The 56,088-nt window shown below is 70.6% G+C and carries 50 protein-coding genes, 3 tRNA genes, 2 pseudogenes and 1 other annotated feature (1 of these 56 only partly in view); of the genes and pseudogenes, 25 read left to right on the forward strand and 30 right to left on the reverse strand.

The genetic code is table 11. The features are described from left to right. Nucleotides 1-94 precede the first annotated feature (94 nt). Both AB0I45_RS00005 and AB0I45_RS00010 read right to left on the reverse strand, forming a co-directional pair. A pseudogene (locus tag AB0I45_RS00005) lies at nucleotides 95-442 on the reverse strand (cupin domain-containing protein); the annotation flags it as partial. A 92-nt stretch (nucleotides 443-534) separates the two neighbouring features. After that, a pseudogene (locus AB0I45_RS00010) lies at nucleotides 535-2,097 on the reverse strand (cation-translocating P-type ATPase); the annotation flags it as partial. Nucleotides 2,098-2,148: 51 nt separating this feature from the next. Between AB0I45_RS00010 and AB0I45_RS00015 the strand changes: the two are divergent. Beyond that, nucleotides 2,149-3,395 (forward strand): IS3 family transposase gene (locus tag AB0I45_RS00015; protein WP_360315811.1). Its coding sequence is split into 2 segments (ribosomal slippage): nucleotides 2,149-2,434 and nucleotides 2,434-3,395, totalling 1,248 coding nucleotides; the frame shifts between segments, so codons are not numbered across the junction. Further along, nucleotides 2,427-2,555 (forward strand) — a sequence feature (AL1L pseudoknot). (Overlaps the previous gene by 129 nt.) A gap of 285 nt (nucleotides 3,396-3,680) precedes the next feature. On the opposite strand, the gene AB0I45_RS00020 is transcribed toward AB0I45_RS00015, so the two are convergent. Beyond that, a tRNA-His gene (locus tag AB0I45_RS00020) sits at nucleotides 3,681-3,756 on the reverse strand. A gap of 275 nt (nucleotides 3,757-4,031) precedes the next feature. On the opposite strand from AB0I45_RS00020, the gene AB0I45_RS00025 reads away from it, so the two are divergent. Beyond that, a complete protein-coding gene (locus AB0I45_RS00025) occupies nucleotides 4,032-5,789 on the forward strand; it encodes a hypothetical protein (RefSeq protein ID WP_360315814.1) in 1,758 nt (585 codons plus the stop codon). Nucleotides 5,790-6,004: 215 nt separating this feature from the next. Next, the gene (locus tag AB0I45_RS00030; protein ID WP_360315817.1) at nucleotides 6,005-7,258 is read left to right on the forward strand and encodes a hypothetical protein; all 1,254 of its coding nucleotides are present in this window, start codon (nucleotides 6,005-6,007) and stop codon (nucleotides 7,256-7,258) included. 164 nt (nucleotides 7,259-7,422) lie between these two features. On the opposite strand, the gene AB0I45_RS00035 is transcribed toward AB0I45_RS00030, so the two are convergent. The 3 genes from AB0I45_RS00035 to AB0I45_RS00045 form a co-directional block, all read right to left on the reverse strand. Next, nucleotides 7,423-7,498 (reverse strand) — tRNA-Lys (locus AB0I45_RS00035). A gap of 95 nt (nucleotides 7,499-7,593) precedes the next feature. Further along, on the reverse strand, nucleotides 7,594-7,917 hold the full coding sequence (locus tag AB0I45_RS00040) for a co-chaperone GroES (protein ID WP_254668834.1): 324 nt from the start codon (nucleotides 7,915-7,917) through the stop codon (nucleotides 7,594-7,596). Beyond that, a complete protein-coding gene (locus AB0I45_RS00045; RefSeq protein WP_137317919.1) occupies nucleotides 7,910-8,197 on the reverse strand; it encodes a DUF3618 domain-containing protein in 288 nt (95 codons plus the stop codon). The genes AB0I45_RS00040 and AB0I45_RS00045 overlap by 8 nt, the downstream gene beginning before the upstream one ends. Before the next feature lie 168 nt (nucleotides 8,198-8,365). Here AB0I45_RS00045 and bcp point away from each other — a divergent pair, with 168 nt between their 5' ends. Then, a complete protein-coding gene (bcp, locus tag AB0I45_RS00050) occupies nucleotides 8,366-8,833 on the forward strand; it encodes a thioredoxin-dependent thiol peroxidase (protein ID WP_360315822.1) in 468 nt (155 codons plus the stop codon). Between the two features lie 71 nt (nucleotides 8,834-8,904). After that, a tRNA-Leu gene (locus AB0I45_RS00055) sits at nucleotides 8,905-8,986 on the forward strand. Nucleotides 8,987-9,040: 54 nt separating this feature from the next. On the opposite strand, the gene AB0I45_RS00060 is transcribed toward AB0I45_RS00055, so the two are convergent. From AB0I45_RS00060 to AB0I45_RS00075, 4 genes are all read right to left on the reverse strand, one after another. Beyond that, nucleotides 9,041-10,438 (reverse strand): osmoprotectant NAGGN system M42 family peptidase, encoded by a 1,398-nt coding sequence (locus AB0I45_RS00060; RefSeq protein WP_360315825.1) that lies wholly within the window; start codon nucleotides 10,436-10,438, stop codon nucleotides 9,041-9,043. A gap of 93 nt (nucleotides 10,439-10,531) precedes the next feature. Beyond that, complete coding sequence (gene ngg / locus AB0I45_RS00065) at nucleotides 10,532-12,289, reverse strand: N-acetylglutaminylglutamine synthetase (protein WP_345029830.1); 1,758 nt, start codon at nucleotides 12,287-12,289, stop codon at nucleotides 10,532-10,534. Nucleotides 12,290-12,293: 4 nt separating this feature from the next. Then, entirely contained in the window at nucleotides 12,294-14,093 is a 1,800-nt protein-coding gene (locus AB0I45_RS00070; RefSeq protein WP_360315829.1) for an N-acetylglutaminylglutamine amidotransferase, read from the reverse strand. 199 nt (nucleotides 14,094-14,292) lie between these two features. Continuing rightward, complete coding sequence (locus tag AB0I45_RS00075; protein ID WP_360315832.1) at nucleotides 14,293-15,810, reverse strand: methyltransferase; 1,518 nt, start codon at nucleotides 15,808-15,810, stop codon at nucleotides 14,293-14,295. A gap of 207 nt (nucleotides 15,811-16,017) precedes the next feature. Between AB0I45_RS00075 and AB0I45_RS00080 the strand changes: the two genes are divergently transcribed. Next, nucleotides 16,018-16,410 (forward strand): universal stress protein, encoded by a 393-nt coding sequence (locus AB0I45_RS00080; protein ID WP_137317924.1) that lies wholly within the window; start codon nucleotides 16,018-16,020, stop codon nucleotides 16,408-16,410. Nucleotides 16,411-16,610: 200 nt separating this feature from the next. Then, complete coding sequence (locus tag AB0I45_RS00085) at nucleotides 16,611-17,618, forward strand: hypothetical protein (protein ID WP_360315835.1); 1,008 nt, start codon at nucleotides 16,611-16,613, stop codon at nucleotides 17,616-17,618. A gap of 130 nt (nucleotides 17,619-17,748) precedes the next feature. Here the strand turns inward: AB0I45_RS00085 and sucD are convergent, their stop codons facing one another. Beyond that, complete coding sequence (gene sucD / locus AB0I45_RS00090) at nucleotides 17,749-18,645, reverse strand: succinate--CoA ligase subunit alpha (protein WP_360315838.1); 897 nt, start codon at nucleotides 18,643-18,645, stop codon at nucleotides 17,749-17,751. A 24-nt stretch (nucleotides 18,646-18,669) separates the two neighbouring features. Continuing rightward, complete coding sequence (gene sucC / locus AB0I45_RS00095) at nucleotides 18,670-19,839, reverse strand: ADP-forming succinate--CoA ligase subunit beta (RefSeq protein ID WP_360315840.1); 1,170 nt, start codon at nucleotides 19,837-19,839, stop codon at nucleotides 18,670-18,672. A gap of 337 nt (nucleotides 19,840-20,176) precedes the next feature. Here sucC and AB0I45_RS00100 point away from each other — a divergent pair, with 337 nt between their 5' ends. The 3 genes from AB0I45_RS00100 (at nucleotide 20,177) to AB0I45_RS00110 (ending at nucleotide 22,454) form a co-directional block, all read left to right on the forward strand. Further along, nucleotides 20,177-20,671, forward strand: coding sequence for a MarR family transcriptional regulator (locus AB0I45_RS00100; RefSeq protein WP_137317928.1), 495 nt, complete (start codon nucleotides 20,177-20,179; stop codon nucleotides 20,669-20,671). After that, the gene (locus tag AB0I45_RS00105) at nucleotides 20,668-21,531 is read left to right on the forward strand and encodes a tyrosine-protein phosphatase (protein ID WP_360315845.1); all 864 of its coding nucleotides are present in this window, start codon (nucleotides 20,668-20,670) and stop codon (nucleotides 21,529-21,531) included. The genes AB0I45_RS00100 and AB0I45_RS00105 overlap by 4 nt, the downstream gene beginning before the upstream one ends. A 176-nt stretch (nucleotides 21,532-21,707) precedes the next feature. Next, the gene (locus tag AB0I45_RS00110; protein ID WP_360315848.1) at nucleotides 21,708-22,454 is read left to right on the forward strand and encodes a hypothetical protein; all 747 of its coding nucleotides are present in this window, start codon (nucleotides 21,708-21,710) and stop codon (nucleotides 22,452-22,454) included. Nucleotides 22,455-22,457: 3 nt separating this feature from the next. Here AB0I45_RS00110 and AB0I45_RS00115 read toward each other — a convergent pair whose 3' ends face one another. From AB0I45_RS00115 to AB0I45_RS00135, 5 genes are all read right to left on the reverse strand, one after another. Beyond that, a complete protein-coding gene (locus AB0I45_RS00115; protein WP_137317931.1) occupies nucleotides 22,458-23,057 on the reverse strand; it encodes a hypothetical protein in 600 nt (199 codons plus the stop codon). Next, on the reverse strand, nucleotides 23,054-24,160 hold the full coding sequence (locus tag AB0I45_RS00120) for an adenosine deaminase (RefSeq protein WP_295686890.1): 1,107 nt from the start codon (nucleotides 24,158-24,160) through the stop codon (nucleotides 23,054-23,056). Before AB0I45_RS00120 ends, AB0I45_RS00115 begins: the two co-directional genes overlap by 4 nt. Before the next feature lie 35 nt (nucleotides 24,161-24,195). Continuing rightward, on the reverse strand, nucleotides 24,196-25,434 hold the full coding sequence (locus AB0I45_RS00125; RefSeq protein ID WP_265809077.1) for a BMP family ABC transporter substrate-binding protein: 1,239 nt from the start codon (nucleotides 25,432-25,434) through the stop codon (nucleotides 24,196-24,198). Further along, nucleotides 25,431-26,600, reverse strand: a complete 1,170-nt coding sequence (locus AB0I45_RS00130) for an amidohydrolase (RefSeq protein WP_247618341.1) — start codon at nucleotides 26,598-26,600, stop codon at nucleotides 25,431-25,433. The genes AB0I45_RS00125 and AB0I45_RS00130 overlap by 4 nt, the downstream gene beginning before the upstream one ends. Before the next feature lie 160 nt (nucleotides 26,601-26,760). Further along, complete coding sequence (locus AB0I45_RS00135; RefSeq protein ID WP_360315853.1) at nucleotides 26,761-27,942, reverse strand: mannose-1-phosphate guanylyltransferase; 1,182 nt, start codon at nucleotides 27,940-27,942, stop codon at nucleotides 26,761-26,763. Between the two features lie 336 nt (nucleotides 27,943-28,278). Between AB0I45_RS00135 and sdhC the strand changes: the two genes are divergently transcribed. From sdhC to AB0I45_RS00160, 5 genes are all read left to right on the forward strand, one after another. Next, nucleotides 28,279-28,656 carry a succinate dehydrogenase, cytochrome b556 subunit gene (gene sdhC / locus AB0I45_RS00140; RefSeq protein ID WP_137317935.1) on the forward strand — a complete coding sequence of 126 codons (378 nt, stop codon included), beginning with the start codon at nucleotides 28,279-28,281 and terminating at the stop codon, nucleotides 28,654-28,656. Nucleotides 28,657-28,661: 5 nt separating this feature from the next. Then, nucleotides 28,662-29,114 carry a succinate dehydrogenase hydrophobic membrane anchor subunit gene (locus AB0I45_RS00145; RefSeq protein WP_247618339.1) on the forward strand — a complete coding sequence of 151 codons (453 nt, stop codon included), beginning with the start codon at nucleotides 28,662-28,664 and terminating at the stop codon, nucleotides 29,112-29,114. Between the two features lie 29 nt (nucleotides 29,115-29,143). Further along, complete coding sequence (gene sdhA, locus AB0I45_RS00150) at nucleotides 29,144-30,904, forward strand: succinate dehydrogenase flavoprotein subunit (RefSeq protein ID WP_137317937.1); 1,761 nt, start codon at nucleotides 29,144-29,146, stop codon at nucleotides 30,902-30,904. Next, on the forward strand, nucleotides 30,904-31,701 hold the full coding sequence (locus AB0I45_RS00155; RefSeq protein ID WP_247618338.1) for a succinate dehydrogenase iron-sulfur subunit: 798 nt from the start codon (nucleotides 30,904-30,906) through the stop codon (nucleotides 31,699-31,701). Before sdhA ends, AB0I45_RS00155 begins: the two co-directional genes overlap by 1 nt. Before the next feature lie 124 nt (nucleotides 31,702-31,825). Then, nucleotides 31,826-33,007, forward strand: coding sequence for a serine hydrolase (locus AB0I45_RS00160; RefSeq protein ID WP_247618337.1), 1,182 nt, complete (start codon nucleotides 31,826-31,828; stop codon nucleotides 33,005-33,007). 131 nt (nucleotides 33,008-33,138) lie between these two features. On the opposite strand, the gene AB0I45_RS00165 is transcribed toward AB0I45_RS00160, so the two are convergent. The 3 genes from AB0I45_RS00165 to trpS form a co-directional block, all read right to left on the reverse strand. Further along, nucleotides 33,139-34,176, reverse strand: coding sequence for a phosphatase domain-containing protein (locus tag AB0I45_RS00165; protein WP_247618336.1), 1,038 nt, complete (start codon nucleotides 34,174-34,176; stop codon nucleotides 33,139-33,141). A gap of 68 nt (nucleotides 34,177-34,244) precedes the next feature. Further along, the gene (locus AB0I45_RS00170; protein ID WP_137317941.1) at nucleotides 34,245-34,847 is read right to left on the reverse strand and encodes a 2'-5' RNA ligase family protein; all 603 of its coding nucleotides are present in this window, start codon (nucleotides 34,845-34,847) and stop codon (nucleotides 34,245-34,247) included. Continuing rightward, nucleotides 34,825-35,850: a tryptophan--tRNA ligase gene (gene trpS, locus AB0I45_RS00175; RefSeq protein ID WP_247618335.1), complete on the reverse strand. Its 1,026-nt coding sequence runs from the start codon at nucleotides 35,848-35,850 to the stop codon at nucleotides 34,825-34,827. Before trpS ends, AB0I45_RS00170 begins: the two co-directional genes overlap by 23 nt. 312 nt (nucleotides 35,851-36,162) lie before the next feature. Between trpS and AB0I45_RS00180 the strand changes: the two genes are divergently transcribed. The 3 genes from AB0I45_RS00180 (at nucleotide 36,163) to AB0I45_RS00190 (ending at nucleotide 39,922) form a co-directional block, all read left to right on the forward strand. Further along, entirely contained in the window at nucleotides 36,163-38,400 is a 2,238-nt protein-coding gene (locus AB0I45_RS00180; RefSeq protein WP_247618334.1) for a carbon starvation CstA family protein, read from the forward strand. Then, nucleotides 38,397-38,627 (forward strand): YbdD/YjiX family protein, encoded by a 231-nt coding sequence (locus tag AB0I45_RS00185; protein ID WP_247618333.1) that lies wholly within the window; start codon nucleotides 38,397-38,399, stop codon nucleotides 38,625-38,627. The genes AB0I45_RS00180 and AB0I45_RS00185 overlap by 4 nt, the downstream gene beginning before the upstream one ends. Before the next feature lie 233 nt (nucleotides 38,628-38,860). Further along, nucleotides 38,861-39,922, forward strand: a complete 1,062-nt coding sequence (locus AB0I45_RS00190) for a 2,3-butanediol dehydrogenase (RefSeq protein ID WP_360315862.1) — start codon at nucleotides 38,861-38,863, stop codon at nucleotides 39,920-39,922. Between the two features lie 97 nt (nucleotides 39,923-40,019). Here AB0I45_RS00190 and AB0I45_RS00195 read toward each other — a convergent pair whose 3' ends face one another. Beyond that, nucleotides 40,020-40,838: an exodeoxyribonuclease III gene (locus AB0I45_RS00195; RefSeq protein WP_137317946.1), complete on the reverse strand. Its 819-nt coding sequence runs from the start codon at nucleotides 40,836-40,838 to the stop codon at nucleotides 40,020-40,022. Between the two features lie 93 nt (nucleotides 40,839-40,931). On the opposite strand from AB0I45_RS00195, the gene AB0I45_RS00200 reads away from it, so the two are divergent. Further along, entirely contained in the window at nucleotides 40,932-41,414 is a 483-nt protein-coding gene (locus tag AB0I45_RS00200) for a GNAT family N-acetyltransferase (RefSeq protein ID WP_295686862.1), read from the forward strand. Nucleotides 41,415-41,518: 104 nt separating this feature from the next. On the opposite strand, the gene AB0I45_RS00205 is transcribed toward AB0I45_RS00200, so the two are convergent. Further along, a complete protein-coding gene (locus tag AB0I45_RS00205; protein WP_137317948.1) occupies nucleotides 41,519-42,406 on the reverse strand; it encodes a bifunctional methylenetetrahydrofolate dehydrogenase/methenyltetrahydrofolate cyclohydrolase in 888 nt (295 codons plus the stop codon). Then, on the reverse strand, nucleotides 42,406-43,689 hold the full coding sequence (gene glyA / locus AB0I45_RS00210; protein WP_295686859.1) for a serine hydroxymethyltransferase: 1,284 nt from the start codon (nucleotides 43,687-43,689) through the stop codon (nucleotides 42,406-42,408). The genes AB0I45_RS00205 and glyA overlap by 1 nt, the downstream gene beginning before the upstream one ends. Nucleotides 43,690-43,852: 163 nt before the next feature. On the opposite strand from glyA, the gene purU reads away from it, so the two are divergent. The 5 genes from purU (at nucleotide 43,853) to AB0I45_RS00235 (ending at nucleotide 49,237) form a co-directional block, all read left to right on the forward strand. Next, nucleotides 43,853-44,704: a formyltetrahydrofolate deformylase gene (purU, locus tag AB0I45_RS00215; protein WP_360315867.1), complete on the forward strand. Its 852-nt coding sequence runs from the start codon at nucleotides 43,853-43,855 to the stop codon at nucleotides 44,702-44,704. A gap of 166 nt (nucleotides 44,705-44,870) precedes the next feature. Continuing rightward, nucleotides 44,871-46,460: a phenylacetate--CoA ligase family protein gene (locus tag AB0I45_RS00220; protein WP_360315870.1), complete on the forward strand. Its 1,590-nt coding sequence runs from the start codon at nucleotides 44,871-44,873 to the stop codon at nucleotides 46,458-46,460. A 1-nt stretch (nucleotide 46,461) separates the two neighbouring features. Then, the gene (locus AB0I45_RS00225) at nucleotides 46,462-47,007 is read left to right on the forward strand and encodes a hypothetical protein (RefSeq protein WP_360315873.1); all 546 of its coding nucleotides are present in this window, start codon (nucleotides 46,462-46,464) and stop codon (nucleotides 47,005-47,007) included. Continuing rightward, entirely contained in the window at nucleotides 47,004-48,158 is a 1,155-nt protein-coding gene (locus AB0I45_RS00230; RefSeq protein ID WP_360315876.1) for a hypothetical protein, read from the forward strand. The genes AB0I45_RS00225 and AB0I45_RS00230 overlap by 4 nt, the downstream gene beginning before the upstream one ends. Beyond that, nucleotides 48,155-49,237 (forward strand): hypothetical protein, encoded by a 1,083-nt coding sequence (locus AB0I45_RS00235; RefSeq protein ID WP_137317953.1) that lies wholly within the window; start codon nucleotides 48,155-48,157, stop codon nucleotides 49,235-49,237. The genes AB0I45_RS00230 and AB0I45_RS00235 overlap by 4 nt, the downstream gene beginning before the upstream one ends. Before the next feature lie 51 nt (nucleotides 49,238-49,288). Here AB0I45_RS00235 and AB0I45_RS00240 read toward each other — a convergent pair whose 3' ends face one another. The 7 genes from AB0I45_RS00240 to infA all read right to left on the reverse strand — a co-directional run bounded on the left by AB0I45_RS00240 (nucleotide 49,289) and on the right by infA (nucleotide 55,317). Continuing rightward, nucleotides 49,289-51,973, reverse strand: coding sequence for a penicillin acylase family protein (locus AB0I45_RS00240; protein ID WP_360315879.1), 2,685 nt, complete (start codon nucleotides 51,971-51,973; stop codon nucleotides 49,289-49,291). Between the two features lie 202 nt (nucleotides 51,974-52,175). Continuing rightward, complete coding sequence (gene rplQ, locus AB0I45_RS00245) at nucleotides 52,176-52,742, reverse strand: 50S ribosomal protein L17 (protein ID WP_360315882.1); 567 nt, start codon at nucleotides 52,740-52,742, stop codon at nucleotides 52,176-52,178. 20 nt (nucleotides 52,743-52,762) lie between these two features. Then, nucleotides 52,763-53,761, reverse strand: coding sequence for a DNA-directed RNA polymerase subunit alpha (locus AB0I45_RS00250; protein WP_137317955.1), 999 nt, complete (start codon nucleotides 53,759-53,761; stop codon nucleotides 52,763-52,765). A gap of 147 nt (nucleotides 53,762-53,908) precedes the next feature. Then, a complete protein-coding gene (gene rpsK, locus AB0I45_RS00255; RefSeq protein WP_137317956.1) occupies nucleotides 53,909-54,316 on the reverse strand; it encodes a 30S ribosomal protein S11 in 408 nt (135 codons plus the stop codon). A 35-nt stretch (nucleotides 54,317-54,351) separates the two neighbouring features. Next, nucleotides 54,352-54,720, reverse strand: coding sequence for a 30S ribosomal protein S13 (rpsM, locus tag AB0I45_RS00260; protein ID WP_137317957.1), 369 nt, complete (start codon nucleotides 54,718-54,720; stop codon nucleotides 54,352-54,354). A 181-nt stretch (nucleotides 54,721-54,901) separates the two neighbouring features. After that, a complete protein-coding gene (rpmJ, locus tag AB0I45_RS00265; RefSeq protein WP_101652107.1) occupies nucleotides 54,902-55,015 on the reverse strand; it encodes a 50S ribosomal protein L36 in 114 nt (37 codons plus the stop codon). A gap of 80 nt (nucleotides 55,016-55,095) precedes the next feature. Continuing rightward, complete coding sequence (gene infA / locus AB0I45_RS00270; RefSeq protein WP_137317958.1) at nucleotides 55,096-55,317, reverse strand: translation initiation factor IF-1; 222 nt, start codon at nucleotides 55,315-55,317, stop codon at nucleotides 55,096-55,098. A 222-nt stretch (nucleotides 55,318-55,539) separates the two neighbouring features. On the opposite strand from infA, the gene AB0I45_RS00275 reads away from it, so the two are divergent. After that, nucleotides 55,540-56,088 carry the 5' portion of a hypothetical protein gene (locus tag AB0I45_RS00275; RefSeq protein WP_360315889.1) on the forward strand. 534 nt of this gene lie beyond the right edge of the window, so 549 of the gene's 1,083 nt are visible here — the first part of the coding sequence; it begins with the start codon at nucleotides 55,540-55,542; the stop codon falls past the right edge of the window.

Genomic DNA, 56,088 nt, shown 5'->3' on the forward strand with positions numbered 1-56,088 from the left:
TTGAACTGCGGGCTGAACTTCCGCCGTGATGCACTTGCCATGCTCTTGATCCTCTCCCATCAAGAGGAACTGTCCAAGAACCTTGATACACCCCAGCGTGCTCGGGCGGGGAGTAGATGGTGTAGAGAATCAGCGGCTCGTCGCCGGTGTTGCGGAAGTTGTGCTGCGCCCCGGCCGGCACGGCGCACTGATCTCCGGCTTCGATCGGGTGGGTCTCGCCGTTGAGGTCCGCGTGGCCGGTGCCGGAGACGAACGTCAGGATCTGGTCGGTCTCCGGGTGGACCTCGTCGCCGATCTCTCCGCCGACCGGAACAGTCATGACCACGATCTGCGCGTGCTCACCCGTCCACAGCACCTTGCGGAAATCCGGGTTCTCCTGCGCCACGTCTGCAATGGTGAAGTGCTGGACATTGCCGTCAATGCTGAATGATTTCTCGGTCATGGTCTTCTCCTTCTATCTGATGGGGCCTTGTCGTGGTGCCGGTGACCGGGGTCCAACGGCGGGACTGAGAGTCCCGCCGTCCGGCGGATCGGTCAGGTGTTGGCCTTCTCGGTCGCGGAGTCAGTGTCAGCCTGCGCTGCTCGCGATGGGGCGCGCAGCTCCTTGGCCATAGCGGTGGCGTCCTGGGCGTTGCGCATCAGTCGCATCGCGTTGGCGATCACGACCAGCACGGAACCCTCGTGGACCAGCATGCCAATCGACATCGTCACACCGCCGGCGAAGACGCCCGCGAGCAACAGCACCACGGTGACCAGAGCGATCGCGATGTTCTGCCGCATCACGGACACGGTGCGCTTGGCCACGCTGATGGATTCCGGGAGCTTGAGCAGATTGTCACCCATCAGCGCGATGTCCGCGGTCTCCACGGCCACGGCCGAACCGGCCGCACCCATCGCCACGCCGATGTTCGCAGTCGCCAGGGCCGGGGCATCATTCACCCCGTCGCCGACCATCGCGACCGTATGCCCCTGCTTCTGCAGCTCAGAGACCGCATCCAGCTTGTCCTCGGGCAGCATCGACGCGTGGATCTCATCGATCCCGGTCTTGGAACCGATGGCCTCGGCCACCAGTCGTGTGTCGCCGGTGAGCATGACGACCTTATCCACACCTGCCTCGTGCAGGCGCTTGACCATTTCGGGCGCATCCTCGCGGATCTTGTCGGCCACGGCGACGACACCGATCACAGTGCCACCGACAGCCACGATCATCGGAGTCTTGCCCTGAGCTGCCAGCTGCTCAGCAGCCTCTGCCGCACGTTCGGGCGCACCACTGCCGTCGGTGATCCCGTACTCGACCAACAGCGGAGCATTGCCGATCAGCACCTGACGGCCCTCGACGTCGGACACGATGCCCTTGCCGGGCACCGGAGTGACAGCACCGGGAATGCCCTCGGGACCCACACCCTCCTCCTTGGCGGAGTCGAGAATCGGACGGGCCAGCGGGTGCTCCGAGCCGGCCTCGGCGGCAGCCGCCCAGCGCAGGACCTCCGTGCGGTCATACGCCGGGTCCAGGACCACGACGTCGGTCAGCTGCGGCCGGCCCTCGGTGAGAGTTCCGGTCTTGTCCACAGCGACGGCCGAGATCTTGGCAGCGGTCTCAAGGTACTCTCCGCCCTTGATCAGGATGCCGTTGCGGGCCGAACGGCCGATGCCAGCGACGATCGCGACCGGGATCGAGATCACCAGTGCGCCCGGGCAGCCGATAACCAGCAGAGTCAGGGCCAGCACGACGTCCTGAGTGATCAGCCCGGCCACGAGAGCGAGAACCATCACCGCAGGCGTATACCACGTGGAGAAGCGGTCGATGAACGCCTGGGTCTTCGCCTTGGCGTCCTGAGCCTCTTCCACCCGGTGGATGATGCGAGCCAGAGTAGTGTCCGCGCCGATCCCGGTGGCCAGCACCTGTAGGAAACCCCCGCGCGAGATGGTGCCCGCGAAGACCTGGTCCGTTTTAGATTTCTCGACCGGAATCGATTCGCCGGTGATGGACGCCTCGTCCAGCGCGCCGGTGCCGGCCACGACCTGGCCGTCCACCGGGACCTTGGCCCCGTTCTTCACCAGCACGATCTCGCCCATCTTCACCAGGTGGGCAGGCACTGAATCGCCCCGGGTCTGGTGGAGGCCTGATCCCACGGGAGGATGAGGAGCATGGCAGCACCGAGGAAGTACCCCGATGAGCTTCGGGAGAGGGCCACGAGGATGGCCGTGGACGCGCGGCGGGATCCAGCGACGAAGTCAGGCACGTTCCGTCGTGTGGGCGAGCAGCTCGGGATCAATCCCGAGACTCTGAGGAACTGGGTCGTGCAGGCCGAGATCGACGAGGGCCACCGGCCCGGAACCACGACCGGCGACGCCGAGCGGCTCGCTGAGTTGGAGAAGGAAGTGCGCGAGCTGCGCCGGGCGAACGCGATCCTGCGGTCGGCCTCGGCTTTTTTCGCAGCGGAGCTCGACCGCCCACCGCGATGATCGTGACGTTCATCGACCAGCACAAGCACGAGTTCGGCGTCGAGCCGATCTGCCGCACGCTCACCGCAGCGAGCACCCAGATCGCGCCGAGCACCTACTACGCCTTCAAGACCCGCCCGCCCTCGAAGCGGACGCTGCGGGACGAGGAGCTGCTCGCGCAGATCCGGCGCGTGCACGCGAAGAACTTCGGGGTCTACGGCGCGAAGAAGCTCCACGCTCAGCTGCGCCGAGAAGGCGTCGCAGTCGCGCGCTGCACCGTGGAACGGCTCATGAGAGCCGAAGGTCTGCGCGGCATCAGCCGAGAGAAAGGCCCTCGGACCACGCGCCCAGGCGACGGCCCAGATACACGTCCTGACCTGGTCGAACGCAACTTCACCGCGACGGCCCCGAACCAGCTCTGGGTCGCCGACATCACCGACTGCCGCACGTTCGCGGGATGGGTGTATGCCGCGTTCATCATCGACGTTTTCTCCCGCCGTGTGGTCGGCTGGCAGCTATCGAAGTCGCTGCGGACCGACCTCGCCCTGGACGCGCTGGAGATGGGGATCTGGACCCGTGAGCACGCAGGTCACGACGTCTCCGGGCTCACGCATCACAGCGACAAGGGCGTCCAGTACATCGCCGTCCGCTACACCCAGCGCCTCGCCGAAGCCGGGGCCGTGGCCTCGGTCGGCTCGACCGGCGATTCTTACGACAACGCCCTGGCCGAGGCCTTCAACTCGCTGTTCAAGGCCGAGCTGATCCGTAACCACGGCCCCTGGACGGGCATCGACGAGCTTGAGATCGCGACCGCTGAGTACATCGACTGGTTCAACCACCGACGTCTCCACGGCGAGATCGGCATGATCCCACCCGTCGAGCTCGAGGACATCTACCATCACCACCAGACCGTGCCGGCGACCGCCGGCACGGCACTTGCAAGCCTCTAACAAACCCGGGGCGATTCACCCTGAAACTGCTCTCCAACGCCGCCGACATCTACGAGCATGCCGACGATGCGAACCGTCGGCTCCTCAACCAGGCGCTGGTCAAGACGATCTACATCGACGAGGACAACGACGTGCGCGTCGGCTACCGCAACCCGTACGACGGGCTGAGCATCCCCGGCCTCCATGCCGACGCGCTGAGCTGGGCCGCCGAGGCAAAGAAGATGGGCCAGGCTGAACCCTCGACCAAGGGCGGACCCTTGGCCGCGAGTTCAAACCTGACCCGTTTGGGGTGGCTAACGGGACTTGAACCCGCGACCCCCGCGACCACAACGCGGTGCTCTACCAGCTGAGCTATAGCCACCATCGCTGCCAGCAGGCAGCATCGACCATTCTAGGGCGGTCGCAGGCGGGGGGGCAAACCGGGTGGGTGTGATGAATCCCGCACTCCACCGGCGCCGCGCAGCCTGTGCCTCGCACCTGGGCCGCTGTTGCCCTGCACTCGCCGCCGACAGCAGGAACAATGCCTGCCCGCCCCCGCCCCGACGGTTCCTCCACGAACGCTGAGGAACGCAACGATTGGGTCGCCGAAGGGTAACTATTCGGACTCGGACGCAGTCATGCCCGGAGCACGTTCGTATGCTTGACTCCGTCGTCGTCGTCGCCGCACGCCTCCCCGTCTCCGAATCCCGAACCGAGGTCACCCGCTCCATGCCCATCGCCCAGGTGCACGTCTCCGCCGATCGCTCGGCGGAAGCGACCGTGGATGGTGCCACCTCCCACCATCCCGACCTGGGTGCTGCCATGACCCGGCTGACCGCGCTCGCCCGCGAGGGCGGTCAGCCCGTCACCCTCGAGATCCACGACGACGGCACCGTGCGCACGCTCCACATCGATCCGAGCGGCCGCGTCTCCATGCAGGCCGCACCGCTCGCACCCTCGCAGCAATCCGCACCCTCGCAGCCGGCCGTGCCCTCGCAGCAGTCCGAGATCCCGACCGCCGCGCCGGAGGAGCCACCCGCGCCTGAGGAGCCCGCCTCGTCTGATGCCACGCCGCCGCGCGCCAGCACGCCCGACGGCTATCCGATCGGCACCCCGTACTCCGGTCCGGCCGCTCCCGGCGCGAATGCGCGCACCCGCCGCCGGGCCCAGCGCCAGGCCGACCGCCGGACCGCGGCGCAGTCCGCGCGCAGTGCGCCCACCCGCTCGAAGGCCCCCGACAGCGGGGCCGCTCGGCATCACCCCCGTCGGTCGCGGGTGCGCGGTCTCACCGCACCGACGATCGTTCTCGCGGTCATGCTCGTCGTCGCTCTCGGCGCCTATTTCCTGCCCCGGATCATCGGCTCCCCCGACGGGCTGACCCCGCAGAGCATCCCGGCCGGCAGCACGAACACCTCGGAGGACTCGCTCGCCCTCGAGGACGGCCGGACCCCGGTCCCCGGTTTCGCCGCCCAGCCGACGTGGGAGTCCGAGGTGCCGGCGACCGCCTCGGTCACGGCGACGGGCCGCGGCGTGCTCGTCGTCGACGGCAACGCCCTCGCCGTCCTCGACCCGGAAACCGGCGAGTCCCGGTACACGGAGGACATCGACGCGCCGATCAGCTTCGCGGTCGACACCGTCATCGATGGCGAGCGCGCGCTCGTGTGGCGCACCGGAGACCGCGCCCAGGCCCTGTTCGACGGCGAGACCGCCCCGATCGAGTACACGATCCCGGACGACGCCCGCATCTCCTCGGCCGGCACGAGCGTGCTCATCAAGGAGGGCAACTCCCTGTCGACCTTCACCCGCGACGGCCTCACCGCGATCCCCACCCCGGACCCGGGGTACACACCGATGGCGCTCGACGGCACCGCGCTCATCAGCGCGGAGTTCTCCGGCACGGTGACCACGACGGACGTCGACACCGCCGAGAGCTCCGAGATCCTCCTCGAGAGCCCGTCCGACGACCTGCAGATCTTCCGCTGGGTGACCGCCGGGCACGGCAAGATCGTGTCGCTGTGGGGCGAACCGGGCGCGAGCGCGACGAGCGGCCACCGGATCCAGCTCGTCGTCCACTCCGCCGCGGACGGTCGCATCTTCTCCACCGTGTCGACCACGACCGACGCGGTGGGCGAGGCGAACTGGGTGCGCGGGCAGGGATACCGCCTGGCCGTCATCGGCCCCTACCTCTTCACCGTCGACGGCGGGCTGCTCGTGCGCAACGCCACCGCGCACCACCTGCGCATGGCCGAGCCGCGCGGGGAGATCGTGCCCTCGTCGATCGACGACACGCGGTACCTGCTCCACGGCAACACCGCGTGGCGCTCGGACGCGAATCTGCTCGCCGTCACCGACTCCGGTTCCCACGCGATCGTGCGCACCGGCCAGGACCGGGTCGTCGGCTACCCCGCCCAGTGAACCCGGCGCCGCATGGGCGCGAACCGCGCCGCGCACGAATTGCGGTCGTTGTGTAAGCGTCGCTTTCGTCTTCTACGCACCGTAGTCGTTACGATGAACACAGGAGCGTCACAGCCGTCCCCCGCTCGGCCACCACCCTGATCGAACGCCGGCGACGACGACCCCGGGCCACACCCCGGAACTCCTCCATTCGATGTCGACCCCGAGGACCGCACGTGCGCCCCAGCCCGATGATCGGCCGCACCGCCGCCGCCGTGGGCGTCGCTGCGCTCCTCGCCGGCGGTTCCGCGATCGGGGCGGCAGCCGTTCCGACGGCCGGGCCCGCACCCGCTCCCCCGGCATCCGAGTCCGACACCGCACCCGAGGCGCCCGTTGCCGCTCCCGAGGCACCCGCCGCCGAGGCGCCCGCCCCCTCACCGCAGCCCACGAACGTTCCGGGCCCCGCCGCGATCCCGACGGAACCGGCGCCGGAGGCTCCGCAGCAGGAATCCCCGCAGGACGTTCCGCAGGACAGCGGCACCGATGCCGAGGCGCCCGCTGAGGACCCGGAGATCGGCCCGAGCGAACCGGGCTCGGACCCGAGCGATGACCCCGGCCTGGGGCCGGTCGATCCGACCGCAGATCCGACACCGGAACCGACCGCAGATCCGACGCCGGGCCCGACCGCGGCACCGGAGCCGACGGATACGCCGACGTCCGAGCCGACGCCCGACCCCAGTCCGACGGAGACCGCCTCCCCGACACCGGGCCCCACTCCCACGGACACCTCTTCTCCGTCGGCGACGCCGGCGCCCACGCCGACCCCGACTCCCACGGGCGACCCGGAGAACCCCGGCGATGGTGGAACCGATCCGGATGAGGGGACTCCGAGCGGCACCCCCACCCCGGAGCCCACCCCGGCTCCGAGCTCCCCTGAGCCCGAACCGACCCCGGAACCCACCCCGACTCCGAGCTCCCCTGAGCCCGAACCGACCCCGGATGACCCGGGGCGCGACGATTCCGGACCGCGCGACGACTCCGATGACCCCGACGACAGCGGTGACGAGCCGGCCGACCCCGAGTCCGACGACTCCGGTCCGGGAGCGGACGACCGCGGTTCCGGATCCGGCGACCGGCGACCGCGGACGAACGATCCGGTGACCGGCAGCGGCGGCTCCTCGGGCACCGAGGTCCCCAACAGGGCCGGCACCGACTGGGCTCCGCAGGCGGGGAACTCGGGCCAGGCGCTGAACGAGGACTACTCCGATCCGGTGCCGCAGGCTCCGGGCTCCCAGGACGACCAGGACGTCATCAGCGACGGGACCGACGACGCGACCCCTGATCCCGACACCGACTCCGATATCGATGCCGCCGGTGACGCCACCGGGTTCGGCTTCAGCTGGCCGCTCGCAGCGCTCATCGCCATCGGCCTGCTGTGCCTGGCCTTCATCGCCTTCGTCATCGGCCGTCGCGGCTCCGACGAGCACTGAAGCCCCCGCGGCCCCGACCGAACCACCCCGAACCGGACTGCCGTCGAGGCTTCACCGGGCTATCGCGCCCCCGCCTCCGGGCCCCACACCTGGGCATCGCGCAGGGAGCTGGGCACATGAGAAAGCGCCCGCCCTGGTCATCAGACCTGGACGGACGCTTTCGGTGGTACACCCCCCGGGACTCGAACCCGGAACCCACTGATTAAGAGTCAGTTGCTCTACCAATTGAGCTAGAGGTGCGCAACGAGTCACCACTATACACTCACTCCGAGGCCGACGAGAACTCGAATCCGCGGAATCCGGAGAATGTGGCACGTTTCACCCCGGGCACCGGATCAGAGGTAGAGCCCGGTCGATTCGTCGCCGGCCTGCTGTCCGATCGCGTGGACGTCGCGCTCCCGCAGGAGCGTGTACGCACTGCCCTCGAACTCGACCTCGGCGCGGTCCTCGGGATCGAAGAGGATCATGTCGCCCAGGCTCACCTGGCGGACGTGCGGACCCGCGGCGACGACCTCTCCCCAGCCGAGCCGGCGGCCCACCGCCGCGGTGGCGGGGATGACGATCCCGGCGCGGGACTTCCGCTCGCCCGATTCCCGATCCGGCTGGACGAGGATCCGGTCGTGGAGCATCCGGATCGGGAGGCCTGCGGAATCAGGCACGCGACTTCCGGATGGCGAGGAAGGTGACGAGTGCGGCGACGCTGAGGATCACACCGCCGATGAGCGCCGCGCGATCCGACTTGACCGAGCCGTCGTCGGCCACGAGCACGGACTTGGCGCTCTCCGCCGCGCGGTTCGCCAGCGCCGAGGGGTGCACCCGCCCCATGAGCTCGTCGACATTCGCGGCGAGGCGCTGTTCGCGCAGGCGGATCGATTCGACGAGCTGGGCCTTGTCGGCGGAGTCGACGGTGACGTCGGAGGTGTAGACGTTGCTGCTCATGGTGATGTGTCCTCGGGTCGGCGGGTGTGGCGGTGCCGCGCCCCGCGCCCAGAGCCTGCAGTCGCCGCTGCTGCGCCCGGGTGCCGCACCGTATCCTTCGCCCCTGAGCTTACCGAATCCCGGCGGCTATGGTTGAACCGGACAGACCGCCAGCGAAAGGACTCCATCGTGCCCCGCCTCGAGATCGGCGACACCGCCCCGGACTTCACCCTGCCCGATTCCACCGGCACCCCCGTATCCCTGTCGGACTACCGCGGCCGCCGCGTGGTCGTGTACTTCTATCCCGCGGCCATGACCCCGGGCTGCACCACCCAGGCATGCGACTTCCGCGACTCCCTCGCCGCGCTCGAGGCCGCCGGCGTCGCAGTGCTCGGGATCTCACCGGACTCCCCGGAGAAGCTCGCGAAGTTCGTCGAGAAGGAGGGGCTGAACTTCCCGCTCCTGTCCGATCCGGACAAGGAGATGATGAAGGAGTGGGGCGCGTTCGGCGAGAAGAAGAACTACGGCAAGGTCGTGCAGGGCGTCATCCGCTCCACTGTCGTGATCGACGCCGAGGGCACGGTCGAGCACGCCCAGTACAACGTCAAGGCCACCGGGCACGTCGCCCGGCTCCGCAAGCAGCTCGGCCTCGACTGAGCGCTGCCGTCGCACCGGGGCACCTCGAGCACGGCTCCACCTGCTCGTGGGATAGGATCTCGGTGCGACTCGCGCGAGTGGCGGAATCGGCAGACGCGCTGGATTTAGGTTCCAGTGTCTTCGGACGTAGGGGTTCAAGTCCCCTCTCGCGCACACCTCGGGCCCGGCCCACTCCCCCGTCACCGCAGCGCCGGGGAGAGACCGATCTCAGCCCTCGTCGGGCTGCGGGTCCGTGCCCGGGTCCTCGTCGGGCCGGTAGCGCGGGACGTTGGAGATCCTGCCCTCGTGCTGCATGTCGCCGGGTCGTTCCCCGATCGCCGACTGCCACTGGGACGGGAAGTCCTTGAGGTCTCCGGTCTTGTTCGCGTCCCACTCCTCGAGGGTGAGCGGCGTCTGCAGCCACAGCGTGACGAGCTCCGCGCACGCCCTGAGGGAGTCGACGTGCGTGCGCTCCCAGCCGTGCGAGGCGTCGAGTCCGAACGCCAGGAGCGCCGCACGCGCCCCGGCGCCGGCCTCGAGCGCGGCGGCGACATCGGAGCGGTAGAAGTGGAAGATGTCGCGGGCCACCGGCAGCTCGTGGCGCTGGGCCAGCGTGATGAGCTTGCGGGTGAGGTGGTAGTCGAAGGGCCCGTGCATGTCCTTGAGCGGGATCGTGATGCCGTACTCGATCGCGTTCTGACCCGGCGCGCACACCGCGTTGTCGATCGACACGAGCTCTGCGACGTCGTCGGACACCCCGGACGAGGCACCGTGGCCGACCTCTTCGAAGATCGTCACCATGATGCTCGTCCGGTGCGGCAGGCGCAGACGGCCCTCCTTGACGCTCTTCGCCGCGGCGAGCGCGATCGCGACCCCGGCCTTGCCGTCGAGGTGGCGGGAGTTGATGTATCCGGAGCGGGATCGCTGCGGCCCGGCCATGAGCGCCACGGTGTTCCCGATCTCGATGCCGAGCTCCTCGAGCCCCTCCCTCGACTCGACGCGCTCGTCGACGCGCACCTCGACGTGCTCCCAGCCGACGCCCTGCGTGTCGATCTCGTCGCCGAACGCGTGCCCGCTCGACTTGAGCGGCAGGATGGTGCCGGTGTAGACGACGTCGGGGAACTCGGTGACGATCTGCACCCGGGCACCCTCGGCGAAGCGTGCGGAGAAGGTGCCGACCGGGACCACGGACAGACGCCCGTTCGGCTTGAGACCCGACACCATGCAGCCGATCGTGTCGGCGTGCACGACGAGCGAGCGGTCGAAGGTCTCCGTCTCCCCCGGCAGGTCGACGATGAGGGTGCCCTGCCGGGTCACCGTCGAGTCGAGTCCGAGGTCGTTGACGATGTCGCCGATGTACTGCATGACGGCGTCCGTGCGGCCGGACGGGCTGGGGGTGCGCAGCAGCCGGAACAGGATGTCGACCATCCACTCGGTGTCGATCTCACCGGTCGACAGGTCCTGGAACCCGGTGAGGTTCGCCTTGCCGAGCTCCTGCACGTCGATCGTCCGGTCGTCGCTCGGTGCGGTGCCGGCCCGGGCGGTGCCGGTGGTGGTCGTGTCCGTTCCTGCGGCGTCGGTGCCGACCGCATCGATCCCGGCGAAGTCGTCCGTATGGTCCTTCATGGTGCCTCCTGCTGCGTTCTCACTGCTCACGGCAAGAGTAGCGGCTCGACGAACCGCCGGTGAAACGGTCTCGGGCGGCGGCGCGCGGGGACCTCAGTTGACGGGGTCCTGCGGCTTCTCCGGCTGCCAGGTCCACGGGGTGCGGGCGGAGTTCGGGAACAGGTAGTCGATGAACTCCGCCGGCACGGGCTGCGGTTCGTGGTTCGCCAGCCCGGGACGCTCATTGGCCTCGATGAACACGTACTCCTCGCCCTCGACGTCGGGCACGAGCAGGTCGATGCCGCTCACCGGGATGTCGATCGCCTTGGTGGCGGTGAGCGCCGCCTGGGCGAGGGCTGGGCTGAGCCGGTCGGTGACGTCGTGGATGGTGCCGCCGGTGTGGAGGTTCGCGGTCCGGCGGACCTGCAGCCGCTCCCCCGCCTCGAGCACGTCGTCGAAGGTGTAGCCGCCCTCGCGCACGGTCGCCTCGGTCGCGTCGTCGAGCGGGATCTTCGACTCCCCGCCGGTCGCGGCGGCGCGCCGCTTCGAATGGCGGCGGATGAGTTCGTGGATCGGCGTCTCGCCGTCGCCGACGATCGTCGCCGGCCGGCGGATCGCCGCCGCCGACACGCGGCCGTTGATGACGAGGATCCGCAGGTCGTCGCCCTCGGCGAACTCCTCGAGGAGCACCTCGGAGCCCTCGCCCCCGGCGCGCCGGAGCGCGTCCTTGAGCTGCTTCTCCGTCTGCACCCCGATGGTGATCCCGGCGCCCTGCTCACCGCGCACCGGCTTGACGACGAGAGCGCCGACCTCGTCGAGGAACTCGACATCCTCCTGATCGAAGGTGGCGCTGCGGCCCCGGGGCACGCGCACCCCGGCCTTCTCCACGATCTTGCGGGTGACCCGCTTGTCCTCGCACCGGCTCATCGCCACCGCGGTGGTGTACTGCGACAGGGATTCCCGGGTGATGACGGTGCGGCCGCCGTGCTCGAGCTGGATGTAGCCGGTGTCGGCGTCGAGCACGGTGACGCGGATGCCGCGACGGATCGCCTCGTCGGCGATGATCCGCGAGTACGGGTTGAGCTCCTCGAGTCCCTCGATCTGCCGCTTCGCGTAGAGCTTCTCGTTGATCGCGTTCTTGCGCTTGATGCCGTAGACCGGGGTGCGGTCGAAGCCGAGCCGCTCGTAGAGCTTGATCGCGCCCTCGTTGTCCCACATCACCGACAGGTCCATGAACGCCGCGCCGGCATCGCGCATCCGATGGGCGAGGGTGATCGCGAGCTGCTTGCCGAGCCCGGCGTGGACGGTCGCCGGATCGACGGCGAGGCACCACAGCGAGGAACCGCGGTCCGGGTCGTCGAACAGCGCCCGGTGGTCCACGCCGGTGACGGTCCCGATGATCTCCCCGTCGGCGGTGTCGACCGCGACGAGGTACTGCACCGCGGGGTTGTGGTTGTGGTTGTCCCACATCACCTCGACATCGGCGGGCACCATCTGCCGGAGCACGTAGATCCGGTTCATCCGCTCGGCCTCGTCCTTCGTGCGGACGGGGCGGATCTCGATCCCCGGGATCGGGGTCGACTCCGGGATCTCCCCGGTGAGGTCGAGCCGGTACGTGTGGCTCGGGTCGATGAAGTACTCCTCCGGGTGGAGTGCCACGAGCACGTGCGGATCCTTGAGGTACATGCAGATGTCGCGCGTGCCGCCGGCCTCGTCGCGCAGCACGCGGCCGATCTCCTCGATCTCCGAGAAGGTCTGGCCGAAGACCAGTCGGCCCCAGCCCAGCTCCTGGATCACGTCGGTCTTCATCGGTGTCTCCTGTTCGCCGGTGCCGGTCGGGTCCGGGCCGGGGTGGGCGGTGGGCTGGGGCATGGGTTCAGGCGGCCGGCCCCGTGATGCCATGGCTCTGCAGCCACAGCTCGAGCAGCGCGATCTGCCACAGGCGGTTTCCGCGCAGCGGAGTGAGGTTCCCGTTCGGATCCTGCAGCAGCTGCGCCACGGAGTCCTGCTGAAACAGCCCGCGGTCCCGTGCGGTCTGCCCGGTCACTGCGTCGGTCACCATGTCGAGGTAGGGGCCGGCGAGGTGCTTGAGCGCCGGCACCGGGAAGTAGCCCTTCGGCCGGTCGATGACGGCGGCCGGGATGACCCTGCGACCGGCCTCCTTGAGCACGCCCTTGCCGTCCTGCGCGGTCTTGAGGCGGGCCGGGCACTGCGCGGCGAGCTCGACGAGGTCGTGGTCGAGGAACGGCACGCGCGCCTCGAGGCCCCACGCCATCGTCATGTTGTCCACACGCTTGACCGGGTCGTCGGTGAGCATGATCTGGGTGTCGATCCGCAACGCCTTGTCGATCGCGCTCGACGCGCCCGGGTGCCGGAAGTGGGCGTCGACGAATTCGCCGGACACGTCCGAGCCGGCGAGGAACCGGGGGCTGACGAGCTGCGCCATCTCCTCGTGGCTGCGGTCGAAGAAGGCGCTCCGGTAGCTCGCGAGCGCGGCCTCCGGGTCGGTCCCGGCGGCGTACATCGGCGGGTACCAGTGGTAGCCGGCGAACACCTCGTCGGCACCCTGTCCGGACTGGACGACCTTGACGTGCTTGGCGACCTCCTCGCTGAGGAGGTAGAAGGCGACGGCGTCGTGGGACACCATGGGCTCGGACATCGCATGGATCGCGTTCCCGAGCGCCGGCAGCATGCGGGCGGTGTCGATCCGGATCTGGTGGTGGCGGGTCCCGAAGTGCTCGGCGATGACGTCGGAGTACTTGAACTCGTCGCCCTCCTCGCCGCCGGCGGCCTCGAAGCCGATCGAGAAGGTGTTGAGACCGTGCTGGCCCTCCTCGGCGAGCAGGCCGACGATGAGGCTCGAGTCGAGTCCGCCGGACAGCAGCACGCCGACGGGCACATCGGCGACGAGGCGGCGGCGCACCGCGGTGCGCAGGCTCTCGAGGATCGCGTCCTCCCAGTCGTTGTCCGACCAGTCGGCCTTCGCCGGATCGTCCTCGTAGATCGGCTCCCAGTAGGTCCGCTCGGTGCGGGTGCCGTCGGGCTCGATCCACATGAGGGTGGCCGGCGGGAGCTTCCGCACGCCCTGGAGCATGGTGTACGGCGCGGGCACGACGGCGTGGAAGGTCATGTAGTGGTGGAGGGCGACGGGGTCGATCCGGGTGTCGACTCCCCCGCCGGCGAGGATCGCCGGGAGGGTGGAGGCGAAGCGGAAGCTGCCGTCGACCTCGGCGTAGTAGAACGGCTTGATGCCCAGCCGGTCGCGGCCCACGAGCACGCGGCCGGTGCGCTCGTCGAACAGCGCGAAGGCGAACATGCCCTTGAGGCGGTGGACGAAGTCCTCACCCCACTGCGCGTAGGCCTTGAGGATGACCTCGGTGTCGGAGTGGCCGCGGAAGGAGTGGCCGAGGCCGCGGAGCTCCTCGAGGAGCTCCGGGTAGTTGTAGATGCAGCCGTTGAAGACGATGCTCAGGCGCGTGTCCGGGTCGTGCATGGGCTGGGCGCCTGCATCGGAGAGGTCGATGATCGCGAGCCGGCGGTGGCCGAAGACGACGTGGTCCTTCTCGTAGAGGCCGTGGCCGTCGGGACCGCGGTCCGTCATGGTCCGGCTCATCGCCTCGACAGCGGCGCTGTCCGGCGCGTGGACCGCCCCGATCTCACCACAGATTCCGCACATGGCCTCTCACATCCTCATCTCGTCGGCGTCCCGGGGCTCGCCCGGATTTTCATCCTATCGGTTCGGGCACGGTGCCGGTGCGGGCGGACGGGGAAGGTGGGCGAGGTCACGGCCGGTGCGGGGTCGCGGCAAGGCGGCCTGTGGGCTCAGGCGAGGTGCGGCGGATGGTGGGCCCACGCAGGCGCGGCGGCAGGTGGGCTCACGCCGGCGCGGCCGCGCTCACCACGGTGAAGCGGCGATCGCGCGCCCACTGCGCGGAGTCCCCGAAGGCCCGCTCGATCCCCGGGCGGTACCGCAGGTGCGAGTTGAACACGCAGACGAGGCGCCCGCCGGGGGCGAGCAGCTCGTGCGCCCGGTGGATGAGGGTCCGCGCGGTGCCCGTCTCGATGGTCGTCCCGTCATGGAACGGCGGGTTGAGGACGACGAGGTCGAACATGCCGGCCGCGACTGCCTCGGCTCCCGCGCCCCAGGGCAGCGGAGCGGTCGCGTCCTGGAGGAGGAGCCGCGGACAGGTCGGCTGCGAGTGGTGCGGGTCGGCGGCACGAGCCCGTGAGCCGTTCCCGTCAGGCGTCCCGGCGGCGCAGGTCACCGCGGCCGAGGCGATCGCCGCCCTGGACACGTCCACACCGGTGAGTGCCGCTCCGGGGTGGAGCGCGGCGAGCAGCCAGCCGTTGCCGCAGCCGAGGTCGAGGATACGGCGGGGCGCCACCGGCTGGTCGGCGTCCGTGGGAACGGGTTCCGCTGCCGCGGGCGGGGAGCCGTCGGCTTCGGGCAGGTCCGTCGCCGGTGCCGCCGGGCCGAGGTGGCTGCGGACGGCGTCGAGGAGGAGCTCGGATCCGGGGTCGGATGTCGGGCCGCCGAAGCAGGCGCCGAACGCGCTCACCCGGATGTCCGGGATGCCGGGGACCCGCGTGCTCACGGCAGCGGTCCGCGGGGCGGGGATCCGATCGGAGGCACCCGGGACCGGAGCGTGCGATGCGGTTCCCTGCGAAGCCGCGCTCCGCGGTCGCGAGGCGATGAGGAGTCGGGACTTCGCGCGGCCGGGCGACACATCGACGCGGTCGTAGAACTTCGCGAGCTCGGCGTTGAGCCCCCGGCTCATGTGCTTGTCGCGTCCGACGACGACGAACTCCGCGGCCACCGGGGCGAGCACCTCGAGATACTCGTCGAGCACGCGCACCGCCTTCGGTGCGGAGAGGAGCACCCGGCAGGGACCGGGGAGGGAACGCGATGCCTCGGCGAGCGCCCGCAACCCGGGGGTGGGCTGCACGGATGCCATCCACTGGATGCGTGATCCGACCGCCTCGACCGCGTCGACGGCCCGGCGCGCGGACTCCTCGGCTGCGATCGAGTCCGCGTAGGCGACGACCGGGCCGGCCCCGGTGAGTGCGACCACGAGAGCGAGGGCGCCGCTCGCGTCGTCGAGGACGATCGAGCCGGGTGCCGGAGTGTCAACCCCGTCAGTTCGGTCGGTGCCCGCTCCGTCCGTGCCGTTTCCGTCCGTCCCCATCGTGGCGGCCTCCGCACCGCTTCCCGCCGCCGGTCGGCCGGAGACGTCGAGCACCCCGGCAGCGCGGCCCGTCAGGTACTCCTGGACCAGGCGCGCATCGGGGTGACCGAGCGGCCAGCCGGCGAACACTGCGGCGAGCTCCCGGTCGGTGGCCGCGATCGGTCCGTCGGGGCGGAGCAGGGCTTCGGGCAGGAGGGAGGCGGGCATGGCGACAGTCTACGGAGACGGTGCGGCAGGGAGGCTGCGCGCCGCGGGGAGGAGCACCCCGGCAGGTCGGGACGACGCCGCCGATGTGCGCACCCCACCGCAGAGGCGCAGGTGGGGCGGGCCGACCGGGGCGGACGCCTCGTGCACGGTCCGGCCGGCGCCGACTATGGTGGACAGGGACGACCGGCCCCGTTGAGGAGATCCCCCATGACCATTCTCGTCGGCTACACGCCGAACCCCGAAGGCACCGCAGCAGTGGAATTCGGCATCCGCCAGGCCCGCGCATTCGACGACACCCTGCTCGTGCTCAACGCCGGGATCGGCGAATCGAAGGACGAGCGCGGCGTCGCCTCGGAGGAGCAGCTCGCCGAGATCGTGAAGAAGCTCCAGTCCGCGAGCATCAAGTACGAGCTCAAGCAGTTCCTGCGCGGCAACGACGCCGTCGAGGAGATCCTCGCGCTCGCGGAGGCGTCCCCCGAGGTCTCGATGATCATCATCGGTTCCCGCAAGCGCTCGGCCGTCGGCAAGCTCATCATGGGCTCGTCCGCGCAGCGGATCATCCTCGGCTCCCCCGTCCCCGTGGTCTCCGTCAAGGCCTGACCCTGGCGCGGCCGCCCCGGCCTTCCCCGAAAGTCCCGCGATTCCTGCAATCCCCCTCACAACCTGTTCAGGTCGAAGGGGTGAGTGCAGGAATTGCGGGACTTTCCCCTCATGGAGCCCTGTGACCTGAGGACGGGCAGTCGTCCACAGGCAGTGGAGGGGGTCTTGTCCGGGGCTGCCGGGCGATGGAGCCTGGTGCCATGAGCCTCATCGTCACTCAGCAGGATCTGTTCGATCATGGGGCGCACTGGCGCACGATATCCGCCATGACGGCGTGCTGCCTCAAGCGACTGATGCCCGGCGTGTACCTGCTGCACCGCCGATGCACCGAACCGCTCCACCGCCCCGGCACCCGGATGATCGAACCGATCGATGACGACCGCTTGGCATCACTCGGGTCGAACACCGCGCACATCCGCTACGCCGCCGGTCGTGCCCTCCTCATCGAGGCGTTCACCGCAACCCGGCATGGGGGCCGGCTCGTCTCGAGCGGAGCTGCGGTGTTCTCGCACGGCAGTGCCGCCCATCTCCATGCCCTCCCCTTCGCGATCGACGAGAGACCGCTGGTCGAGGTGCAGCGACCGGGCAAGAGCAGGCAGAAGGGGTACACCTGGCTCCGACCGATGCAGGTCGGTGCCGATCAGATCGTGGAGGTCTCGGGACTGCGCACCACCTCGCCCGCACGGACCGTCCTCGACATCGCACGCACCCGGGGCCTCGACCAAGGGCTGCCGATGGCCGAGGCCGCCCTTCGCAGCGGAGCGCTCACCGCCGAGGACCTCATCGTCTCTCGGGACTCGCATCCCGGCAGGCGACTGCACGTCGATGACGCGCTGCTCCGCCTCCTCAGCGGGCGCAGCGAGAGCGCGGGCGAAGCACTCCTCAAGATCCGTCTCGATCGTGCCGGGCTGCTCGGCGACCTGGTCGAGCAGTATTCGGTGTACGACGAGCACGGGTTCGTCGCACGTGTGGACTTCGCCCACTCCGGGACGAAGCTCGCGATCGAGTTCGACGGCTACGGGAAGTACTTCCTCGATGATGCGGACGGCCGGGCGGCGCTGAAGCAGGAGCGTCGGCGGGAAGCCGACCTGCGCGCCGCCGGCTGGGAGGTCATCCGCGTCGAATGGCGCGATCTCTTCGACCCGGCGGCGATGCGACGCCTGTGCGCACGCATCGCTCGGCACCTCGCAACCCGCAGTGCCGCTTGACCACGCGGTCCGAACCACGAAACTTCCGCAGAACCTGCAGTGGCCCGCACAACCTGTTCAGGTTGTGCGGGCCACTGCAGTTTTCGCGGGCATCTGCCGCAAGGCAGCCCCGCTGCCTGTCGCCTGGAGATCAGGCGAGGAGATCGCGCATGAGCTGCGCGGTCTCCGAAGGCGTCTTGCCGACCTTGACGCCGGCGGCCTCGAGGGCCTCCTTCTTCGCCTGCGCGGTGCCGGACGAACCGGACACGATCGCACCGGCGTGGCCCATGGTCTTGCCCTCCGGGGCGGTGAAGCCCGCGACGTAGCCGACGACCGGCTTGGTGACGTTGGCCTTGATGAACTCGGCCGCGCGCTCCTCGGCGTCGCCGCCGATCTCGCCGATCATCACGATCGCCTCGGTCTCCGGGTCCGCCTCGAACGCGGCGAGCGCGTCGATGTGGGTGGTGCCGATGACCGGGTCGCCGCCGATGCCGATGCAGGTGGTGAAGCCGAGGTCCCGCAGCTCGTACATCATCTGGTAGGTCAGGGTGCCCGACTTCGACACGAGGCCGAGCTTGCCCTTCTCGGTGATGTTCGACGGGATGATGCCCGCGAGCGATTCCCCGGGGGAGATGATGCCCGGGCAGTTCGGGCCGATGATCCGGGTCGCGTTGCCCTTCTCGGTGGCGTGCGCCCAGATCGCGGCGGAGTCCTGCACCGGGATGCCCTCGGTGATGATGACGAGGAGCTCGATCCCGGCATCGATGGCCTCGAAGCCCGCGTCCTTGGAGAACGCCGGGGGCACGAAGGCGACGGACACGTTCGCGCCGGTGGCCTCCATGGCCTCGCCGACGGATGCGAACACCGGCAGCTCGACGTCCGCGCCGGAGGCGTCCTTGTGGCTCACGGTGGTGCCGGCCTTGCGGGCGTTGACGCCGCCGACCACATTGGCGCCGGCGGCGAGCATCCGCGCGGTGTGCTTGGTTCCCTCACCGCCGGTGATGCCCTGGACGATGATCTTCGAATCCTGGTTGAGGAAAATCGACATGGTGTTATACGACCTTTCGGGCTATCAGTTCGCGGCGGCGAGTTCGGCGGCCTTGTCGGCTCCGCCGTCCATCGTGTCGGTGAGGGTCACCAGCGGGTGTCCGGCCTGCTCGAGGATCGCGCGGCCCTCCTCCACGTTGTTGCCGTCGAGGCGCACGACGAGCGGCTTGGTGGCCTGGTCGCCGAGGATCTCGAGGGCCTTGACGATGCCGTTGGCGACGGCGTCGCAGGCGGTGATGCCGCCGAACACGTTGACGAACACGCTCTTGACCTGTTCGTCGCCGAGGATGACGTCGAGGCCGTTGGCCATGACCTCGGCCGAGGCGCCGCCGCCGATGTCGAGGAAGTTCGCCGGCTTCACGCCGCCGTGGTCCTCCCCGGCGTACGCGACGACGTCGAGGGTCGACATGACGAGTCCCGCGCCGTTGCCGATCACGCCGACCTCGCCGTCGAGCTTGACGTAGTTGAGGCCGAGCTTCTTGGCCTTGAGCTCGAGCGGGTCCTCGGCGTCGATGTCGTGGAGGTCCGCGTGGTCCTCGTGGCGGAAGTCGGCGTTCTCGTCGAGCGACACCTTGCCGTCGAGCGCGATGATGTCGCCGGCCGCGGTCGACACGAGCGGGTTGACCTCGACGAGGGTGGCGTCCTCGGCGTCGAACACGGTCCACAGCTTCTGCAGCACCGCGGCGATCTTCGCCGCGACATCGCCCTCGAACCCGGCGGCGTCGACGATCTCCTGGGCCTTCGCGGCGTCGATCCCGGTGAGCGGGGACACGGGGACCCGGGCGAGCTCCTCGGGACGCTCCTCGGCCAGGGTCTCGATGTCCACGCCGCCCTCCTTGGAGCACATGGCGAGGTAGGTGCGGTTGGCGCGGTCGAGGAGGATCGAGAAGTAGTACTCCTCGGCGATGTCCGCGCCCTCGGCGATCATGACCTTCTTGGTGATGTGGCCCTTGATGTCGAGGCCGAGGATCTCCTCGGCCTTCTCCTTGGCCTCGGCCGGGTCGTGGGCGAGCTTGACGCCGCCGGCCTTGCCGCGGCCGCCGATCTTGACCTGCGCCTTGACGACGACGGTGCCGCCGCCGAGCGCCTCGGCCGCGGCCTGCGCCTGTTCGGGGGTGTCGGCGACCTGTGCGCGGAGCACGGGCACCCCGTGCTTCTCGAAGAGGTCACGCGCCTGATACTCGAAAAGATCCACGTGTGTTCCTTACGTCCGTGCGCGCCCGGTCCGGGTCCGGATCGACCGTGGCCCTGCGGGCGCGCCGCTTGCGGGTGGGTATGAAGCGAATCAACCGCTTCCCACACTAGTCGCTCATCCGAGTGCGGACACAAGCGACCCGGCCGAACGTGGACGCCGGCCCCGGCCCGAGGCGCCCGCCGCACCCGAACCGCGCTCCCGTCGCCCGCACGCAGCCCGCCTGCCGCTCCCCGTCGCCCGGCCCCGCGCCGGCCCCACGGCCCGCCCGACCCCGCCCCGGCCTCGCCGTCAAGAATCTTGAAGCACCGGTATCTTGACGGCGAAGTATCATGGGGGCATGGATGAGGTCGACCGGATCGTCGCGGCGTGGCGCCATGAGCGCCCCGACCTCGACGTGTCCCCGATGGAGGTCCTGTCGCGCGTGTCGCGCCTGTCGAAGCAGCTCGACAAGGCCCGCAAGGTCACCTTCCACAACCACGGACTCGAGGTGTGGGCCTTCGACGTGCTGTCCGCGCTGCGGCGCTCCGGCGCTCCGTATCAGCTCTCCCCCTCCCGCCTCATCGGCGAGATGATGGTGACCTCGGGGACGATGACCAATCGGATCGACCGACTCGTCACCGCCGGCTGGGTCTCCCGGCACCCCGACCCCGCGGACCGCCGCGGCGTGCTCGTGCGGCTCACCGCGGCCGGGCAGGCCAAGGTCGACGGGGCGCTGGCCGAGCTCCTCGTCCTCGAGGCCGAGCTTCTCGCGCAGCTCTCCGCCCCGCAGCGCCGCAAGCTCAGCGAGCTCCTGCGCCAGCTCTCCACCGGGTTCGACGGCGAGGACGAATGAGCGACCGGCACCGCACCGAGTCCGATCGCCGCGAGCTCGCGTTCGACGGCGCGCTCAACCTCCGCGACCTCGGCGGGCTCCCGACCGCTCACGGCCCCACCCGGTTCGGCCGGGTGGTCCGCGGGGGCCGGCGCGAACGCCTCACCGCGGAGGGCTGGCAGCAGCTCGCGGCGTACGGGATCGGGCATGTCATCGATCTCCGCACCCCCGCCGAGGTGCACCGCCGCCCCACCGACCCGCCCGTTCCCGCGACCGCCTGGGAGTCCTTCGACATCCTCCAGCTGCCGGTCGAGGACTTCGCGGTCGCGGACTACGTCGACGCGCTCGACCACCCCTACCTCAACCACCCCAAGCACTACCCGCTGCTCCTCGCCCATTTCCCCGCCGAGCTCGCCGCGGTCATGCACGCCCTCGCCCGGATCGCCCGGCTCCCGGCCGGCACGCGCTCCCCCGACTCCTCCGATCCCGCGGAGCCCGGTTCCGGATCATCCCGCCCCACCTCTCCCCGTCCCGGCGTCTACATCCACTGTTCGGCCGGCCGCGACCGGACGGGGCTGGTCTCCGCGTGGCTGCTCCAGCTCGCCGGCGTCGCCGACGCCGAGATCATCGCCGACTACCGGCGCTCCCTCGACTGGGTCAACGAGTACCACCGCACCTCGGGCCATCCGGTGGAGAAGCACGAGCCGCCCGCGGTGTTCGAGCCCTGGGCCCGGTCCCGCACCGAGGCGCTCGCCGCGTTCCTCCGCGCGCACCCCGCCGCCGAGGTGCTCCCCCGGCTCGGCCTCGAGGCGGACGAGGTCGGCGCGCTCGCCTCCCTCCTCGCCCCGCCGGACCCGCGCCCGGACCCGTCCGCCGGCTGAGCCCCGCTCCTGGGCACCGCCCGCCGACCGAGCCCGCCGACCGAGCCCCTGCGACCGAGTCTGCCGACCGAGCCCCACCGACCGATCCCTCCGCCTGCACCCCTCCGGCGGAACCCCGCGCCCGGTGCCTGCGGCGTTGCTCCCGGGTGCCGGGGCCGCGCGCCCCTAGACTGCACGTGACCGTCGACGTCCCCCTGCTGAAGGTGATGAGTGTGCGCCAGCGCTTCCTGACCGTTCCCGCAGCCGCCGCGTGCGCGCTGCTCGCCCTCACCGGCTGCGAAGCGACCGGCACCGAGCGCCCGGACCCGCGGCCCTCGGTGAGCCCCGAGGTGGCGACCCCCGTCGAGACCCCGGACTCCGCTCCCGCGATCACGCTCGTCGACGTGTCTCCCGGCGGGCCCGTCGAGGGCGATCCCGTGTGGTCCGGGCTGCAGACCGCCGCGGCGGACGGCGAGGACGCCTACCTCGACGTCTACGTCCACAGCTACCAGGAGCCCGGCGCGGAGGGCGAGGTCACGCTCACGCCGTCGACCCCGGACAGTGTGAGCATCACCCTCCCCGCCGAGGCGGTCGATGCCGAGCGGGCGCCGTTCTACCGGATCCTCGGCACCTTCGCAGTCACCGAGGTCGGGTCCTCGGCGTACACCCTCGAGTCCGTGAGCACGGACGAGATCGCCGAGGTCAGGCCCACCGGTCCGAGCACCGAGGAGCGGTGCACGGCCGAGGACGCGAACGAGCGGATCGAGCAGGCCGCCCAGCAGCTCGCCGAGGACCCGGGATCCCGGGAGGAGCTGCGGCTGCTGTGGGCGAGCGCGCCCGAGGTGTGGTGGGGCATCCAGCGCACGGCGGCGACGCTCGGGGACTCCGAGGGCGAGGCGGCCGGCGACTTCCTCACCGAGGCCTGCGGACAGCACCTGGGCTGAGCCCTACTTCTTCTTCGAACCGCCCACGCTCTTCGTCGGACCGCTCCTGCGCGTGGAACGGCTGGAGCGCCCCGCGCCCTCCGCGCGCTCAGCACCCCCCGCACCATCCGCACCATCCGCACCCTCCACGCCCACGCCGATCGCGGCGGCGACATCGGCGGACAGCGCGTCCTGGGCGGCCCGGGCCTGCGCCTCGTGCTCGGTGATCGCGGCACCGTAGGCGCGCAGCGAGGGCGGGGCGAACAGCGCGACGATGCACAGCACTGCCGGCACGATCGAACCGACGGGCAGCAGCCAGCCGGAGCCGAGCACCGACAGGCCGAACAGGATGAGCAGCACCTGCCAGGCGACCGTCGCCGGCCGCGCCCAGCGGTGCATCCGGTAGAGCCCCATGATCACGGCGACGAGGCCGAGCGCGAGCACGCCGAACATCACCGCGAGCGACAGCAGCGAGGTTGCGACATCGGTGCTCCCGGAGCGCGAGAGCACGACGAAGAATCCGGCGGACACGAGGAGGGCGGCGACCTCGACGGCCACCATCGCGAGTGCGGCCCACAGCGTCCACGGCCGGCGGACCGCGGTGGGCTCGGGCCGCTCGGTCACAGAGTGATCCGCTCGAATCCGGGGATGAGGATCTCATCGATGAAGCGCTCGCGGGCGTCGAGCGGGATGAACGCACAGCCGAGCGCGTTGACCGTCGCCCACTCGAGGTCGCTCTGGTCCCAGCCGGCCTCGTCGACGAGGAGGCGCATCTCGCGGGTCACCGAGGTCGCCGACATCAGCCGGTTGTCGGGGTTGACGGTGACGGCGAACCCGAGGTCCTTGAGCCCGGTGATCGGGTGGTCGGCGATCGAGCCGGCGGCCCCGGTCTGGAGGTTCGACGAGGGGCACAGCTCGAGCGGCACCTGGTGATCGAGGATCCACGCCGCGAGCCGACCCAGGGTGCCGTTGCCGTCGATGATGTCCATGTCCTCGACGATCCGCACGCCGTGGCCGATCCGCTGCGCGCCGCACACCTGCACGGCCTCGAGGATCGATTCGACCCCGGCGGCCTCACCGGCGTGGATGGTGACGGGGAAGCACTCGCGGTGGAGGTAGTCGAAGGCCTGGAGGTGGGCGGCCGGCGGGTTGCCGGCCTCGCCGCCGGCGATGTCGAAACCGACCACGCCGGTGTCGCGGTGGCGGATCGAGAGTTCGGCGACGGCGAGCGAGTTGTCCGCGTGCCGCATGCCGGTGAGGATCTGCCCGGTGCGGATGACGTGCCCGGCCTCCGCGGCGATCGCCTCGCCCTCGTCGAGGCCCGCCTGGACGGCGATCACCGCGGCGTCCATGTCGAGGTCCGCGCGCAGGTGCTGCTCGGGCGCCCAGCGCGCCTCGGCGTAGAACACGCCGTCGGCCACCTGGTCGAGCACCCACTCGCGGGCCACCCGGGTGAGCGCGGGCGCGGTCTGCATGACCGCGATCGTGTGCTCGAAGGTCTCGAGGTAGCGGGTGAGCTCCCCGGAGTTCGCCGAGGCGGAGAACCACGCGCGGAGGTCCGCCGGGTCGTCGGCCGGCAGCGTGTGGCCGACCTCCCGGGCGAGCTCGACGATCGTCGCGGGTCGCAGCCCGCCGTCGAGGTGGTCGTGCAGCGACACCTTGGGGAGTCGGAGAATCGGGTCATCGGCGTCGACTCCGTGGGGAGTCGGGAAGAGAGTCTGGTCCACGCGACCAGCCTACGCCACCGGCCCCGGGCCGACGCTCAGTCGGCGCCGGGGACGTCGATCTCGCCGGCCCGGATCCGGTCGCGGACGTCGGCGATGTCGCGCGACAGCCCGGCCACGGTGCTCAGCAGCCCGTCGGAGGCGACGACCTCCACCCCGCCGTTGTCCATCGTGCCGGTGTAGGCGGGCGCGCGCACGGCGATGTCGCCGATGGTGCGCTCCTCCCCCTCCGGCTCCTCGATCTCACCGGCGAACCCGGTCACCGGCCAGCCGGCGACCGTCGACTGGAAGCCCGCCGCGACGTTCGGCACGGTCGAGGCGATGACGTGCTCGCCGAGGTCGTCGTCGAGCGTGCGCGCCCCGTCTGTGCCGTACCAGATCAGGGTCGGGTCGATCGTCTCCTCCGGGTCCTCGTCGGACCCGCCGTCGCCCTCGCCGATCTCCGGCCCGCCGACTCCCGCCGCCGCCGTGCCGGGCCCGGCTGTGCCGTCGGTGCCCTCGGCGCCGTCCGCGGCCGCCTCGTCGCTCGGAGCGTAGTGCTCGGCGAACACGTCGAGCACCCCGCTCGCCGCACCCGAGGCGAAGGGCACGATGACGTCGGCCCCGGCCTCGAGCGCGGCCTCGGTGTACTCGCGCCCGGCCGCCGGGGTGTCGTCGACGGTGCGGCGGGACACCGAGCCCTCCCGCAGCCCGGCGACCTCGGACCCGGTGTCGATGCCGCGCTGCTCGACCCCGGCGTCGAAGGCCGCGAGGAGCTCGTCGCCGCCGGCGAACCCGCGGGACACGAACATCGCGACGATCCCGGTCTCCGAGCTCGCCGCCGCGGCGTAGCCGGCGATGAATGCGGGCTCGCGGAGGTCGAAGTCGATGGTGACGACGTTGTCCGGGTAGTCGGTGCCGCCGGTGGCGACGGCGAGCCACGCGGTGTCCGGGGCCCGCGCGGCGACGGCGGCGAGCGCCTCGGCCCCGCCGGGGCCCACGAGCGCGCCGAGCGAGCAGTCCCCGCCGGCGTAGCGGCCGAGCGCCTCCTCGGTGCCGGCGAGCGTGCTCACGCGCTGGGAGGACGTCGAGGCGAGGAACCCTGCGGACTGCGCATGGGACAGCTCACCGAAGCTCAGCTGGCCGATCGACCGGTCGGCGAAGCCCGCCGGGGCGGAGACCACGCAGCCGGTCGTCGTCGCCGGAGCGGCCTCCTGCGGCTGCGCCCCGCACGCGGTGAGCAGCGCGGCCGCGGCGAGACCCGCCGCCGCGCCCGGAGCCCGGCGTGCGCTCGTCATCGCAGTCCCAGCGCCTTGAGGGCGGTGGAGGCGAACACGCGCACCCCCATCTCGAGAGCGCCCTCGTCGACGAGGAAGTCCCCCTGGTGGATGTCGTAGGTGACGCCGCCGGGCGTCCGGGTGCCGAGTCGCACGAGGGCTCCTGGGCAGTGGGTGAGGTACCAGGCGAAGTCCTCCCCGCCCATCGACTGCGGGGTGAGCTGCACGCTGTCCTCGCCGAGCTCCTCCTTGACGGCGGCCTCGATGAGCGCGACCTCCGGCTCGGTGTTGACCACCGGGGGCACGCCGCGCCGGTGGGTGAGCTCGACCTCGACCCCGAACGGCCCGGTGATCCGGTCGACGAGCCCGGGGAGCACCTCGGCGACCTGATTCCAGCCGTCGACGTCGAGGCACCGCAGGGTGCCCATGATCGAGCCCTCGTTGGGCACGACGTTGGCCGCGTGCCCGGCCTCGATCGCGCCCCACACGAGCGAGATCGCGTGGCGCGGATCGATGAGCCGGTGGAGGGTGGCGGGCAGGTCGGTGGCGACCTTGCCGAGCGCGTAGACGAGGTCCTCGGTGAGGTGCGGGCGCGAGGTGTGGCCGCCGTGGCCGCGCAGCCGCACGATGACGGTGTCGCCGGCCGCGGTGATCGCCCCGATGCGCGATCCCACGTGCCCGACGTCGACGTTCGGATCGCAGTGGATCGCGAACACCTGCGGGACGTCGGCGAGCGCACCCTGCTGGATCACGGTGAGCGCTCCGCCGGGCGTGACCTCCTCCGCGGGCTGGAAGATCAGGCGCACGGTGCCGCCGAGCCCGCCGGGCCGGCTGCGGTGCATGTCGGCCAGCACGATCCCGGCGCCGACGAGGGCGCTGAGGTGGATGTCGTGCCCGCACGCGTGGGCGACGCCGGGCACGGTGGAGACGAAGTCGGTGCCGGTGAGGTCGTCGAGCGGGAGGGCGTCGATGTCGGCGCGCAGGGCGAGTGCGAGCGGCCCGGAACCCACCTCGCACACGACCCCGGTGCCCTCGAGGCGCCGCGGCGCGAGTCCGGCGGCGGTGAGCGCTGCGACGATCCGGTCGGTGGTGCGGAACTCCTGGAAGGACAGCTCGGGGTGCGCGTGGATGTCGCGTCGGAACCCGACGAGGGAGTCGAGATGAGGGGCCAGGGCGGATCGGATCACGCGCACTCGGTCTTTCGGATGGACGACGAACGGACGGACGGCACCGGGGACATCGCGGTGGACGACGGGGTGATCCCCGATTCTAGTCCCGATGACGAGCGCACATGACACCGGATGACGTTCCGTGACAGCCGGTCGCCGGACGCTGCGCGGGCGTGCGTCACAGCACGTCCTCCCGCCCGATCTCCGCGGCACGGGCGACGGCGCGCTTGACGTCCTGCGCGTGCGAGCGCGCGGCGACGAGCAGGGCGTCGGCGGTGTCGACGACGACGACGTCGTGGAGGCCGACGATCGCGATCAGCCGGTCCTGATCGGACATGACCACGCCGGAGGCATCGATGTCGACGACGTCGACCTCGCGGCCGACCGAGAACACCCCGTGCTCCTCGCCGCGCACCGGCTGGCGCAGCTTCGCCACCGAGTCGAAGTCCCCGACGTCGTCCCAGCCGAAGTCCCCGGGGATGACGACGACCCGCCCGGCCGCCGCGGCGGGCTCGGCGACGACGTAGTCGATCGCCTTCTTCTCCAGCCCCGGCCACACCTCTGCGAGCACCCGCTCGCGCTCCGCACCGGGGGCGGCGTCGGCGATCTCCCGCAGCCCGGCGTGGAGCTCCGGGGCCTGCTCCGCCATGACCGCGAGCAGCGCATCCGCACGGGCGATGAACATCCCCGCGTTCCAGCGGTAGGAGCCGGAGTACGTGTACTCGCGGGCCCGGCCGGCCGCGGGCTTCTCCACGAATGCGAGGGCGCGGCGGGCGGCGGGCGCGGCGGGCAGCGCGAGCAGCGGCCCGGTCCGGATGTAGCCGTAGGCGGTGGCGGGGTAGGTGGGGGTGATGCCGATGGTGACGATGTCCCCGCCGGTCGCCGCGGCGCACGCCTGGGCGATGACCGCGGTGAATTCGTCGACGTTGGTGATCGAGTGGTCGGCGGAGAAGGAGCCGATGATCGCATCCGGGTCCTCGTCGGCGATGAGCATGGCGGCCAGCCCGATCGCCGCGGCCGAGTCCTTGGGGCTGGGTTCGGCGAGGATCCGGTCCGCACCGAGGCGCGGCAGCTGCTCCCGCACCGCCTGGACATGGGGTGCGCCGGTCACCACGGTGATCCGGTCCGGGGAGACGAGCGCCTCGACCCGGTCCCAGGTCGACTGCAGCAGCGAGCGGCCCACGCCCAGGACGTCGTGGAGGAACTTCGGGGCGTGCGCCCGCGACACCGGCCACAGCCGGGTGCCGGATCCCCCGGCGGGGATCACCGCGTGGAAGTGCGGGTCCGCGAGCGGCACAGCAGGAGCGGCGGGCGCGCCGGCGACAGGGGCAGGGGCAGGGGCAGGGGCATCGGCGATCATCCCACCCATTGTGGTCGACTCCCCGCACGGGTCCGCTGAGCGACCCGCCGCGCACCGGATCCCGCGCCCGGGGCGCAGCGCGGCTCCCCGGCCCGCGGCCGCCCCGCACAGCGCCGATGCGCGGCGGAGAGTCGCAGCGGATAGTCCGTGATGAATACCGCACACTTCTGTCCGGTATATATCTTTCGGACGCGAGGAGTCCGAATGCTGGTCAGCGCGGTGCGCGCTTCTCTCATGAAATGCGCAGGAAGCGTGCGTTTCGATTGGCACCGCTGGGAAAACCGGCGTAACTTCATGAGGTAACCCAAATGCTCGTATCCACTTGGAGGATGCCCCGTGGCCAAAGCGTCTACGGGCACTCTGTACCGAGGGAACGAAGGGATGTGGTCCTGGGTCGCGCACCGCGTGACCGGCGTCGGCATCTTCTTCTTCCTGCTGGTGCACGTGCTCGACACAGCACTCGTTCGCGTCTCGCCGGAGGCGTACAACGCCGTCATCGCGACCTACAAGACCCCGCTCATGGGACTCGCCGAGATCGGCCTCGTCGCCGCCATCGTGTACCACGCCTTCAACGGCCTGCGGGTCATCCTGGTCGACTTCTGGAAGGGCGGCCCGAAGAACCAGCGGAAGCTGTTCTGGGGAGCCATGATCCTGTGGCTCGTCGTGATGATCGGCTTCCTCCCCCGCCACCTCATGCACGTCTTCGGAGGCTGATGAGAATGACTGCTTCGACCATTCCCGCACCCCGCACGGGCTACACGCGCCACGCCTCGACGCGCTCGAAGACCGAGCTCTTCGCCTGGCTCTTCATGCGCCTGTCCGGCATCGTGCTCGTCGTCCTGATCTTCGGCCACCTGTTCGTCAACCTGTGGCTCGGCGACGGCGTCAACGCCATCGACTTCGGCTTCGTCGCCGGCAAGTGGGCCAATCCGTTCTGGCAGATCTGGGACCTCGTCATGCTGTGGCTGGCGATGGTCCACGGCACCAACGGCATGCGCACGATCATCGCCGACTACGCCGAGCGCCCGGGCACCCGGATCGCGCTGCAGGTGGTGCTCTACGTCGCCTCCGCGATCATCATCACGCTCGGCACCCTCGTGATCTTCACCTTCGAGCCCTGCCCCGTCGGCGCCGACCCGGCTCTGCTCGCTTCCTTCTGCACCGCCGGCTGACGCAGGCACTACAAGGAGAACTGAATTCTATGCAGGTACATGAGTACGACGTCGTCATCGTCGGCGCCGGCGGCGCGGGCATGCGAGCGGCCATCGAGTCCGGGCAGCGGGCCCGGACCGCGGTGCTGACCAAGCTCTACCCCACGCGTTCGCACACCGGCGCGGCCCAGGGCGGCATGTGCGCGGCCCTCGCCAACGTCGAGGAGGACAACTGGGAGTGGCACACCTTCGACACCATCAAGGGCGGTGACTACCTCGTCGACCAGGATGCCGCGGAGGTCATGGCCAAGGAGGCGATCGACGCCGTCCTCGATCTCGAGAAGATGGGTCTGCCCTTCAACCGCACGCCCGAGGGCCGGATCGACCAGCGCCGCTTCGGCGGGCACACCCGCGACCACGGCAAGTCCCCGGTGCGCCGCGCCTGCTACGCCGCGGACCGCACCGGCCACATGATCCTCCAGACGCTCTACCAGAACTGCGTCAAGCACGGCGTCGAGTTCTACAACGAGTTCTACGTGCTCGATCTCGTCATGACCGAGGTCGACGGCGTGCGCCGCCCCGCCGGCGTCGTCGCCTACGAGCTCGCCACCGGAGAGATCCACGTCTTCCGGTCGAAGGCCGTGGTGTTCGCCACCGGCGGCTTCGGCAAGGTCTTCAAGACCACCTCGAACGCCCACACCCTGACCGGCGACGGCGTCGCGGTGACCTACCGCCAGGGCCTCCCCCTCGAGGACATGGAGTTCTTCCAGTTCCACCCGACCGGCCTCGCCGGCCTCGGCATCCTCCTGTCCGAGGCCGCCCGCGGCGAGGGCGCGGTGCTGCGCAACTCCGACGGCGAGCGCTTCATGGAGCGCTACGCCCCCACCATCAAGGACCTCGCCCCGCGCGACATCGTCGCCCGGTCGATGGCCAACGAGGTGCGCGAGGGACGCGGCTGCGGTCCGAACAAGGACTACGTGCTCCTCGACCTCACCCACCTCGAGCCGGCGCACATCGACGCCAAGCTGCCCGATATCACCGAGTTCGCGCGCACCTACCTCGGCGTGGAGCCCTACACCGAGCCGGTGCCGGTGTTCCCGACCGCCCACTACGCGATGGGCGGCATCCCGACGAACATCAAGGCCGAGGTGCTGTCGAACAACACCGACGTCGTCCCCGGCCTCTACGCCGCCGGCGAGTGCGCCTGCGTGTCCGTGCACGGCTCCAACCGTCTCGGCACGAACTCGCTGCTCGACATCAACGTGTTCGGCAAGCGCGCCGGCATCGCCGCCGCGGAGTACGCCGCGACCGCCGTCATGCCGGAGCTCCCGGAGGGCCCGGAGGCCCGCGTCGTCGACATGATCGAGTCGATGCGCACCGCCGACGGCACCGAGTCGGTGGCCGCGATCCGCAAGGACCTGCAGGACGTGATGGACGCCGACGTGCAGGTATTCCGCACCGACGAGACCCTCCGCAACGCCCTCGACGTCATCGCGACGCTGCGGGAGCGCTACGCGAACGTCGGGATCCAGGACCGCGGCAAGCGCTACAACCTCGACCTGCTCGAGGCGATCGAGCTTGCCTTCCTGCTCGAGATCGCCGAGGTCGTCGCGGTCGCCGCGATCCACCGCAAGGAGTCGCGCGGCGGTCACTTCCGCGAGGACTTCCCCGATCGCGACGACGAGAATTTCATGCACCACACGATGACCTACCTCGACCCCGACAGCGAGTCCGAGGGCATCAAGGGCATGCGTCTGGAGACCAAGCCCGTCGTCATGACCCGTTACCAGCCGATGGAGCGTAAGTACTGATGAGTGCGAATCCCGAGACCACCACCGCAGAACCGGCATCCAAGGTCGACATCCCCGATCACCTGGGCGGGGGCGGCGGCGAGATCCCGTCGTTCGACTGCACCATCCGGATCGCCCGCTTCGACCCCGAGAAGGACTCCGAGCCGCACTGGGAGGACTACACGGTCACGATGCACGGGACCGACCGCGTGCTCGACGCCCTCCACAAGATCAAGTGGGAGATCGACGGCTCGCTGTCGTTCCGCCGCTCGTGCGCGCACGGCGTGTGCGGTTCCGACGCGGTGCGGATCAACGGCCGCAACCGGCTCGCCTGCAAGACCCTGCTCAAGGACCTCGACACCGACAAGACCATCACGGTCGAGGCGATCAAGGGTCTGCCGCTGGAGAAGGACCTCATCGTGGACATGGAGCCGTTCTTCCAGTCCTACCGCGAGGTCATGCCGTTCCTCATCACCGACGGCAACGAGCCCACCCGTGAGCGTCTGCAGTCCGCGGAGGACCGTGAGCGCTTCGACGACACCACGAAGTGCATCCTGTGCGCCGCGTGCACGAGCTCGTGCCCGGTGTTCTGGACCGACGGCCAGTACTTCGGCCCGGCCGCGATCGTCAACGCCCACCGGTTCATCTTCGACAGCCGCGACGAGGGCACGGACTTGCGCCTCGAGGTCCTCAACGACCAGGAGGGCGTGTGGCGCTGCCGCACGACCTTCAACTGCACCGAGGCGTGCCCGCGCGGCATCCAGGTGACCAAAGCGATCGCCGAGGTCAAGCAGGCGCTCCTCACCCGCGCCTTCTGACCCCGGCGGGCCCGCCGGACCGGCACCGCCCGCACCCGCACAGCGCAGCCGAAGCGCCCGGACCCCGCTCCGGGCGCTTCGTGCATCCACCCCGGTCTGCGGACGCAGCGCATAGACTTCTCGTGTGTTCGATGCTCTCCGCGGCCCCGCCGCCCTCCTGCTCCCCGCCGTCCTGCTCCTCGCGCCCGCGGCCGGACCGCTGTCCACCGCCGGGCCGGCAGGGCTCCTCGGCGCCGGGCCGGTGCCTGCGCTCGCCGCCCCCGAGCCCGCGCCGGAGGAGTCCGAGCCGATCTACGCCTCCCCCGACCTCGGCCCCGGCACCCCGGCTCCCGAACCCGTCGCCGAGGCGTGGATCGTCGCCGACCTCGACTCCGGGGAGGCGTTCGCCGCCCACGAGATCGACGCCGGCCGGGCGCCGGCCTCGGTGATCAAGCTCCTCACCGCGCTCGCCCTCGTCGAGGTGCTCGACGACCCCGAGCAGGTCTACGAGCCGGTGTTCGCGGACATGGCCGTCGACGGCACGAAGGCGGGGATCGTCCAGCAGAACGAGTACACGGTCGACGACCTGTTCCACGCGATGCTCATGTCGAGTGCGAACGACGCCGCGCACGCGCTCGGCAACGCCGTCGGCGGGCAGGACGAGGCGGTGCGGCTGATGAACGCGAAGGCCGCGGAGCTCGGTCTCACCGGCACGGTGGCGCGCAACACCTCGGGCCTCGATGCGGAGGGGCAGGTGACGACGGTCGCCGACCAGATGATCGTGGCCCGCGCGGTCCTCCGCGACGACTACCTCATGGGGATCCTGCGCACGGAGACCTACGACTTCCCCGGAGCCACGGACCCCGACACCGGTGAGAAGGTCGCCGGCTACGAGATCGGCAACCACACGCGGGTCGTCGGTGAAGTCGACGGCGGGCTGGGACTGAAGAACGGCTACACGGAGGCCGCGAAGGGCTCCTTCGTCGCCGTCGTCGAGCGCGACGGGAAGACCTATGCCTCGGCGGTGCTGACGAGCGACAACGGCACCCGCCGGGCCGCGCTCGACCTCATCGAGTGGGCCTTCAACCAGGATGACCCCGAACCCGTCGCCGAGGTCCGCCTCACTCCGGAGCCGACCGCCGGGCCGACGCCGACGGAGTCCACCGCCGCCCCGGCCGCAGACGTCACCGGCGGGGCCGAGGCGTCGGACTCCGGTGCCTTCGATGCGCGCATCCTGTTCGCGGCCGCCGGCGCGGTGCTGCTCCTCGGCACGTTCGGCTTCGTGCTGCTGCGCCGCCGCAGCACCGCCCGCGCGCCACACTCCTGACCCCGGTTCGGAGTGTGGGGCTCTCGGCAGCATGTGGTGGCGCTGTTCGCCCTGCACTCCTCCACAAGCCCCACACTCCACTTCGAGGCGGGCCGTCTCAGGGCCGGACCGAGTGCTGAGCGCGGCCCGGCTCAGATCGCGGAGATGATCCCGCGTTCGGTGAGCTTCGAGGCCAGCCCCGCGCCGTCGCTGGCGTAGACCCAGGGCACCCCGGTGCCGCGGCCGCCCTGCTGCGAGCGACCGCCGGCCCACACCGCCTCGCCGACGGTGAGCTGCCGGATCGCGACGGCGGCGACGTTGTCCGGGTGGTTCTCGGCGAACTCGCCGTAGATCGCCTCGTCGTGCTGGCCGTCGTCGCCGACGAGCAGCCACTTCATGGTGGGGAACTCGCGGGCGAGCCGTTCGAGCGTGGAGCGCTTGTGCTCCTGCCCGGAGCGGAACGCCCGGGTGGCTGTCGGGCCCCAGTCGGTGAGCAGCAGCGGGCCGTCCGGGTAGAGGTTGCGCCCGAGGAACCGCTTGAGGGTGGGTGCGACGTTCCAGGCGCCGGTCGACAGGTAGATGATCGGCGAATTCGGCCGCATGTAGGTGAGCCGGTCGTAGAGGACCGACATGCCCGCCACGGGATTGCGGGCGTGCTCGTCGAGCACGAAGGTGTTCCATGCCGCGAGCATGGGACGCGGCAGGGCGGTCACCATGACCGTGTCGTCGATGTCGGAGATGATCCCGAAGGTCTGCTCCTGCCCGATGATGCGCACCGTCGCACGGTCGACGAGGGAGTCGGTCGTCCACATCTCGATCTCCACCGGACCCGGGGCGAAGTCCCCGGGGATGACCGCATCGACGATCCCGCCGCGGTCGGCGGTCACCATGTGCTCGGTGTCGCCGACCCGCACCCACGCGGTCTCGTCCGACAGCGGCACGTTGCCGAAGGAGCGCCAGCCGCGGATGCTCGCCTTCGTGTCCGCGGCCGGCTGCCCGGTCTTGGTGAGCACGACCCGGGCGAGCACGCGGATGCTCGTCTCCGTGCCGTAGGAGTCGTAGGCGATGACGGTGGGGCGCCAGTCGCGCTTGCGGACCACACCGCGCGCCCACTCGTGATAGCGGTCCTCCCACCGGGCTGCGGTGTGGAGGACCTCGGGGGACAGATTGAGCGGAGTCTGATTCTTCATGGCCACGAGTGCATTGTCCCACGGATCACGGCGTGCGCCGCGCCCGCCGGGGAACTCGGGGACCGCGCTCACGGACCGAAAGGCACCTTGTCGAACAGCCGCCACTGCCCGGACGCATCGTGGAAGTACACCCCGAAGCCGTGCGCCATGAATCGGGCCTCGAATCCGGCGTACTCGCGGTAGGCGCGCTCGAGCTCCTCCTCGCACACGTCCTGGGCGATCGTGACGTGCGGGTGGTAGGGGAAGGCGAGGTGCTGGTTGAGCACGCCGTGGCGCAGCCGGCTCGACAGGGTCTGGCACTCGGAGATGCCGCGGGCCACGGAGATGAACACCACCGGCGAGGTCGGCATGAATGTGCCGGAGCCGCGCAGCTCGATGACGAACGGCGAGGTGTCGTTGGCGACGGCGCGGATGTGGGCGCGCACCACCGGCCAGGAATCACCGGGGATCTCCATCGGCGGGATCACGGTGATGTGGGTGGGCACGGTCGCCGCCCGCTCGTCCCCGTACCCCAGCCGCGCCGTGCGCAGCTCGGTGGCATAGGGGTCCGGGACGTCGAGGGTGATGCCGAGGGCGACCATTCCGTCCGCATCGGGAGCCGGCATCGCCGGGGCGTCCGGGGGCGCGCCCCAGCGGGGGCCGACGGTCTCAGCGGGAGAGGAATCCGACACGGGCGTACACGTCCTCGATGGTTCGACGGGCGATCGCCTCGGCGCGGTCCGCGCCGGCGTGGAGGATCCGCTCGAGCTCGGCCGGGTCGTCGAGCAGCTCGTGCGTGCGCTCGCGCACCGGGGTCAGCGATTCGACGGCGAGCTCGGCGAGTGCGACCTTGAGGTGGCCGTACATCTTCCCCTCGAACTGCGCGACGATCGACTCGATCGGCTCCCCGGAGAAGGAGGAGTAGATGGTGAGGAGGTTGGAGACGCCGGGCTTGGTCTCCGGGTCGTAGGCGATGACGGTGTCGTTGTCGGTCACGGCGGACTTGAACTTCTTCGTCAGCGCCTTCGGCTCGTCGAGGACGTCGATCCGCCCGGCCGGGTTCGCCGCTGACTTCGACATCTTGGCCCCCGGGTCCTGGAGGTCGTAGATCTTCGCCGTCTGCTTGAGGATCCCGGGCTCCGGCACGGTGAAGGTCTGCCCGTAGCGCTGGTTGAAGCGCCCGGCGAGGTTGCGGGTGAGCTCGAGGTGCTGCCGCTGGTCCTCCCCCACCGGCACGACGTCGGCCTGGTAGAGCAGGATGTCGGCGGCCATGAGCGCGGGGTAGGTGAGGAGTCCGAGGGAGATGTGCTCGTTCTTCGCGGCCTTGTCCTTGAACTGGGTCATCCGCTGCGCCTCGCCGAGCGAGGCGGTGCACTCGAGCACCCAGCCCAGTTGAGTGGTCTGCGGGACGTGGGACTGGATGAAGATCGTCGACTTCTCCGGGTCGAGCCCGGAGGCGATGAACTGCGCGGCGGTGCGCAGGGTGCGCTCCCGCAGCTCGACGGGGTCCTGCTCGACGGTGATCGCATGCATGTTGGCGATGAAGAAGAACGCGTCGTGCGTCTCCTGCTGCTCGACGAACTGCTGCAGCGCCCCGATGTAGTTGCCCAAGTGGAGGGAGTCCGAGGTGGCCTGGATCCCGGAGAGGGAACGGGGACGGTGCTGCGATTCGGAGGTCTGCGTCATGGTGCCCATTGTGCCACTGCGCTCGCCCGGGCGCGGACTCGGCCCGACCCCCTACGCCGCCTCCCTGGGCGCTGTTCGATAACGATTCGGACGTCATTCTCGGTTTCCCGACCGGCTCGGTTGGACAAACGGTGCGGGGCGGGTGCACCCTGGAGTGTCTGTCAGCGACCGCACAGACACAGTTGTGCGAACTGCCAGGCTCCCCAAGAGCGTGCAGGCCGCACCACGCCCGCACCGCAGAACCGCAGCACCCGCAGGTCAGTGCAGACCGCGGTCGCCGCGCATCGTTCCGCACACATCATTTCCCGTTAAGGAGCACGCATGTCGGTTGAGTACGTCAAGACCGATGAGACCCTGCCGCCCGTGGCGGTCGTCGAGAGGCCGCGCTGGACCCCGACGAAGATCGTCATCTGGGTCGCCATCGCCCTCATCGCCGCGATCGGCTGGGTCATGGTCGCCTTCGTCCGGGGCGAGAACCTCAGCGCGAGCTGGTTCGTGGCCGCCGCCGTCGGCAGCTACCTCATCGCCTTCCGGTTCTACGCCAAGTTCATCGAGTGGAAGATCTGCCGCCCCGACCCGAGCCGCGCCACCCCGGCCGAGCTCAAGGACAATGGCCGCGACTTCACCCCGACCGACCGCCGCGTGCTCTTCGGCCACCACTTCGCCGCGATCTCCGGCGCCGGTCCGCTCGTCGGCCCGATCCTCGCCGCCCAGATGGGCTACCTGCCCGGCACGCTATGGATCATCTTCGGCGTCATCATCGCCGGCGGCGTGCAGGACTACATGGTCCTCTACTTCTCGATGCGCCGGAACGGCCGCTCGCTCGGCCAGATGGCCCGCGACGAGCTCGGCCGGGTCGGCGGCTTCATCGCCTCGGTCGGCATCCTGCTCATCATGACGATCCTCATCGCGGTGCTCGGCGTCGTCATCATCAACGCCCTCGCCGAGTCCCCCTGGGGCGTGTTCTCGATCGCGATGACCATCCCGATCGCCGTGTTCATGGGCGTCTACATGCGCTACCTGCGCCCCGGCCGGGTCATCGAGACCTCGGTCATCGGCGTCGCCCTGCTCGTGCTCGCGATCATCGCCGGCGGCTGGGTGCACAACAACCCGGTCTGGGCCGAGGTGTTCCACCTCGACAAGACCACGCTCGCCTGGTGCCTGATGATCTACGGCTTCTTCGCCGCGGTCCTGCCCGTGTGGGTGCTGCTCGCCCCGCGCGACTACCTCTCGACCTTCATGAAGATCGGCACCATCGTGCTGCTCGCCGTCGGCATCCTCGTGGTCAACCCGACCGTACAGATGCCGGCGATCACCGAGTTCGCCTCGAACACCTCGGGACCGGCCTTCGCCGGCGCCCTGTTCCCGTTCCTCTTCATCACCATCGCCTGCGGCGCCCTCTCCGGGTTCCACGCGCTGATCTCCTCGGGCACCACCCCGAAGCTCATCGAGAAGGAGAGCCAGGCCCGCCTCATCGGCTACGGCGGCATGCTCATGGAGTCCTTCGTCGCGATCATGGCGCTCGTCGCCGCGGTCTGCCTCGACAAGGGCATCTACTTCGCGATGAACGCCGCGGAGCCGCTCACCGGCGGCACCCCGCAGGGGGCTGCCGACTTCATCAACAACTCGCTCGGCATGTCCGGCGTCCAGACCTCGGCCGAGTTCCTCGAGCAGACCGCTCAGGACGTCGGCGAGGAGTCGATCGTCTCGCGCACCGGCGGTGCTCCGACGCTCGCGATGGGCATGGCGCACATCCTCCACAACGTGTTCGGCGGGCCGGCCTGGATGTCGTTCTGGTACCACTTCGCGGTGATGTTCGAAGCACTCTTCATCCTCACCACGATCGACGCCGGCACCCGCGTGGCCCGCTTCATGCTCGGCGACGCGCTCGGCAATTTCATCCCGAAGTTCCGCGATCCCTCGTGGAACGTCGGCGCTTGGATCACCACCATCGTCATGGTCGGCGCCTGGGGGTCGATCCTCCTCATGGGCGTGACGGATCCGCTGGGCGGCATCAACACGCTGTTCCCGCTGTTCGGCATCTCCAACCAGCTGCTGGCGGCGATCGCACTGGCGGTGGTGTTCGCCCTCGTCTGCAAGTCGGGGTACGCGAAGTACGCGTGGATCCCCGGCATCCCGCTCGTCTGGGACCTCGCGGTGACGATGACCGCGTCGTGGCAGAAGATCTTCTCCTCGGATCCGAAGCTCGGCTACTGGGCGCAGCACGTCGCCTACCGCGATGCGGTGGCCGCCGGCGAGACCTCGCTGGGCACCACCGAGGGGGTCGAGGCGATGAACGCCGTCGTCCGCAACACCTTCATCCAGGGCACGCTGTCGATCATCTTCGCCGTCGTCGTGCTCATGGTCGTGGTCATGGCGCTGTGGGCGGCCTTCAAGTCGATCACCGCGCGCGAGCCGCTGCCGACGACGGAGGAGCCCTACCAGCCGACCCGCAGGTTCGCGCCGGCCGGGCTCATCGCGACCAAGGCGGAGAAGGAGGTCCGGGCGCAGTGGGATAAGCTGGAGCCCTCCGCCGTCGGTCAACGGGAGCACTCATGAGCACGAGCACCACAGGCACTGCGAACCCGGTCCTCGCCCGGATCGCCGCGCCGTTCCGGGCCGTCCACTGGTACCTCAAGGAGGTCATGGGGGAGAACGCCTACCTCCACTACCTCGAGTCGTTCGAGCGCCGGCACGGCACCCGCGAGGGAGCCATGGGAGAGCGCGAGTTCTGGCGAGATCTGACCGACGAGCAGGACCGCAACCCCAAGGTCCGGTGCTGCTGAGCCATCGGCTCTGACCGGGCCGCCCACGAGGGCCGTCGAGGTGATCATCACCTCGGCGGCCCTCGTCGCGTCCCGGCCCCAGAACTCGATTTCCGAAGGTTCCTGAGAGCGGATCCGCGATCCTCTGCGATCTCGATCTCCCGCACCCCGATCTCCCGCACCCCGGGTTGCCTCCACTACCGTAAGAAGTGCGGCGCGGACCGCGCCGCACGCTTTCCGATGGGAGAATCACTATGAGAGCTGCCCGCTACTACGACCGTAAGGACATCCGGATCGAGGAGATCCCCGAGCCGGAGCTGAAACCCGGAGCAGTCGCCATCGATGTCGCCTGGTGCGGCATCTGCGGCACCGATCTGCACGAGTACCTCGAGGGTCCGATCTTCATCCCGCCGAAGGGTTCACCGCACCCGATCTCCGGCGAGGAGGCCCCGGTGACCATGGGCCACGAGTTCTCCGGCACCGTCACCGCGCTCGGCGAGGGCGTCACCGACCTCGAGGTCGGGCAGAACGTCGTCGTCGAGCCCTACATCATCCGCGACGACGTCGAGGTCGGCCCCGGCCGCTCCTACCACCTCTCCCCCGACATGAACTTCATCGGCCTCGGCGGCCGCGGAGGCGGGCTGTCGGAGAAGATCGTCGTCGAGCGCCGCTGGGTCCACCCGATCGGCGACATCCCGCTCGATCAGGCCGCTCTCATCGAACCGCTGTCCGTGGGCCACCACGCCTTCGTGCGCAGCGGAGCGGAATCCGGTGATGTCGCGCTCGTCGGCGGGGCGGGCCCGATCGGCCTGCTCACCGCGGCCGTGCTCAAGGCCGAGGGGCTCACCGTCTACATCTCGGAGCTCAGCGAGGCCCGCAAGGCGAAGGCCCGGGAGACCGGGGTGGCCGACGAGGTGTTCGACCCGCGCGAGGTCGACGTCGCCGAGCGCGTCCGTGAGCTCACCGACGGCCAGGGCGCCGACGTGGGCTTCGAGTGCAGCTCGGTGCCGGTGGTCCTCGACACCCTCATGGACACAGTGCGCCCGAACGGCGTCATCGTCAACGTCTCGATCTGGGGCAGAAAGCCCGAGGTCGACATGCCGACGCTCGTGCTCAAGGAGATCGACCTGCGCGGCACGATCGGCTACGCGAACGATCACCCTGCGACCATCCGTCTCGTGCAGGAGGGGCGGATCGATCTCGCCCCGTTCATCACCGGACGGATCGGGCTCGACGGACTCGTGGACGAGGGGTTCGACCAGCTCATCAACAACAACGAGGAGCACGTCAAGATCCTCGTCGATCCGAACGCCTGATCCCGCCGGCGACGGTCACCCGGCCGGTGCACCGCGCACGGGGCCGCCGAGGTGATCATCACCTCGGCGGCCCTCGTCGCGTCCGGCCGTGCCCGGGTCACTCCCCGGCGGCGAGGCCCGGCAGGTCGTAGTCGATGACGAGCGGGGCATGGTCGCTCCACCGCTCGCCCCAGGTCGCGGCCCGGTCGACCCGGGCGGCCCGCGCGGCGGCGGCGAGCTCAGGCGTCGCCATCTGGTAGTCGATCCGCCAGCCGGCGTCCGTGTCGAAGGCCTTGCCGCGCATCGACCACCAGGTGTAGGGCCCGGGCACCTCGCCGGACAGCCGCCGGTGGACGTCGACGTAGCCGAGCTCCCCGAAGAACCGATCGAAGTAGGCCCGCTCCTCCGGCAAGAATCCGGCTTTCTTGCGGTTCGCCTTCCAGTTCTTGATGTCGAGCTCGGTGTGGCCGACGTTGAGGTCGCCGGTGACGAGCACGTGGTCGGCGGCGGCCCGGAGCTCGGGCAGCCGGACGAGCATCCGGTCAAGGAACCGGTACTTGTCGTCCTGCTTGGGGGTGCCCGCCTCCCCGGAGTGGACGTAGGCGGACACGACGGTCAGCGTGCTGCCGTCGGCCAGTCGGTGGTCGGTCTCGATCCACCGCCCGGACCGCGCGAAGTACTCCTCTCCGATCCCCACGCGCACTGCGTCCGCCGGGCTCCGCGACAGGACGGCGACGCCGGCCCGGCCCTTCGCCTCGGCGTCGGCGCTGTACACCGCGTACCCGCACCCGTCGAGCACGCCCTCGGCGATCTCGTTCGGGGCGCGGACCTCCTGGAGCGTGACGATCTCCGCACCCGCGCTCTCGAGCCACGGGCTCATCCCCTTGCGCCAGGCGGCGCGCACACCATTGACGTTGACTGCAGCGATTCGGATCATGGGGCAATCCTCGCACGCTCCGTGAGACGACTGCTCTCCGTCGGCCGCAGCACGTAGACTGTGTCCACAGCACTGCTTCCGAAGGAGGACGCCATGACCGACACGCCGTCGACATTCGACCTGGACCAGCTCACCATCCATCCGCTCGACGAGGTCGATGCCATGGAGCTCCGCGATTTCCTCGCCGAGCAGTCCTCGCAGTTCTGGGGCGACAAGGATCTCAGCGAGGAGCACGACCCGTACTGGTTCCGCCAGATGGCATCCGGGGGTCTCGTCGCCCGCTTCCGCAACGAGATCGTGGGGTACCTGCTGGGCTGCTTCCCCAAGGACGGCCCGTCCTACATCCACCTCGTCGCCGCGCACGACGACTTCCGCCACCGCGGGATCGGCCGGCGTCTCTACACCGCCTTCATCGACCGCGCCCGCCGGCTCGGCGAGGACGAGGTCGAGGCGACGACGGTGCCGGAGAACAGCGACGCGATCTCCTTCCACTCCTCGCTCGGCTTCGAGGCCGAGCTCGTGAGCGACTACGCCGGCCCCGGTGTGGCGCGCGTGCTCTTCCACATGAAGCTCTGACGCGGGAGCGTGCGCGGCCGACCGTGCACGCCGGCATCGCTTCGGATCGCAGCGGGCCCGGAACTCCAGGGGAGTTCCGGGCCCGCTGTCGTCGTCCGCGTCTCTCAGGCCGGCCCGGCCTGCCGTTCGGCGATCTCGACGACGTTGCGCAGGAGCAGCGCCCGGGTCATCGGGCCCACTCCCCCGGGGTTCGGGGAGAGCCAGGCGGCGACCTCGGCCACCCCGGGATCGACGTCGCCGACGATCCGGCTCCTGCCGGTCTCCGGATCCTCCACCCGCGACACCCCGACGTCGAGCACGATCGCACCGGGGGCGACCGCCTCGGGCGTGACGAGCCCGGCGGACCCCGCGGCGGCGACGATGACGTCGGCGGTGCGCAGCACCTCGTCGAGGTTCCGGGTGCCGGTGTGGGTCAGGGTCACCGTCGCGTTGTGCTCCCGCCGGGTGAGCAGCGATCCGATGGACCGGCCCACCGTGACGCCGCGGCCGACGACCACGACGTGCTTCCCGGCGAGCTCGATCCCGTTGCGCTCCATGAGCTCGATGACCCCGCGCGGGGTGCACGGCAGCGGCGAGGCGATCGGCCGGTTGGCGTTGAGCACGAGCCGCCCGAGGTTCATCGGATGGAGGCCGTCGGCGTCCTTGTCCGGGTCGACCCGCTCGAGCACGGCATCGGTGTCGATGTGGTCCGGCAGCGGCAGCTGCACGATGTAGGCGGTGCACTCCGGGTCGGCGTTGAGCTCGTCGATGACCGCGTCGAGCTCCTCGGCGCTGATCGATTCCGGCAGGTCCTTCCGGATCGAGCGGATGCCGATCTGCTCGCAGTCGCGGTGCTTGCCGGCCACGTAGGACTGCGAGCCGGGGTCCTCGCCCACGAGCACGGTCCCGAGGCCGGGCACGACACCGGACTCCCGGAGCTTCGCGACGCGCTCCCGCAGCTCGTCCTTGATCGCCGCCGCGGCGGCCTTCCCGTCGAGGATCTGCGCGCTCATCAGTACTGCTCCAGACCCTCGTAGAGCGGGAAGTCGGCGGCGAGCTTCGCGACCCGTCCCCGCAGCGCCTCGACATCGGGGCCGGGCTTGAGCGCCTCGGCAATGATGTCGGCGACCTCGGTGAACTCCGCGGCCCCGAAACCGCGGGTGGCGAGCGCCGGGGTGCCGATCCGCAGGCCCGAGGTGACCATCGGGGGCCGCGGGTCGAAGGGCACGGAGTTGCGGTTCACCGTGATGCCGACCTCGTGGAGGAGGTCCTCGGCCTGCTTCCCGTCGAGCTGCGAGTTCCGCAGGTCGACGAGCACGAGGTGGACGTCGGTGCCGCCCGACAGCACCGTCGCACCGGATTCGGCGACGTCGGAGGCGAGCAGCCGCTCGGCGAGGATGCGTGCTCCCTCGAGGGTGCGCTCCTGGCGCTGGACGAACTCCTCGGTCCCGGCGAGCTTGAAGGCCACGGCCTTGGCCGCGATCGCGTGCATGAGCGGGCCGCCCTGCTGGCCGGGGAACACCGCGGAGTTGAGCTTCTTCGCGTGCTCCGGGTCGCGGCTGAGGATGAAGCCCGAGCGCGGGCCGCCGATCGTCTTGTGGACGGTGGAGGACACGACGTCGGCGAGCGGCACCGGGTTCGGGTGGAGCCCGGCGGCGACGAGACCGGCGAAGTGCGCCATGTCGACCCACAGGGCCGCCCCGACCTCGTCGGCGATCGAGCGGAAGGCCTCGAAGTCGAGCTGCCGCGGGTAGGCCGACCAGCCGGCGACGATGACCTTGGGCCGGTGCTCGAGCGCCCGCTGCCGCACGACGTCCATGTCGATGCGGTAGGTGTCGGGGTCGACCTCGTAGGAGGCGATGTCGTAGAGGCGGCCGGAGAAGTTGATCTTCATCCCGTGGGTGAGGTGACCGCCGTGGGCGAGGTCGAGGCCGAGGAGCTTGTCGCCGGCCCGGGCGAAGGCGTGCATGACGGCGGCGTTGGCGGAGGCGCCCGAATGGGGCTGGACGTTGGCGTACTCGGCGTCGAACAGCGCCTTCGCCCGCTCGATCGCGAGGTTCTCCGCGATGTCCACGGCCTCGCAGCCGCCGTAGTAGCGGCGACCCGGGTAGCCCTCGGCGTACTTGTTCGTCAGCACCGAGCCCGAGGCCTGCAGCACGGCGCGCGGGACGAAGTTCTCCGAGGCGATCATCTCCAGGGAGTCGCGCTGGCGGGCGAGCTCCTGGTCGAGGACCGCGGCGATCTCCGGGTCGACTGCGCCGAGCGAGGCGGTCATCGAATCGGGCGCTTCATTCATTCCTGTGACTCCTTGCGACGGTGCAGCTGCGGCCGGCCGACCGCACGGGCCCAATCCTAGTCCACACCCCGGTCGCCGCCACGAGCCCGCAGCCGGCCCCGCACCCGGTCCGCCTGCCGGACCGGCTCCCGGAGCCGAGGCGCCCGCCCCTACCATGGGAGGCATGCTCACCGACCAGGAATGGGTGCTGTCGATCTCGTGCCCCGATCGCGGCGGCATCGTGCACGCGGTGACCGGCGTGCTCGTCGACATCGACGCCACGATCACCGAGTCCCAGCAGTTCGGCTCCCAGGACACCGAGGTGTTCTTCCTCCGCCTCCAGTTCCGCACGGGTGCTCCCGAGGAGGTCATCCGCGAGGCCCTCGCCCCGGTCGTGCGGCGCCTCGGCATGTCGATCGAGCTCCACCCGGCCTCGCGCCGGCAGCGCACCCTCGTCATGGTCTCGAAAGCCGGCCATTGCCTCAACACCCTCCTCTTCCAACAGGGCACCGGGGCGCTGCCGACGGACATCGTCGGCGTCGTCGGCAACCATCCCGACCTCGCAGCGCTGGCGGAGTTCCACGGAGTGCCCTTCCACCACATCCCGGTCACCCCGGAGACCAAGGACGACGCCGAGGCGCAGCTGCTGCGGCTCGTCGAGGAGCTCGACGTCGAGCTCGTCGTGCTCGCCCGCTACATGCAGATCCTGTCCCCGGCGGTGTGCGAGCGGATGCGCGGCCGGGTGATCAACATCCACCACTCCTTCCTCCCGAGCTTCAAGGGCGCCCGCCCCTACCACCAGGCCCACGCCCGCGGCGTGAAGATCACCGGCGCGACCGCGCACTACGTCACGAGCGACCTCGACGAGGGCCCGATCATCGAGCAGGACGTCGCCCGGGTGACCCACGCCCAGCCGGTGGCGGACTTCGTCGAGCAGGGGCAGGAGGTCGAGGCGTCCGTGCTCGCCCGCGCGGTGCGCTGGCACGCGCAGGGCCGGGTCATCCTCGACGGCAACCGGACCGTCGTCTTCCGCTGACCGGCGGGTCCGTCACCCGCCGGCCACCCCGGCGCCGGCCGCACCTCGGGCCCGGCACTCGCCCGGCGGCCCCGCTCCTGCCCGGATCCGCCACCGCTGTACCGGATCCGGAACATCGGCCTTCGCACGCTTCCGCCGGGCGCGACCGGCGGTCTAGCGTGGGTGCATGGCACAGACACCTCTCCGGACGCTCCCGATCCCGCGCCGCCCCGTCAACCTCGCCCGGCAGGCGCTGCTGCGGCTCGCCAACGCCGGCCTCACCACGGCCTACGGGGCCTACCGCGTGCACCCGGCGGTGTGGCGCCTCACCGCCCGCCACTACCACCCGGCGCTCGAGCGGTTCGCGAAGCTCAACGCCTGGATGATCTGCCAGCACGCGAGCCTCGACGTGCCGGCCTACCAGGACCACCTCGCCCGCTCCGGGTACTCCTTCGCCTGGTGGGACCTCGAGCGCTACACCCCGACCTCGAAGGACGACTACGTCCGCACCTACCCGGAGGCCGCGCGCTGCTGGAACGGGGAGATCGAGATCGCCGGCACCGTCGTCGACGAGTCCTCCGGATCCTCGGGCACGCCGTTCAACTGGATGCGCTCGAAGAAGGAGCTCGACACCGTCCACAAGAATGTGGCCGGCTACGTCACCATGCTGTTCGGCAGCGAGAACCTGTTCTGCATCAACGCCTTCTCGATGGGCGCCTGGGCGACCGGCACGAACACCGGGCAGGCGATGGCGAAGGTGGCGATGGTGAAGAACACCGGGCCGGACCTCGACAAGATCCTCGACACCCTGCGGCACTTCGGCCCCGGCTTCACCTACCTCATCAGCGCCTACCCGCCCTTCCTCAAGCACGTCGTCGACCGGATGGCCGCCGAGCCCGAGGTGTGGGACGCCTACACCCTCAACGGCTTCGTCGGCGGGGAGGCGATGACGGAGGGCCTGCGCGACCACCTCGAGCAGCGCTTCGCCCGGGTGTACTCCGGCTACGGCGCCTCCGACCTCACGATCGGGATGGCCGGGGAGTCCGACCTGTCCGTCGTCATCCGCCGCGCGCTGGCCGAGGACCCGGGGTTCCGGGCCGAGGTGCTCGGGGAGGACGAGGCGCGCACCCCGATGGTGTTCCAGTACAACCCGCTCGAGACCTACCTCGAGACCACCGATGACGGCGATCTCGTCGTCACCATCAACTCCGCGGCGGTGATGAGTCCGCGCCTGCGCTACAACATCGGCGACGAGGCCCGGCTCATCGACTTCCCCACCATGGTCGAGCTCACCCGCACCCGCCCGGAGCTCGCCGCGGCGTGCTCGGAAGCGTTCGCCCGGCAGCGGATGAAGCTGCCGTTCGTCCTCCTGTTCGGCCGCTCGGACTCGACGATCTCCTACATGGGAGCCAACATCTACCCGCTCGACGTGGAGAACGGGATCTACACCGACAACCCGCGCGCCCACCTCATCGAGGGCTTCCGGATCAGCCTCGACGACGTCGGGGAGCTCGAGCAGCGCCCCACCCTCCACCTGCAGCTGCGCGACCCCGCCACGGAGCCCGCGGCCGACCTCGACGACGCCGCCCGCGGCGAGCTCGCCGACACGGTGCGGGCCGGGGTCGTCGCCCACCTCACCGCGGTGTCCCGGGACTTCGCCGAATCCCTCGAGGAGGACCCGAGCGCCGCCGACCTGCGGGTGCGCGTCCACGACCACGGCGCCGGCCCGTTCGCCCGCCCGACGACGACGATCAAGAACGTCTACCTGGAGGCCTGACATGCGCTCGAACGACTTCTCCGCAGCACCCCCGCAGGCGCGGGCCGGATCGTTCTTCCTCGGCTGCAACCGCTACCGCAGCCCGCTCGCGATGCTCGGCCAGATCCGCCGCTGGCCGAAGCTCGCCCGCGCGCTCAAGCACGCACCGGGGTACCTGTGGCACCGCAGCTACTACGAGTTCCCCGACCGGATCGGCCTCCTCGTCGCCTTCGCCACCCGCGACGACCTCCTGCGCTTCGCCCGCACCCCGGAGCACCACACGATCATGCACTGGCTGGTCGGCGGGGACGGGTCCTCACCGGCACGCGGCGGCTTCATCCGGATCCTCGACGCCGAGGAGTGGGGCTACACGAACGGCGAGTTCCGCGCCGAGGACGGCCGCCTGGGCCTCATCGACCGGTTCTCCCCGGTCACCGGCGAGTCCGCGGACGCACCCACCACCGGTGGGCCCGGGACCTCCGCGGCCGGTCAGGGTACCGCCGTCACTGCACCCGCCGGCACCCCGCCGGCCGGCACCTCTGCAGCAGACCGCCCGGTCCGCTCGTGACCGTCTCCCCCGTCCGCACCCGCGCGGACCTCGCGGCGTTCCTCGAGCTGCCGGCCCGCTTGGGCCGGGACGAGGGCACGTCCGGACTGCGGGTGCCGCTGCTGCGCTCGGAGATCCGGTCCTGGCACACCGGCCGCACGTGGTTCCCGGAGCCGATCGAGCTGCTGCTGGCCCGCACCGGCGGCACCGTCACCGGCCGCACCACCGCCCACCGCTCCGCCGCGCTCGACGCACGCCTGTCGACCGGGCCGCAGGCGCTCGCGCCCACGGTCCGCGCCCTGTGCTTCGGGGCCACCGAGTTCGCCGACGAGCACGCCGCCGCAGAGCTCTTCGAGGCGCTCGGCGCGCGGGCCCGTAACACCGGCTGCACCCACCTGTTCGGTCCGGTGTCGCCGCTGCCGAACACCACCGGCGGGGTCGTCACCGCGGGCTTCGCCGAGCGCGGGTTCTTCGACTCGCCGTGGAACCCGGCCCACGTGCCCGCGGCCTACGAGGCGCACGGCTTCACCCGCTGGGCTCAGGCCGATTCCTGGATCGTCGACCTCGGCGGCGTCCCGGCCGCCCGCGCCACCGCGCCCACCGCTGCCGAGGCGGCCGCCGCCGGGGTGCGTCTGCGCCACCCCTCCCGCGTGGGCACCCGCCGGTTCGTGCGCCGCCTGCGGCCCACCCTCAACCGGGCGTTCGCCGCCCTGCCGTACTACACGGAGATCGGGCCGGCGCAGATGGCCGGGCAGACCGCCGGCCTCGAAGCCCTCATGGACCCGGCACTCATCGTCACCGCCGACGGCCTCGACGACCCTCCCGCCGCTCCCCCGAGGTGCTTCGCACTCGTGGTCCCCGACCCCACCGCGATCCTCCAGCGGCACGACGGCAGGCTCGGCCCGCGGGCGGTCGCGGAGCTCCTCACGTCCCACCGCACCCGGGGCCGCGACGCGATCCTCCTCATCCAGGGCACCGACCCCGACCACTCCGGTTCCGGGCTGCTCACCCTCGTCCTCCGGCAGGTGTACGCGAACCTCATCGCCGGCGGGTACCGGCGCCTCCGGGTGACCTCGATCGGACGGGACAACCCGGGGTCGGCCGCGGTGTTCGACCGGGCCGGCGGCCGGCCGCTCCACGGGCTCACCACCTACGTCCGGGACCTGCGATGAGTGCACCCCGCCCCCAGCCCGCACCCGCGCTGCGCGATCGCTGGATCGCCGTCGCCGGGTGCGCGCCCTCGGCCCACAACACCCAGCCGTGGCGGCCCGTTCCCACCGGATCCGGGGTGCGGCTCACCGTCGACCCCGCGCGCACCCTGCCCGAGGCCGATCCCCGGCACGAGGACCTCCACCTCTCGCTCGGCTGCTGGGTCGAGGCGCTCGCGATCGCGGCTGCGGAGTCCGGGTGGTCCCTGCAGACCGGCCCGGTGTCCGGGGTCGGGCCGGACCTCGTCCTCGACTTCCGGTTCACCCGCACGTCCGCTCCTGCGCTCACCGGATTCACCGTGCGCGAACTCCGCGCCCGGCAGGTGGACCGCGGCCGGCTCCTCCCCGATGACCGCGCGCTCGATGCCGCGGTCGCGGAGTTCGCCGCGCTGCCGGGGTGCTCGGACCTCGCGCTCAGCCAGCTGCCCGAACCGCTGTTCTCCCACCTGCAGGCGCAGTCGGCCACCCATGTGCTCTCCACTCCGGCGATGGCGGCGGAGACGCTCGGCTGGCTGCGCCTCGACCCGCGCGACCCCGCCTACCAGCGCGACGGCCTCACCGCCGACTGCCTGCGGCTGCCCGCCGGCACCCGGATGCTCGCCCCGGTGCTCGGTGCTCGGGCGGCCCCGGTCGTCGCCCGAGCGCTCGCCCGGGTGCAGCCGCTCGCCCGCCGGGTGCTCTGCACGGCGGACACCGTGAAGACCCTGCCCGCCGCGACGGCGGCGAGCTCTGCCGTCCGGGCCGTGCTGCCCGGGATCGGCCGCCCGCCGGCGCGCCTGGTCGTGTGGGGCCGCGCCGAGGATTCCGGCACGGATCCGATAGCGGGGATCGCGCGCGGCCGGGACCTGCTGCGGCTGTGGCTCGTGCTGGGCCGGCACGGTCTGCGGGTGGCCGCGCACTCCGAGCTCAAGGACTGCCCGGACACCCGGGAGGGGCTCCGCGCCTTCCTGGGACGCCGCGGGCGGGAGGGTGAGCCGTGCGGGGTGTTCTCCGCCGGCCGCTCGACCTCGCCCGTCCCCCGGGCTCCACGCCTGCCGGTCTGAGCGGCCGGTCCGCGATGCCCGCACCCGGCCACCTGCCGTGCCTGCCCGGCATCAGCGCGGGCGCAGGGTGAGCGTGTCCTCGGTCGCGGTGTCGACGGCGGCCGTGGACCAGGCCCAGCGGTCCTGGACACCTGCGGCCCAGGGCTCGGCCTGGTCGGTGTAGTGCGGGTGGAAGGCGTGGCCGCTCGCTCCGGTGAGGTTCTGCCAGGTCGAGTCGTCCCAGTCCGCGACGTCGATGACCATCCGCAGGGAGGGCACGGTGGTCGTCGCGAAGCCCGCGTCGAGGTCCGATCCGGTCGCGTTGACCACCCCGGACCCGCCGCCCACGGGATAGGGGCCGCGGTTGAACAGCGCCTCGATCGGGGCGATGCCGCTCTCCCCGAAGGAGCCGTGGGTGAGGGTGAGGGCGTGGAGCTCGCCCCAGCTCCAGCCGGCCGGGTCCTCCCCCTGGAGCTCGACGAGCTCCGTGTGCGCCTCGGCTGCCGCGGTGCGCAGCAGGGCGTCCCGGTCCCCGGCCCACCACGGGGATCCCGGGTCGTCGAGCAGCTGGTCGAGGACCAGTGCGATGCGCGATTGGTCGTCACGGGGGATGTCGGTGCCCTGCGTGGCGAGCAGCGCGGCGGTCACGCGGTCGAAGAGGACGTTCGCATAGGCCGCGGCTGCGGAGTCCGCGTCGTTGCGTCCGTCCCAGCCGGCGAGGAGCTCGAGGGCCTCGGTGACGTCCGGGTCGTCCACCGTGAGCTCGGCGTAGGCGCGCTGCAGGGGTGCGGCCACCGGGGAGACGGTGTCGAGCTGGATCGCGGCGAGGTCCGCGCCGGTCACGGGACCGGCGGCGACGGCCTCGTCGAGGAGATCGACGATCCGGGCGGCACGGTCCCCGTAGTCCCAGTCGCGGCTGAGCGGGTGCCGGTAGGCGTCGTCGACGATCGCGTTGTTCGCCGTGACGATGATCCCGGAGTCCGGGTTGTACTCCACCGGCAGCTCGGAGAACGGGATGAATCCCTGCCAGTCGTAGGCGCTGTCCCAGCCCGGTTGGGGCATCCAGCCGTCCCCGGCGCCGCGGATCGGCAGCCGGCCGGGTGCCTGGTAGCCGATGTTGCCGTCGACGTCGGCGTAGACGAGGTTCTGCGCCGGGACGTCGAAGAGCGCGGCCGCGGCCCGGAAGTCGGAGAAGTCCCGGGCCCGGTTGAGGGCGAAGATCGCCTGCGCGGTGGTACCGGCTTCGAGCGCGGTCCAGCGCAGGCTGAGCGCGTGCTCGCCGGACCAGTCATCCGCGGCGTCCGTGCTCTCCCCGGCAGACGTTCCGGCCCCGGCACCAGGCCCGGCCCCGGCATCGGCTCCGGTGGGCGGGGAGGCCGCGATCCCGGTGAACTCCGGGGTGAGCCCGGAGACGATCGGGCCGTGCCCGGTCGTCCGCACGGTGATCTCGACGTCCTCGCCGCCGGCCACCCGGAGGGTCTCCTCCCGGGTCTCGAAGGGGACCTTCTCGCCGTCGCGCCAGTAGCCGTCCGCGTCGACCCGTTCGACGTAGAGGTCCGCGACGTCGGTGGTGAGGTTGGTGAATCCCCAGGCGACCTGCGCGTTGTGGCCGATGACGATCCCGGGCAGCCCCGAGAAGGAGAATCCCGCGACGTCGAACGGGCAGTCCGGCGTGACCTCGGAGCAGCGGAGCTGCATCTGCGTCCACACCGAGGGCAGGGAGGCGCCGAGGTGGGGGTCGTTGGCGAGCAGCGGGCCGCCGGTCGCGGTGTGCTCACCGGACACCACCCAGGAGTTCGAGCCGATGCCCTCGCCCTGTCCGCCGACGAGCGCGTCGACCTCGGCGAGGATCTCCGCCAGGCCGCACGCGGCGAACAGCGCGCCCGCCTCGGGGTATGCCGCTGCGCTCCCCGGCTCCCGATGATCGGCGGTTCCACCGCCGGGCTGCGCAGGCTCCGCCGGAGCACCGGCGGGCTGCGGCACCTCGCCGTCGCCGATCCCGGCGCCGCTGGGTTCCTCGGCCAGTATCACCGGGTGCTCGTCGAAGGGGTAGCCGGGATAGAGATCGGCGATCCGCTCCGGATCGAGGTCACCGGCCAGCAGCGCGCGGGCGGTCTCGTCCTCGATGTTCGTCCGCAGGTCCCAGGCCATCGCCTTGAGCCAGGCGACGGAGTCCGCCGGCGTCCACGGTTCCGGGGAGTACCCGCGGTTCTGCAGCCCGAGCACCGAGTACTCGAGACCGAGTCCGCCGCCGGAGCGCTCCTCGAGATAGGCGTTGACCCCGGCGGCGTAGGCCTCGTAGTACCCGCGCTCCTCGGCGGGCAGTGCGGCGACCTCGGCCTGTGCGGTGCGGTGCCAGCCGAGTGTGCGGAGGAAGGTGTCGGTGGGGACCTGGGACTCGCCGAACAGCTCGGAGAGCCGGGCGCTCGTCATGTGCCGGCGGAAGTCCATCTCCCAGAAGCGGTCCTGGGCGTGGACGAAGCCCTGCGCGAACAGCAGGTCGTCGGCGCGGGCGGCGGTGATCGTGGGGACGCCACGGGCATCGCGCTGCACGGTCACCGTCTCCTGGAGGCCCGGGACCTCGAGGGTGCCGTCGGTCTGCGGGAAGGCCCGCACCACCGACCAGGCGGCGACCCCGCTGAGCACGAGGACGAGGACGAGCAGCGCGGCGAGGACGAGCATGAGGATCCGCCGCAGGCGTCCACGGCGCCAGCGCGCAGCAGGGCGAACGTCGGTGCGCGAGGGGCTGCGGGGCATCGGGGATCTCCTGTCCTCGGGTGCCCCGAGCCTATCCCGGATCCGCCATGCCGCCCCGGGTCAGCGGCGCGCCACAGCGTCGCGGACTGCCGCACCGCCGCACGGGAGCGCGGATCCCCGGGGAGGACGACGACGGCGGTGCGTGCACTCGGCACGCACCGCCGTCGGGGCGATCGTCGATCCGCGGGAGCGGATCAGCAGGTCACTTGTCCTCGGACTTCTCCTCGGCGGACTCCGCCTCGGCCATCTCGTCCTCGGAATCGGACTCGGTGGTGACGTCCGGCTCGGCCGCCGGGGTCTCCTCGGTCGACTCCGCGTCCTTCGAGCCGGTGTCCTGCGACTCCTCGGCCTTCGGGGCGGCCGCGGCGGTGGCCGCCTCGGCCTCCTTGACGGTCGCCTGCTTGGGCGAGTACGCCTCGAGGACGAGCTCGATCACGGCCATCGGGGCGTTGTCGCCCTTGCGGGGGCCGATCTTGGTGATGCGGGTGTAGCCGCCCGGACGCTCGGCCACGGCCGGAGCGATCGAGGTGAACAGCTCGTGCACGATCGACTTGTCGGCGATCTGGCCGAGCACGCGGCGGCGTGCGGCCAGGTCTCCGCGCTTGGCGAAGGTGATGAGGCGCTCCGCGACGGGACGGAGGCGCTTGGCCTTCGTCACGGTCGTGGTGATCGACTTGTGCTCGAACAGCTGGGACGCCATGTTGTTCAGCAGCATCCGCTCGTGCGCCGGGGAGCCGCCGAGGCGGGGACCCTTGGTGGGCGTAGGCATGATTTATCTCCTTGGAATTCTTAGAACTGCTCGTCCTCGACGAAGGACACGTCCTCGCCGTCGACCGGGCTCTCGTAGCCGGCGGGGCTGTCCTTGAGGCTCAGGCCGAGCTCGCTGAGCTTCTGCTTGACCTCGTCGATCGACTTCGAACCGAAGTTGCGGATGTCCATGAGGTCGGTCTCGCTGCGACCGACGAGCTCGCCCACGGTGTGGATCCCCTCGCGCTTGAGGCAGTTGTACGAGCGGACGGTGAGATCGAGATCCTCGATCGCCAGGGCGAGGTCGGCGGCGAGGGCGGCATCGACCGGCGACGGTCCGATGTCGATGCCCTCGGCCTCGACGTTGAGCTCACGGGCCAGCCCGAACAGCTCGACGAGGGTCTTGCCGGCCGAGGCCACGGCATCACGCGGGGTGATGGAGGGCTTCGTCTCGACGTCGACGACGAGGCGGTCGAAGTCCGTGCGCTGCTCGACACGGGTGGCCTCGACCTTGTAGGTGACCTTGAGCACCGGCGAGTAGATCGAGTCGACCGGGATCCGGCCGATCTCGGCGTCGGCGTTCTTGTTCTGCGCCGAGGACACGTAGCCGCGACCGCGCTCGATCGTGAGCTCCATGTCGAGGCGGCCGTCCTCGTTGAGGGTGGCGATGAACAGTTCCGGGTTGTGGATCTCCACTCCGGCGGGGGCGGAGATGTCCTCGGCGGTGACGGCGCCGGGACCCTGCTTGCGCAGGTAGGCCACGACGGGCTCGTCGAACTCCGAGGAGACCACGAGGGACTTGAGGTTGAGGATGAACTCGGTGACATCCTCCTTCACGCCCGGGACCGTGGTGAACTCGTGAAGCACACCATCGACCCGGATGCTCGTGACGGCGGCACCGGGAATGGAGGACAGCAGGGTTCGCCGCAGCGAGTTGCCGAGGGTGTAGCCGAAGCCCGGTTCGAGCGGTTCGATGACGAACCGCGACCGGTAGGTGTCTACAGCCTCTTCCGTGAGCGTGGGACGCTGTGCAATCAGCACGTGGGCTTCCTTTCGGCGAGCATCCGCTATATGACGCTCGCAATGCACTTGAGAGTATCGCTACTCGTGACGCTTGCGGTGGTGGGTGGCCCGGCGTCCGATCGCAGCGGACCCGTGGGGTCCGCCGGATCGTCCGGCCGGTCCGGGTCAGCCGCGCCGGCGCTTGGGCGGGCGGCAGCCGTTGTGCGGCGTCGGGGTGACGTCCTGGATGGTGCCCAGCTCGAGGCCGGCGGCCTGGAGGGAGCGGATCGCGGTCTCGCGTCCGGAGCCCGGGCCCTTGACGAACACGTCGACCTTCTTGAGGCCGTGCTCCTGGGCGCGGCGGGCGGCGGACTCCGCGGCCATCTGCGCAGCGTACGGGGTGGACTTGCGGGAGCCCTTGAAGCCGACCTCACCGGAGGAAGCCCATGAGATCACGGCTCCGGTCGGGTCGGTGATCGACACGATCGTGTTGTTGAACGTCGACTTGATGTGGGCCTGGCCGTTGACGACGTTCTTCTTGTCCTTGCGGCGGGTCTTGCGGGCAGCGGAGGCTGCGCGTGTCTTGGGAGGCATAAGTGTGGATTCTCCTGATTCGAAGGCTGGAGGGCTTACTTCTTCTTACCGGCCACCGTGCGCTTGGGGCCCTTGCGGGTGCGCGCATTGGTCTTGGTGCGCTGGCCGCGGACGGGGAGTCCCCGGCGGTGGCGCAGGCCTTCGTAGCTGCCGATCTCGACCTTGCGGCGAATGTCGGCGGCGACCTCGCGACGGAGGTCGCCCTCTACCTTGAATGTGCCTTCGATGTAGTCGCGCAGCTGCACGAGCTCGGCATCGGACAGATCTTTCACGCGGGTGTCCGGGTTGATCCCGGTCTCCGTCAGGGTCTGGCTCGCACGAGTGCGGCCCACACCGAAAATGTATGTCAGGGCGACTTCCACGCGCTTCTCACGCGGGAGGTCGACTCCGGCAAGACGTGCCATTGTGTGTACTCCATGGGTTGTTCGGAGGTGCTTGCTCAGACCTGTCCGGTGCTCTCACCGGTCCGCGGCCTCCGAGCCGCGGGTGTCGTCCTGTGTCCAGGGGGCGAGGCCTGCTTGGGTGTGGTGCTCGCTGGCGCCGCGGGTGCGGCACAGCTGTGTCGATCTGCTCGAGGTGAGCGAATCAGCCCTGACGCTGCTTGTGGCGCGGGTTGTCGCAGATCACCATGACGCGGCTGTTGCGCCGGATGACCTTGCACTTCTCACAGATCTTCTTGACGCTGGGCTTGACCTTCATCGTTAATCCTTCTTCTCACCGCGAAGACCCCGGGCCAGGACCCGGGGGCTGTGAGCGGCGAAAACTGTCGAAAAGACCGTTTACTTGTACCGGTAGACGATACGTCCGCGGGACAGGTCGTAGGGAGACAGCTCCACCACGACGCGGTCCTCGGGGAGGATGCGGATGTAGTGCTGGCGCATCTTTCCGGAGATGTGCGCGAGCACCTTGTGCCCGTTGGTCAGCTCGACGCGGAACATGGCGTTCGGCAGAGCCTCCACAACAGAGCCCTCGATCTCAATGACCCCTTCTTTTTTGGCCATATCGTTCGTCAACCTCATCTTCCCGTGGCCGCAGGACGGCCACGCATCGTTCGTATCTCGGATCCTCTTCGGTCTCCCGGGCGGGTTCCGATTCGACCGGGATCTGCAGGTGGGGAATCCACCGCCGGCGGGCCTCCGTGCGCTAAGCTCGGGTGCGACACGGCGGGTTCATTCCTTGCCCATAACAGACCAGTGATCTACTCTACCGGAATCGGGTCGCGCATGCCAACCGAGCGTCGTCGCGTCCGCCGGCACCGTTCCCTGGCGGCGCGCCGGGCCGAGGATCTCCGTCTGCTCCGCACGCTGCTCGCCGTCGACCCGCTCCCCCGCGCCGATCTCGGCGCCCTGTCCGCCGAGCTCCGTCCCGCCCGCGGCCGCCCCTCCTCCCTGACGGGACGCCTCCGCAGCCGCCTGCGCATCGATGGCCGGCGCGGCCCCCGGCTCCTCGCCGCCGCCCACGACCTCTCCGCCGCCGAGGTGGCCCGCGCCCTCGACACCGTGCCGGCGCTCGAACCGGTGCCGCGCGGGCCGGCCCGCTGGGTCCCCGTGCCGCTGCGCGGCCTCACCGCCCCCGGGTCCGCCGCTGCGCGGCCGGCGGAGGGGGAACGGAACCGGCCCGTCCGACCGCTCTCGATCCGGCAGGGACGTCTGAGCGACTGCTGGTTCATCGCAGTGCTCGCCGCCTGCGAGCACATGCGTCCCGGATTCACCGCCTCGCTCGTCCGTCCCACCGACAACGGGCTCGTCGAGGTGCGGCTCCACACGCCGGGG

The organism is Brevibacterium sp. NPDC049920, from assembly GCF_040656435.1.
Lineage (GTDB): Bacteria > Actinomycetota > Actinomycetes > Actinomycetales > Brevibacteriaceae > Brevibacterium > Brevibacterium pityocampae.

Bases quoted from the DNA above. Each gene is read 5' to 3' on its own strand.
- glyA (WP_295686859.1), bottom strand. From the start codon at position 43,689: ATGAATGAAGCGCCCGATTCGATGACCGCCTCGCTCGGCGCAGTCGAC.
- AB0I45_RS00045 (WP_137317919.1), bottom strand. From the start codon at position 8,197: ATGAGCAGCAACGTCTACACCTCCGACGTCACCGTCGACTCCGCCGAC.
- AB0I45_RS00070 (WP_360315829.1), bottom strand. From the start codon at position 14,093: ATGTGCGGAATCTGTGGTGAGATCGGGGCGGTCCACGCGCCGGACAGC.
- AB0I45_RS00220 (WP_360315870.1), top strand. From the start codon at position 44,871: ATGGCACAGACACCTCTCCGGACGCTCCCGATCCCGCGCCGCCCCGTC.
- infA (WP_137317958.1), bottom strand. From the start codon at position 55,317: ATGGCCAAAAAAGAAGGGGTCATTGAGATCGAGGGCTCTGTTGTGGAG.
- AB0I45_RS00190 (WP_360315862.1), top strand. From the start codon at position 38,861: ATGAGAGCTGCCCGCTACTACGACCGTAAGGACATCCGGATCGAGGAG.
- AB0I45_RS00075 (WP_360315832.1), bottom strand. From the start codon at position 15,810: ATGCCCGCCTCCCTCCTGCCCGAAGCCCTGCTCCGCCCCGACGGACCG.
- rpsM (WP_137317957.1), bottom strand. From the start codon at position 54,720: ATGGCACGTCTTGCCGGAGTCGACCTCCCGCGTGAGAAGCGCGTGGAA.
- AB0I45_RS00155 (WP_247618338.1), top strand. From the start codon at position 30,904: ATGAGTGCGAATCCCGAGACCACCACCGCAGAACCGGCATCCAAGGTC.
- rpsK (WP_137317956.1), bottom strand. From the start codon at position 54,316: ATGCCTCCCAAGACACGCGCAGCCTCCGCTGCCCGCAAGACCCGCCGC.
- AB0I45_RS00145 (WP_247618339.1), top strand. From the start codon at position 28,662: ATGACTGCTTCGACCATTCCCGCACCCCGCACGGGCTACACGCGCCAC.
- ngg (WP_345029830.1), bottom strand. From the start codon at position 12,289: ATGCCCCAGCCCACCGCCCACCCCGGCCCGGACCCGACCGGCACCGGC.
- AB0I45_RS00105 (WP_360315845.1), top strand. From the start codon at position 20,668: ATGAGCGACCGGCACCGCACCGAGTCCGATCGCCGCGAGCTCGCGTTC.
- AB0I45_RS00125 (WP_265809077.1), bottom strand. From the start codon at position 25,434: ATGACGAGCGCACGCCGGGCTCCGGGCGCGGCGGCGGGTCTCGCCGCG.
- AB0I45_RS00060 (WP_360315825.1), bottom strand. From the start codon at position 10,438: ATGAAGGACCATACGGACGACTTCGCCGGGATCGATGCGGTCGGCACC.
- AB0I45_RS00195 (WP_137317946.1), bottom strand. From the start codon at position 40,838: ATGATCCGAATCGCTGCAGTCAACGTCAATGGTGTGCGCGCCGCCTGG.
- sucD (WP_360315838.1), bottom strand. From the start codon at position 18,645: ATGTCGATTTTCCTCAACCAGGATTCGAAGATCATCGTCCAGGGCATC.
- AB0I45_RS00025 (WP_360315814.1), top strand. From the start codon at position 4,032: ATGCTTGACTCCGTCGTCGTCGTCGCCGCACGCCTCCCCGTCTCCGAA.
- sdhA (WP_137317937.1), top strand. From the start codon at position 29,144: ATGCAGGTACATGAGTACGACGTCGTCATCGTCGGCGCCGGCGGCGCG.
- AB0I45_RS00185 (WP_247618333.1), top strand. From the start codon at position 38,397: ATGAGCACGAGCACCACAGGCACTGCGAACCCGGTCCTCGCCCGGATC.
- AB0I45_RS00080 (WP_137317924.1), top strand. From the start codon at position 16,018: ATGACCATTCTCGTCGGCTACACGCCGAACCCCGAAGGCACCGCAGCA.
- AB0I45_RS00135 (WP_360315853.1), bottom strand. From the start codon at position 27,942: ATGATCGCCGATGCCCCTGCCCCTGCCCCTGCCCCTGTCGCCGGCGCG.
- AB0I45_RS00165 (WP_247618336.1), bottom strand. From the start codon at position 34,176: ATGAAGAATCAGACTCCGCTCAATCTGTCCCCCGAGGTCCTCCACACC.
- AB0I45_RS00180 (WP_247618334.1), top strand. From the start codon at position 36,163: ATGTCGGTTGAGTACGTCAAGACCGATGAGACCCTGCCGCCCGTGGCG.
- trpS (WP_247618335.1), bottom strand. From the start codon at position 35,850: ATGGGCACCATGACGCAGACCTCCGAATCGCAGCACCGTCCCCGTTCC.
- AB0I45_RS00085 (WP_360315835.1), top strand. From the start codon at position 16,611: ATGAGCCTCATCGTCACTCAGCAGGATCTGTTCGATCATGGGGCGCAC.
- AB0I45_RS00240 (WP_360315879.1), bottom strand. From the start codon at position 51,973: ATGCCCCGCAGCCCCTCGCGCACCGACGTTCGCCCTGCTGCGCGCTGG.
- rpmJ (WP_101652107.1), bottom strand. From the start codon at position 55,015: ATGAAGGTCAAGCCCAGCGTCAAGAAGATCTGTGAGAAGTGCAAGGTC.
- AB0I45_RS00100 (WP_137317928.1), top strand. From the start codon at position 20,177: ATGGATGAGGTCGACCGGATCGTCGCGGCGTGGCGCCATGAGCGCCCC.
- AB0I45_RS00235 (WP_137317953.1), top strand. From the start codon at position 48,155: ATGAGTGCACCCCGCCCCCAGCCCGCACCCGCGCTGCGCGATCGCTGG.
- AB0I45_RS00225 (WP_360315873.1), top strand. From the start codon at position 46,462: ATGCGCTCGAACGACTTCTCCGCAGCACCCCCGCAGGCGCGGGCCGGA.
- AB0I45_RS00205 (WP_137317948.1), bottom strand. From the start codon at position 42,406: ATGAGCGCGCAGATCCTCGACGGGAAGGCCGCCGCGGCGGCGATCAAG.
- purU (WP_360315867.1), top strand. From the start codon at position 43,853: ATGCTCACCGACCAGGAATGGGTGCTGTCGATCTCGTGCCCCGATCGC.
- rplQ (WP_360315882.1), bottom strand. From the start codon at position 52,742: ATGCCTACGCCCACCAAGGGTCCCCGCCTCGGCGGCTCCCCGGCGCAC.
- AB0I45_RS00200 (WP_295686862.1), top strand. From the start codon at position 40,932: ATGACCGACACGCCGTCGACATTCGACCTGGACCAGCTCACCATCCAT.